Source organism: Streptomyces sp. NPDC056480, assembly GCF_042795405.1.
GTDB lineage: Bacteria > Actinomycetota > Actinomycetes > Streptomycetales > Streptomycetaceae > Streptomyces.
This window is the reverse complement of record NZ_JBHTSA010000027.1, coordinates 1-53,453: the sequence shown is the minus strand read 5'-3', so window position 1 is coordinate 53,453 and position 53,453 is coordinate 1. Positions and strand designations below refer to the sequence as shown.

Annotated in this window: 58 protein-coding genes (1 of these 58 running past the window's edge); 28 read left to right on the top strand and 30 right to left on the bottom strand. The window is 72.4% G+C overall.

Features of this window, described 5'->3' with window-relative positions:
- A protein-coding gene (locus ACFQ79_RS15035) for an AraC family transcriptional regulator (RefSeq protein WP_383583119.1) crosses the window boundary here: on the top strand, positions 1 to 507 show its 3' end. The gene continues 543 nt to the left of window position 1, outside the view; the window shows 507 of its 1,050 coding nt (coding positions 544–1,050); its start codon lies off the left edge, out of view; it ends in the stop codon at positions 505 to 507.
- Here the strand turns inward: ACFQ79_RS15035 and ACFQ79_RS15030 are convergent.
- The 3 genes from ACFQ79_RS15030 to mshA form a co-directional block, all read right to left on the bottom strand.
- Positions 494 to 2,152, bottom strand: coding sequence for a glycosyl hydrolase family 28-related protein (locus ACFQ79_RS15030; RefSeq protein WP_383583117.1), 1,659 nt, complete (start codon positions 2,150 to 2,152; stop codon positions 494 to 496). The genes ACFQ79_RS15035 and ACFQ79_RS15030 overlap by 14 nt on opposite strands.
- Positions 2,153 to 2,237: 85 nt before the next feature.
- Positions 2,238 to 2,738, bottom strand: coding sequence for a YbjN domain-containing protein (locus ACFQ79_RS15025; RefSeq protein WP_383583114.1), 501 nt, complete (start codon positions 2,736 to 2,738; stop codon positions 2,238 to 2,240).
- Complete coding sequence (gene mshA / locus ACFQ79_RS15020) at positions 2,731 to 4,098, bottom strand: D-inositol-3-phosphate glycosyltransferase (protein WP_383583174.1); 1,368 nt, start codon at positions 4,096 to 4,098, stop codon at positions 2,731 to 2,733. Before mshA ends, ACFQ79_RS15025 begins: the two co-directional genes overlap by 8 nt.
- A gap of 320 nt (positions 4,099 to 4,418) precedes the next feature.
- Between mshA and ACFQ79_RS15015 the strand changes: the two genes are divergently transcribed.
- The 3 genes from ACFQ79_RS15015 to ACFQ79_RS15005 all read left to right on the top strand — a co-directional run bounded on the left by ACFQ79_RS15015 (position 4,419) and on the right by ACFQ79_RS15005 (position 8,276).
- Complete coding sequence (locus ACFQ79_RS15015; protein ID WP_383583112.1) at positions 4,419 to 5,213, top strand: class I SAM-dependent methyltransferase; 795 nt, start codon at positions 4,419 to 4,421, stop codon at positions 5,211 to 5,213.
- Positions 5,214 to 5,454: 241 nt separating this feature from the next.
- Positions 5,455 to 6,504 carry an NlpC/P60 family protein gene (locus ACFQ79_RS15010; protein ID WP_383583110.1) on the top strand — a complete coding sequence of 350 codons (1,050 nt, stop codon included), beginning with the start codon at positions 5,455 to 5,457 and terminating at the stop codon, positions 6,502 to 6,504.
- 536 nt (positions 6,505 to 7,040) lie between these two features.
- Positions 7,041 to 8,276: a PP2C family protein-serine/threonine phosphatase gene (locus ACFQ79_RS15005; protein WP_383583108.1), complete on the top strand. Its 1,236-nt coding sequence runs from the start codon at positions 7,041 to 7,043 to the stop codon at positions 8,274 to 8,276.
- Between the two features lie 81 nt (positions 8,277 to 8,357).
- On the opposite strand, the gene ACFQ79_RS15000 is transcribed toward ACFQ79_RS15005, so the two are convergent.
- From ACFQ79_RS15000 to ACFQ79_RS14990, 3 genes are all read right to left on the bottom strand, one after another.
- Positions 8,358 to 8,699 carry a DUF2516 family protein gene (locus ACFQ79_RS15000; protein ID WP_383583106.1) on the bottom strand — a complete coding sequence of 114 codons (342 nt, stop codon included), beginning with the start codon at positions 8,697 to 8,699 and terminating at the stop codon, positions 8,358 to 8,360.
- Between the two features lie 89 nt (positions 8,700 to 8,788).
- On the bottom strand, positions 8,789 to 9,367 hold the full coding sequence (locus ACFQ79_RS14995) for a hypothetical protein (protein WP_383583104.1): 579 nt from the start codon (positions 9,365 to 9,367) through the stop codon (positions 8,789 to 8,791).
- A 52-nt stretch (positions 9,368 to 9,419) separates the two neighbouring features.
- Positions 9,420 to 9,941, bottom strand: a complete 522-nt coding sequence (locus ACFQ79_RS14990; RefSeq protein WP_383583102.1) for a helix-turn-helix domain-containing protein — start codon at positions 9,939 to 9,941, stop codon at positions 9,420 to 9,422.
- Positions 9,942 to 10,096: 155 nt separating this feature from the next.
- Between ACFQ79_RS14990 and ACFQ79_RS14985 the strand changes: the two genes are divergently transcribed.
- Positions 10,097 to 10,780 (top strand): TOPRIM nucleotidyl transferase/hydrolase domain-containing protein, encoded by a 684-nt coding sequence (locus tag ACFQ79_RS14985; protein WP_383583100.1) that lies wholly within the window; start codon positions 10,097 to 10,099, stop codon positions 10,778 to 10,780.
- A 21-nt stretch (positions 10,781 to 10,801) separates the two neighbouring features.
- Here ACFQ79_RS14985 and ACFQ79_RS14980 read toward each other — a convergent pair whose 3' ends face one another.
- Positions 10,802 to 11,191: a winged helix-turn-helix transcriptional regulator gene (locus ACFQ79_RS14980; protein ID WP_383583098.1), complete on the bottom strand. Its 390-nt coding sequence runs from the start codon at positions 11,189 to 11,191 to the stop codon at positions 10,802 to 10,804.
- A 114-nt stretch (positions 11,192 to 11,305) separates the two neighbouring features.
- Here ACFQ79_RS14980 and ACFQ79_RS14975 point away from each other — a divergent pair, with 114 nt between their 5' ends.
- The 3 genes from ACFQ79_RS14975 to ACFQ79_RS14965 all read left to right on the top strand — a co-directional run bounded on the left by ACFQ79_RS14975 (position 11,306) and on the right by ACFQ79_RS14965 (position 12,753).
- Positions 11,306 to 11,713 carry a RidA family protein gene (locus ACFQ79_RS14975; RefSeq protein WP_383583096.1) on the top strand — a complete coding sequence of 136 codons (408 nt, stop codon included), beginning with the start codon at positions 11,306 to 11,308 and terminating at the stop codon, positions 11,711 to 11,713.
- 57 nt (positions 11,714 to 11,770) lie between these two features.
- A complete protein-coding gene (locus ACFQ79_RS14970) occupies positions 11,771 to 12,166 on the top strand; it encodes a helix-turn-helix domain-containing protein (RefSeq protein ID WP_383583094.1) in 396 nt (131 codons plus the stop codon).
- 170 nt (positions 12,167 to 12,336) lie between these two features.
- Positions 12,337 to 12,753 carry a VOC family protein gene (locus ACFQ79_RS14965; RefSeq protein WP_073911679.1) on the top strand — a complete coding sequence of 139 codons (417 nt, stop codon included), beginning with the start codon at positions 12,337 to 12,339 and terminating at the stop codon, positions 12,751 to 12,753.
- Positions 12,754 to 12,819: 66 nt separating this feature from the next.
- On the opposite strand, the gene ACFQ79_RS14960 is transcribed toward ACFQ79_RS14965, so the two are convergent.
- Both ACFQ79_RS14960 and ACFQ79_RS14955 read right to left on the bottom strand, forming a co-directional pair.
- On the bottom strand, positions 12,820 to 13,470 hold the full coding sequence (locus ACFQ79_RS14960) for a class I SAM-dependent methyltransferase (protein WP_383583091.1): 651 nt from the start codon (positions 13,468 to 13,470) through the stop codon (positions 12,820 to 12,822).
- A gap of 264 nt (positions 13,471 to 13,734) precedes the next feature.
- Positions 13,735 to 14,214, bottom strand: a complete 480-nt coding sequence (locus tag ACFQ79_RS14955; RefSeq protein ID WP_383583088.1) for a hypothetical protein — start codon at positions 14,212 to 14,214, stop codon at positions 13,735 to 13,737.
- A gap of 85 nt (positions 14,215 to 14,299) precedes the next feature.
- Here ACFQ79_RS14955 and ACFQ79_RS14950 point away from each other — a divergent pair, with 85 nt between their 5' ends.
- The 3 genes from ACFQ79_RS14950 to ACFQ79_RS14940 all read left to right on the top strand — a co-directional run bounded on the left by ACFQ79_RS14950 (position 14,300) and on the right by ACFQ79_RS14940 (position 17,432).
- Positions 14,300 to 14,785: a MarR family winged helix-turn-helix transcriptional regulator gene (locus tag ACFQ79_RS14950; protein WP_383583086.1), complete on the top strand. Its 486-nt coding sequence runs from the start codon at positions 14,300 to 14,302 to the stop codon at positions 14,783 to 14,785.
- A 188-nt stretch (positions 14,786 to 14,973) separates the two neighbouring features.
- The gene (locus ACFQ79_RS14945; RefSeq protein ID WP_383583172.1) at positions 14,974 to 16,428 is read left to right on the top strand and encodes an MFS transporter; all 1,455 of its coding nucleotides are present in this window, start codon (positions 14,974 to 14,976) and stop codon (positions 16,426 to 16,428) included.
- Complete coding sequence (locus ACFQ79_RS14940) at positions 16,425 to 17,432, top strand: helix-turn-helix transcriptional regulator (protein WP_383583083.1); 1,008 nt, start codon at positions 16,425 to 16,427, stop codon at positions 17,430 to 17,432. Before ACFQ79_RS14945 ends, ACFQ79_RS14940 begins: the two co-directional genes overlap by 4 nt.
- On the opposite strand, the gene ACFQ79_RS14935 is transcribed toward ACFQ79_RS14940, so the two are convergent.
- The 3 genes from ACFQ79_RS14935 to ACFQ79_RS14925 form a co-directional block, all read right to left on the bottom strand.
- Complete coding sequence (locus tag ACFQ79_RS14935) at positions 17,344 to 19,347, bottom strand: HelD family protein (protein WP_383583081.1); 2,004 nt, start codon at positions 19,345 to 19,347, stop codon at positions 17,344 to 17,346. The two genes, ACFQ79_RS14940 and ACFQ79_RS14935, sit on opposite strands and share 89 nt — an antisense overlap.
- Positions 19,348 to 19,412: 65 nt before the next feature.
- Positions 19,413 to 20,057: a TetR/AcrR family transcriptional regulator gene (locus tag ACFQ79_RS14930; RefSeq protein ID WP_383583079.1), complete on the bottom strand. Its 645-nt coding sequence runs from the start codon at positions 20,055 to 20,057 to the stop codon at positions 19,413 to 19,415.
- Positions 20,054 to 20,830 (bottom strand): TetR/AcrR family transcriptional regulator, encoded by a 777-nt coding sequence (locus tag ACFQ79_RS14925; protein ID WP_383583077.1) that lies wholly within the window; start codon positions 20,828 to 20,830, stop codon positions 20,054 to 20,056. The genes ACFQ79_RS14930 and ACFQ79_RS14925 overlap by 4 nt, the downstream gene beginning before the upstream one ends.
- 126 nt (positions 20,831 to 20,956) lie before the next feature.
- On the opposite strand from ACFQ79_RS14925, the gene ACFQ79_RS14920 reads away from it, so the two are divergent.
- Positions 20,957 to 21,904, top strand: a complete 948-nt coding sequence (locus ACFQ79_RS14920; protein WP_383583074.1) for an ATP-binding cassette domain-containing protein — start codon at positions 20,957 to 20,959, stop codon at positions 21,902 to 21,904.
- Positions 21,897 to 22,652: an ABC transporter permease gene (locus tag ACFQ79_RS14915; protein ID WP_383583072.1), complete on the top strand. Its 756-nt coding sequence runs from the start codon at positions 21,897 to 21,899 to the stop codon at positions 22,650 to 22,652. The genes ACFQ79_RS14920 and ACFQ79_RS14915 overlap by 8 nt, the downstream gene beginning before the upstream one ends.
- 32 nt (positions 22,653 to 22,684) lie before the next feature.
- Here ACFQ79_RS14915 and ACFQ79_RS14910 read toward each other — a convergent pair whose 3' ends face one another.
- On the bottom strand, positions 22,685 to 23,929 hold the full coding sequence (locus tag ACFQ79_RS14910) for a GNAT family N-acetyltransferase (RefSeq protein WP_383583069.1): 1,245 nt from the start codon (positions 23,927 to 23,929) through the stop codon (positions 22,685 to 22,687).
- 185 nt (positions 23,930 to 24,114) lie between these two features.
- Positions 24,115 to 24,735, bottom strand: a complete 621-nt coding sequence (locus ACFQ79_RS14905; RefSeq protein ID WP_355964376.1) for an ABC transporter substrate-binding protein — start codon at positions 24,733 to 24,735, stop codon at positions 24,115 to 24,117.
- A 139-nt stretch (positions 24,736 to 24,874) separates the two neighbouring features.
- Here ACFQ79_RS14905 and dtd point away from each other — a divergent pair, with 139 nt between their 5' ends.
- Positions 24,875 to 25,300, top strand: coding sequence for a D-aminoacyl-tRNA deacylase (gene dtd / locus ACFQ79_RS14900; RefSeq protein ID WP_383583065.1), 426 nt, complete (start codon positions 24,875 to 24,877; stop codon positions 25,298 to 25,300).
- 29 nt (positions 25,301 to 25,329) lie between these two features.
- On the opposite strand, the gene ACFQ79_RS14895 is transcribed toward dtd, so the two are convergent.
- From ACFQ79_RS14895 to ACFQ79_RS14870, 6 genes are all read right to left on the bottom strand, one after another.
- Complete coding sequence (locus ACFQ79_RS14895; RefSeq protein ID WP_383583062.1) at positions 25,330 to 26,310, bottom strand: YgfZ/GcvT domain-containing protein; 981 nt, start codon at positions 26,308 to 26,310, stop codon at positions 25,330 to 25,332.
- Positions 26,311 to 26,319: 9 nt separating this feature from the next.
- Positions 26,320 to 26,757: a Fur family transcriptional regulator gene (locus ACFQ79_RS14890; RefSeq protein WP_055600541.1), complete on the bottom strand. Its 438-nt coding sequence runs from the start codon at positions 26,755 to 26,757 to the stop codon at positions 26,320 to 26,322.
- A gap of 71 nt (positions 26,758 to 26,828) precedes the next feature.
- Complete coding sequence (locus tag ACFQ79_RS14885) at positions 26,829 to 27,401, bottom strand: FABP family protein (protein WP_073911706.1); 573 nt, start codon at positions 27,399 to 27,401, stop codon at positions 26,829 to 26,831.
- A 238-nt stretch (positions 27,402 to 27,639) separates the two neighbouring features.
- On the bottom strand, positions 27,640 to 28,527 hold the full coding sequence (locus ACFQ79_RS14880; RefSeq protein ID WP_383583059.1) for a hypothetical protein: 888 nt from the start codon (positions 28,525 to 28,527) through the stop codon (positions 27,640 to 27,642).
- Entirely contained in the window at positions 28,524 to 29,384 is an 861-nt protein-coding gene (locus ACFQ79_RS14875) for a hypothetical protein (RefSeq protein ID WP_383583057.1), read from the bottom strand. The genes ACFQ79_RS14880 and ACFQ79_RS14875 overlap by 4 nt, the downstream gene beginning before the upstream one ends.
- Positions 29,385 to 29,401: 17 nt before the next feature.
- Positions 29,402 to 30,214, bottom strand: a complete 813-nt coding sequence (locus ACFQ79_RS14870) for a hypothetical protein (RefSeq protein ID WP_383583055.1) — start codon at positions 30,212 to 30,214, stop codon at positions 29,402 to 29,404.
- A 235-nt stretch (positions 30,215 to 30,449) separates the two neighbouring features.
- Between ACFQ79_RS14870 and ACFQ79_RS14865 the strand changes: the two genes are divergently transcribed.
- Complete coding sequence (locus ACFQ79_RS14865) at positions 30,450 to 30,815, top strand: DsrE family protein (RefSeq protein WP_383583052.1); 366 nt, start codon at positions 30,450 to 30,452, stop codon at positions 30,813 to 30,815.
- A 13-nt stretch (positions 30,816 to 30,828) separates the two neighbouring features.
- Here the strand turns inward: ACFQ79_RS14865 and ACFQ79_RS14860 are convergent, their stop codons facing one another.
- The 8 genes from ACFQ79_RS14860 to ACFQ79_RS14825 form a co-directional block, all read right to left on the bottom strand.
- Complete coding sequence (locus ACFQ79_RS14860) at positions 30,829 to 31,092, bottom strand: DUF3099 domain-containing protein (protein WP_073911713.1); 264 nt, start codon at positions 31,090 to 31,092, stop codon at positions 30,829 to 30,831.
- A 97-nt stretch (positions 31,093 to 31,189) separates the two neighbouring features.
- A complete protein-coding gene (locus tag ACFQ79_RS14855) occupies positions 31,190 to 31,477 on the bottom strand; it encodes a DUF1416 domain-containing protein (protein WP_015035121.1) in 288 nt (95 codons plus the stop codon).
- A 49-nt stretch (positions 31,478 to 31,526) separates the two neighbouring features.
- Entirely contained in the window at positions 31,527 to 32,372 is an 846-nt protein-coding gene (locus ACFQ79_RS14850; RefSeq protein ID WP_073911714.1) for a sulfurtransferase, read from the bottom strand.
- Positions 32,373 to 32,576: 204 nt separating this feature from the next.
- Positions 32,577 to 32,657, bottom strand: coding sequence for a putative leader peptide (locus ACFQ79_RS14845; protein WP_350497993.1), 81 nt, complete (start codon positions 32,655 to 32,657; stop codon positions 32,577 to 32,579).
- Between the two features lie 328 nt (positions 32,658 to 32,985).
- The gene (locus ACFQ79_RS14840) at positions 32,986 to 33,672 is read right to left on the bottom strand and encodes a DUF2993 domain-containing protein (RefSeq protein WP_383583049.1); all 687 of its coding nucleotides are present in this window, start codon (positions 33,670 to 33,672) and stop codon (positions 32,986 to 32,988) included.
- Between the two features lie 103 nt (positions 33,673 to 33,775).
- Positions 33,776 to 35,095 (bottom strand): hypothetical protein, encoded by a 1,320-nt coding sequence (locus ACFQ79_RS14835; RefSeq protein WP_383583046.1) that lies wholly within the window; start codon positions 35,093 to 35,095, stop codon positions 33,776 to 33,778.
- A gap of 10 nt (positions 35,096 to 35,105) precedes the next feature.
- Positions 35,106 to 35,360: a MoaD/ThiS family protein gene (locus ACFQ79_RS14830; RefSeq protein ID WP_383583043.1), complete on the bottom strand. Its 255-nt coding sequence runs from the start codon at positions 35,358 to 35,360 to the stop codon at positions 35,106 to 35,108.
- 45 nt (positions 35,361 to 35,405) lie between these two features.
- Positions 35,406 to 36,212 (bottom strand): alpha/beta hydrolase, encoded by an 807-nt coding sequence (locus ACFQ79_RS14825; RefSeq protein ID WP_383583041.1) that lies wholly within the window; start codon positions 36,210 to 36,212, stop codon positions 35,406 to 35,408.
- A gap of 226 nt (positions 36,213 to 36,438) precedes the next feature.
- On the opposite strand from ACFQ79_RS14825, the gene ACFQ79_RS14820 reads away from it, so the two are divergent.
- From ACFQ79_RS14820 to ACFQ79_RS14800, 5 genes are all read left to right on the top strand, one after another.
- On the top strand, positions 36,439 to 37,269 hold the full coding sequence (locus ACFQ79_RS14820; RefSeq protein WP_383583038.1) for a response regulator transcription factor: 831 nt from the start codon (positions 36,439 to 36,441) through the stop codon (positions 37,267 to 37,269).
- 24 nt (positions 37,270 to 37,293) lie between these two features.
- On the top strand, positions 37,294 to 38,322 hold the full coding sequence (locus ACFQ79_RS14815; RefSeq protein ID WP_383583035.1) for a LacI family DNA-binding transcriptional regulator: 1,029 nt from the start codon (positions 37,294 to 37,296) through the stop codon (positions 38,320 to 38,322).
- A gap of 191 nt (positions 38,323 to 38,513) precedes the next feature.
- A complete protein-coding gene (locus ACFQ79_RS14810; protein ID WP_383583032.1) occupies positions 38,514 to 39,647 on the top strand; it encodes a S1C family serine protease in 1,134 nt (377 codons plus the stop codon).
- Positions 39,648 to 39,679: 32 nt separating this feature from the next.
- Positions 39,680 to 40,408: a response regulator transcription factor gene (locus ACFQ79_RS14805; protein WP_383583027.1), complete on the top strand. Its 729-nt coding sequence runs from the start codon at positions 39,680 to 39,682 to the stop codon at positions 40,406 to 40,408.
- Complete coding sequence (locus tag ACFQ79_RS14800) at positions 40,405 to 41,823, top strand: sensor histidine kinase (protein WP_383583025.1); 1,419 nt, start codon at positions 40,405 to 40,407, stop codon at positions 41,821 to 41,823. Before ACFQ79_RS14805 ends, ACFQ79_RS14800 begins: the two co-directional genes overlap by 4 nt.
- Here the strand turns inward: ACFQ79_RS14800 and ACFQ79_RS14795 are convergent.
- Complete coding sequence (locus tag ACFQ79_RS14795; RefSeq protein ID WP_266967582.1) at positions 41,788 to 42,639, bottom strand: phosphatidylinositol-specific phospholipase C; 852 nt, start codon at positions 42,637 to 42,639, stop codon at positions 41,788 to 41,790. The two genes, ACFQ79_RS14800 and ACFQ79_RS14795, sit on opposite strands and share 36 nt — an antisense overlap.
- A gap of 138 nt (positions 42,640 to 42,777) precedes the next feature.
- Positions 42,778 to 44,586, bottom strand: a complete 1,809-nt coding sequence (locus tag ACFQ79_RS14790) for a bifunctional metallophosphatase/5'-nucleotidase (RefSeq protein ID WP_383583022.1) — start codon at positions 44,584 to 44,586, stop codon at positions 42,778 to 42,780.
- A 162-nt stretch (positions 44,587 to 44,748) separates the two neighbouring features.
- Here ACFQ79_RS14790 and mshD point away from each other — a divergent pair, with 162 nt between their 5' ends.
- The 8 genes from mshD (at position 44,749) to pstS (ending at position 53,443) form a co-directional block, all read left to right on the top strand.
- The gene (gene mshD / locus ACFQ79_RS14785; protein ID WP_383583019.1) at positions 44,749 to 45,675 is read left to right on the top strand and encodes a mycothiol synthase; all 927 of its coding nucleotides are present in this window, start codon (positions 44,749 to 44,751) and stop codon (positions 45,673 to 45,675) included.
- A gap of 142 nt (positions 45,676 to 45,817) precedes the next feature.
- Positions 45,818 to 46,204 carry a GntR family transcriptional regulator gene (locus tag ACFQ79_RS14780; RefSeq protein WP_250761656.1) on the top strand — a complete coding sequence of 129 codons (387 nt, stop codon included), beginning with the start codon at positions 45,818 to 45,820 and terminating at the stop codon, positions 46,202 to 46,204.
- On the top strand, positions 46,201 to 47,043 hold the full coding sequence (locus ACFQ79_RS14775) for an ABC transporter ATP-binding protein (protein WP_383583017.1): 843 nt from the start codon (positions 46,201 to 46,203) through the stop codon (positions 47,041 to 47,043). Before ACFQ79_RS14780 ends, ACFQ79_RS14775 begins: the two co-directional genes overlap by 4 nt.
- Positions 47,040 to 47,975 carry an ABC transporter permease gene (locus ACFQ79_RS14770; RefSeq protein ID WP_383583013.1) on the top strand — a complete coding sequence of 312 codons (936 nt, stop codon included), beginning with the start codon at positions 47,040 to 47,042 and terminating at the stop codon, positions 47,973 to 47,975. Before ACFQ79_RS14775 ends, ACFQ79_RS14770 begins: the two co-directional genes overlap by 4 nt.
- Before the next feature lie 240 nt (positions 47,976 to 48,215).
- Positions 48,216 to 50,483 carry an RNA degradosome polyphosphate kinase gene (locus tag ACFQ79_RS14765; RefSeq protein ID WP_383583010.1) on the top strand — a complete coding sequence of 756 codons (2,268 nt, stop codon included), beginning with the start codon at positions 48,216 to 48,218 and terminating at the stop codon, positions 50,481 to 50,483.
- Positions 50,470 to 51,471: a CHAD domain-containing protein gene (locus ACFQ79_RS14760; protein ID WP_383583008.1), complete on the top strand. Its 1,002-nt coding sequence runs from the start codon at positions 50,470 to 50,472 to the stop codon at positions 51,469 to 51,471. The genes ACFQ79_RS14765 and ACFQ79_RS14760 overlap by 14 nt, the downstream gene beginning before the upstream one ends.
- Complete coding sequence (locus ACFQ79_RS14755) at positions 51,468 to 51,887, top strand: NUDIX hydrolase (RefSeq protein WP_383583006.1); 420 nt, start codon at positions 51,468 to 51,470, stop codon at positions 51,885 to 51,887. The genes ACFQ79_RS14760 and ACFQ79_RS14755 overlap by 4 nt, the downstream gene beginning before the upstream one ends.
- A 413-nt stretch (positions 51,888 to 52,300) precedes the next feature.
- On the top strand, positions 52,301 to 53,443 hold the full coding sequence (gene pstS, locus ACFQ79_RS14750) for a phosphate ABC transporter substrate-binding protein PstS (protein ID WP_383583004.1): 1,143 nt from the start codon (positions 52,301 to 52,303) through the stop codon (positions 53,441 to 53,443).
- Positions 53,444 to 53,453 lie beyond the last annotated feature (10 nt).

Below are 53,453 nucleotides of genomic sequence, written 5' to 3'. Positions count from 1 at the left end.
TCCGCCATCGCCCTGCTCGGTCACGAGGTGGGCGAGCGGCTTCCCGGCTCCGGGGTCGCCCTGCCGAGCCTCCTCGACCTGCTCCTCGTCTACATGATCCGGTCCTGGGCGGCCGAGAACGCGGCCCCCGGAAGCCGGGCCGGCACGGCCGGAACCTGGCCGGCCGCCCTCGGCGATCCGGTGACCGCCGCCGCCCTGCGGGCCCTGCACACCGACCCGGCCGCCCCCTGGACCATCGCACTCCTCGCGGCCGAGGCCGGGGTCTCCCGGCCCACCCTGGCCCGCCGTTTCACCGCCCTCGTCGGCCGGCCGCCGATGGCGTACCTGACCTGGTGGCGGCTCACCCGCGCCGCCGCCCTGCTCCGCGACACCCCGGACCCGTTGGCCGCGGTTGCCCGGCGCGTCGGCTACAGCACTCCGTATGCCCTCTCGCACGCCTTCCGCCGGGAGTTCGGCACGACCCCGGGGCAGTACCGGGCGGGTCTGGCCGGGGCTACCGCCGGCTGAACGCGCGCTGCGCCTCGTACAGGTTCGCCGGGCGCACCGAGCCCGGGCCGCCGTACGCCTCCACGCGCGCGTGGAGCTCGCCCGTGAAGTCCGGGACGTCGATCTGGTCGAACTCGCGGACCTCGCTGATGCCGACGGTGGCGCTGTACGGGGCGATGGTGTCGATCTTCACGAGGCCGGCCCGGCCGTTCGTCACCGTCACGTTCCAGTGGGCGAACCGGGCTCCGTAGAGGGGGCCTGCGGAGGCGTCGCCGCCGTGCCGGCCGTTGTTCTCGACCGTGATCTCGGTCCGTACGTTCGCGAAGGGCATGCCCCGGTGGGTGTCGAAGGTGCCCATCTCCATCACGCCGCGCGACCAGACGTTGTGGCTGGACAGGCCCTCGACGTTGATGCCGTGGAGCTGGGTTCCGGCCGGCGCGGGGACCGTACGGGCCGCGATGCGGAAGTCCTCGACCAGGTTGTCGTGCGCGCCCTCCCGGCAGAAGTACGGGTGGTGGGAGCCGCGGCCCTCCACCCGGGTGCGGCGCAGGGTGCAGGCGGAGGCGGCGACGAGCCCGAAGCCGTTGTCGACGTGCCGGACCACCACGTCCTCCGCCCAGCAGTCGTACGCACACTGGAAGGTGACGCCGTTGAAGCCCTTGTCCAGGAGGTGCGGGGACTGCGGGGTCTCGACCGCCTCAAGGGTCAGGCCCACCACCCCGGACCCGGTGAGCGCCTCCGCCCCCGCGACGAGCCGGGGGTCCCATTCCGGGCGGGCGTCGAGCGGGAGGGGGCGCTCCAGGGTGACCGTCCGGCCGCGGACGGCCGTGATCCGCACGGGCCATTCGTAGGGGACGTAGCTGGTCAGCTTGGTCTTGTCGTCCCAGAAGTACGCCTGAGGGCCCGCGCCGTCGCCCGCCATGTGCTCCAGGAGCGTGTGGCCGGCGTCGTCGGCGAGGCGGAGGACGACGAGGGCGCCGCGCCGGAGGGCGGAGGGGTCGTCGACCGTGATCGTACGGTCGCCCCGGCGGCCGGGGCGGACGGTCGTCAGGGTGCTCCACTCGTCGCGCCTGTTGCCGGTCCAGCCCTCGAAGGGCCAGGCCCGGTCCCGTATCGCGGCGACGAGGGAGGAGTGCCGGGCCTGCGGGGAGAGCCAGATGAGGCCGCCCGCCCAGGACCAGGAGGACTTGTCGCCGCCGTAGCGGGAGCCGTACGGGCCGATCAGTTCGGTGAGGTGCCGGGTGGCGAGCAGTCTCGTGCGGCCGGAGCCCGCGCCGCGCAGGACGACGCCGCTGTGGCCGATCCGGAGGTAGTCGTCGATCCGGTACGTGCCCGGCGGGAGGAGGACCGTGCCGCCGCCGCGCTCCCCCGCCTCCGCGAGGGCGCGGTTGATGGCGGGCGCCGAGTCGGTCGAGCCGTCGGGGGTGGCCCCGTGGGCGAGGACGTTCGCGACGACGCGGGGGCGGGGTGCGCGGCGGGCGCCGCCGTGGGCGCCGGCCCGGCCCACGTACGGGATCTGGGGGTGGGTGTAGGGGGTGGCCTCGAACTCCCGCCAGAGCCCCGCGGGGCGGGTGGGGGGAGCGAAGCCGGTGGTGCCCAGTGCCGCGGTCGTGGCTCCCGCGACGGCCACCGCGCCGCCGACGAACTGCCTTCTGCTCAGTGCCATGCCCCTGAACCTTTCATGTATATGAACGGTGTTCAGATCTGCGTCGGGCGTGAGCATGGCACTGGAAGCCTCTTGCGGGAAGAGGTCAGTTGGTGGGTTTCTGGGTCAGGTTCTTGAACGCGTCGAGGTTCCGCGTCGACTCGCCGCGCGAGACCCGCCACTCGTACTCACGCCGGATCGCCGACGCGAAGCCCAGCTCCAGGAGCGTGTTGAAGTCGCCGTCCGCCGCCTCGAGGACCGAGCCGAGGAGCCGGTCCAGCTCCTCGGGCGTCACGGCGGAGAGCGGCAGCTTGCCGGCCAGGTAGATGTCGCCGAGGCCGTCGATCGCGTAACTCACCCCGTACAGCCGGAGATTGCGTTCGAGGAGCCAGCGGTGGACACCGGCCTCGTTCTCGTCGGGGTGGCGGATGACGAAGGCGTTGAGGGAGAGCGAGTGGCGTCCGACCCGCAGCGAGAGCGTGGTGAAGAGTTTGCGCGTGCCGGGGAGTTTGACCACGTAGGAGCCCGGTTCGGTGGACTCCCACTCCAGTTCCGCGTCCTTGAACGTGTCCTCGACGGTCCGCCGGACGTCCTCAAGATCAGACATGGTGGGAGCGTACGCGACGGCGGTTCTCGCGCAGCCGATGGTCGTGCACGGCGGCCGTGTACACATCCGCCGTACCCGAAGCCGCCGTGTCCCAGCCGAACGACCCGGCGTGCAGCGCCGCCGCCGCGCCCATCCGGGCCGAGAGCGACGGGTCCGCGACGAAGCGGCCGAGCGCGCGGGCGTAGTCCACCGGATCGTGCCCCTGGACGAGGAAACCGGTCACGTCGTCCCGTACGGCCACGGGCAGACCGCCCACCGCCGCCGCGACGACCGGGGTGCCGGCCGCCTGCGCCTCGATCGCGACCAGACCGAAGGACTCGCTGTACGACGGCATGACGAGGACGCTCGCCGCGCGGAACCAGTCGGCGAGCCGGTCCTGGCCCACCGGCGGATGGAAGCGCACGATGTCCGCGATGCCCAGCCGGGCGGCCAGCTTCTGCAGCCCCTCCGGCTTCGCCAGGCCGCTGCCGCTCGGGCCGCCGACCACAGGAACGATCATGCGTGAGCGCAGCGAGGGGTCCCGGTCGAGGAGCTCGGCGGCGGCTCGCAGCAGGATGTCCGGGGCCTTCAGCGGCTGGATGCGGCCGGCGAAGACGGGTATGAAGGCGTCCTGCGGCAGCCCGAGCCGGGCGCGGGCGGCGGCGCGGCCGTCGGCCGGGCGGAAGTGGTCGAGGTTCACGCCCGGGTGGACGACCGCGATCTTGCCGGGGTCAGCGTCGTAGAAGCGGGCGAGCTCGTCGGCCTCCTCGGCCGTGTTCGCGATCAGCCGGTCGGCGGCGTCGACGATCTGCGTCTCGCCGATCACCCGGGCCGCGGGCTCGGGGGTGTCGCCCTCGGCGAGCGCCGCGTTCTTGACCTTCGCCATGGTGTGCATGGCGTGGACGAGAGGAACGCCCCAGCGCTCGGCGGCCAGCCAGCCGACGTGGCCGGAGAGCCAGTAGTGGGAGTGGACCAGGTCGTAGTGGCCGGGCCGGTGGCCCGCCCAGGCCTGCATCACCCCGTGCGTGAAGGCACAGAGCTGGGCCGGCAGCTCCTCCTTGGCCAGGCCCTCGTACGGACCGGCGTCGACGTGCCGCACGAGGACGCCGGGGGTGAGCTCGACGACCGGGGGAAGGCCGCCGGTGGTGGCCCGGGTGAAGATCTCGACCTCGATGTCGATGGCGGCGAGTCGTTTCGCCAGCTCGACGATGTAGACGTTCATGCCGCCCGCGTCGCCCGTGCCGGGCTGGTGCAGCGGGGAGGTGTGGACGCTGAGCATGGCCACGCGGCGCGGGGTGCGGCTCCGGCCGGGGAGCCGGAGCCGGGCCGGCGCCGGGTGCCGGTGCCGGGTACCGGCGAACCGGGACACGTACTGGCTCACGTCGGCGGTCCTTCCGCTCGGGGGCGAACGTATCGGGTCCGACACGTCCGGGTCTGAGCACGTCGGGCTGAACAGGTCGAGCAGGTCGAGCAGGTCGAACAGGTCGAGCAGGTCGAACACGCCGGTCTTGCCCGGTCGGCCGGCCGGCCCGAACGGGTCGGGCCGAGCGCGGCGCCGTGGGCATGACGGCGGGAGGGCGTGGTGCGCCCTCCGGCCGGGACAACACCGGAACGGACCCTTTCATTTCCATCGCCGACGCCGCTTTGCCAATTCATTACCGGGGCGCACCACCCCCCACCCCCACCCCGTAACCTTTCGGCATGGCCCCGCGCACCACCCGACCCGTCGGCACCCCGACCCGCGGGACCACCAACCCCAACCGTCTGCGCCGCATGGACCGCTGGATCGCCGCCGTCCACGGGCCCGCCCTGCGCCGCTCCCCCGAGCCGCCGCTCGCCGTGGACCTCGGATACGGGGCCGCCCCCTGGACCGCCGTCGAGCTCCTCGCCCGGCTGCGCACCGCCGAACCCCGCACCCGCCTCTACGGCATCGAGATCGAGCCCGCCCGCGTCGAGGCCGCGAAGCCGTACGAGCACGAGGGCCTCTCCTTCGTGCACGGCGGCTTCGAGGTGCCCGTACCCGGCCGGGTCGCCCTGATCCGGGCGGCGAACGTGCTGCGCCAGTACGACGAGGAGCAGGTCGCGGCCGTCTGGGAGCGGCTCTGCGGGCGGCTCGCCCCGGGCGGGCTGCTCGTGGAGGGCACCTGCGACGAGATCGGGCGCCGGCACGTCTGGGTCGCCCTCGACGGGGGCGGGCCGCGGACGGTGACGTTCGCGACCCGGCTCGGCTCGCTCGACCGGCCGTCGGACCTGGCCGAGCGACTGCCGAAGGCGCTGATCCACCGCAACGTGCCGGGCGAGCCGGTGTACGCGTTCCTGCGGGACTTCGACCGGGCCTGGGCGGCGGCGGCCCCGTACGCCTCGCTCGGCGCGCGGCAGCGGTGGATCCGCGCGGCCCGCGACCTGGCGGCGGACTGGCCGCTGACGGACGGGCCCCGGCGGTGGCGCCAGGGCGAGGTGACGGTGCGGTGGGAGGGGCTGGCGCCTCGGGGGTGAGGAGCCGACGGGAGAGCGGTGGCGCCTCGGGGTGGATGAACGGGACCTCTCTTTTCCCAACTGACGCTGAATTTCCGGTACGTCGGGAACGCCACGCGCGCATCCCTCGTCCCTCGTGGGGGGAGCAGGCCCGACAGGCCCCGGTTTCCCCTGTTGCTTTACGGTTTCGCATGGCACTATCGCCAAGGTCACCGTCAAGTTACTGACGGTAAATCAGATTTGGTCACTCGAGGGGGAGCTCGTGAACCGACGCCGCCACGCCACCGCCGCGATCACCATGATCTGCGCCTTGACCGTGCTGGCCTCGCCCGCGCTGACCCTGCAGGCCGCCGCCGCGCCGCTCCCGCCGCCGCCTCCGAAGAAGAGCCTGGAGGAGGTGCGCAAGGAGATAGACACCCTGTACCGGCAGGCCGCGGTCGCCACCGACGCGTACAACCTCGCGGAGGAGAAGGCGAAGGAGCAGTCCGCCGAGATCGTCCGGGTCGCCGTGATGATCGTGGAGGGCCGCGAGAAGATCGAGACCCTCAAGGCCAAGGCCGGCGCCACCGCCCGCGCCCAGTACCGCAACGGCGGACTCCCCGACGGCGCGCAGCTCGTCCTCACGAACGACCCCCAGCTCTTCCTCGACAACGCGGGACGCCTCAAGGCCGGGGCGAAGGCCACCACCGACCTGCTCGGCGAAATGACCCGCACCCAGGCCCAGTTGGACGTCTACGCCAAGGACGCGGGTGTGAACTGGACCAAGCTGGAGGCCAACCGCGTGCGGCAGGCCCAGGCGAAGAAGGAGATCGACGGCAAGATCGCCGCCGCGAAGAAGCTGGAGTCCGAACTCGCCGCCGAGGAGCGGGAGCGGCTGCGTCGGCTCGAGGAGCTGGCGCTGACCAAGGCCCAGACGACCTGGCTCGGCACCGGGGTCCTCGCCGGCCTCAAGGGGGACACGACGCCGGCGGCGAAGAGGGCGATCGAGTTCGCGACCGCGCAAATCGGCAAGCCGTACGTGTGGGGCGCGGAGGGACCGGACTCGTACGACTGCTCGGGACTGACCCAGCTCGCCTGGGGCAAGGCGGGCCGTCCGATCCCGCGCACCTCGCAGGAGCAGTGGCGCCTGCTGCCGCGCGTGGACATCAAGGACATGCGGCCCGGCGACCTGATCGTCTACTTCAAGGACGCGAGCCACATCGGGATGTACGTCGGCAACGGCACGATCGTCCACGCGCCGCGCCCCGGCCGGGACGTGACGCTCGCGGGGGCGGGCTCGATGGAGATCCTGGGCGTCGTCCGCCCGACGTGACGGGCCGCCGCCCGCCCGACATGACGGGTCGCCGCCCGCTCGGCGTGACAGGTGACCGTCCGCCCTACGTGACAGGTGACCGTCTGCCCGGCGTGACAGGTGACCGTCCGCCCGGCGTGACGGGTGACCGTCCGCCGGATGCGACAGGCGACCGCCGCCCGCAGGTGTGACGGCGGACACCGCCCCGTCCTCTCCCCGGACGTGACGGAGTCCACGCGCGGCGACGGAACCGCGCGCGCCGCCCCGGCGTGACCTTTCTCATTGCCCCGGGGGCGCCCCGTCGGCCGTACGGGGGCAAGTACCTCCCCTTCCGCGGCATATGCCAATCGAGACGCGGACGCCGACCCGCTGATCGCCATTCCGCTGCGCACCGCCCTACCGCTATGGTCCGGGACGGGCGGGACGCCACCCGGCGCCCTGCGCACCCTCGGGGGGAGGGAAGGAAACCCGGACCGATGCCCGTATCCGTACCGCGTCAGAGAAACGTCTCTGCCGTTGCGGGACCCGGCGACGTCGCCACTACGGACGCCACCGCCATGGACGCCACCCCTATGACAGGCACAGTCACAGGCACCGATCGCACCGATCTCACTCTCCTGGTCGTCGAGGACGACCCGGCGGGTGCCCTCGCCGTACCCGAACTGCTCGACGCGGCCGACGCCGCCGGCACCCGGGTGCGCATCCGTACCGCCCGCAACCTCACCGAGGCCGAGCGGCTCCTCACCGACGACGTCCACTGCATCCTCGTCGACCTGTCCCTGCCCGGCCCCCGCGCCGCCGCGGGCGACGACCCGCTCGCCCCGCTGCGGCACATCCTGCGGCTCGCCCCGCGCCACGCCGTCCTCGCGCTCGCCGCCTCCGCCGACGCCGAGCTGGCCGCCGAGGCCGTACGCGTCGGAGCCCAGGACCACCTCTTCCGCGAGGAACTCGACGGGCGGCTCCTCAGCCGCGCCATCCGGTACGCGGTCGAGCGCAAGCGCGCCGACGCCGTCCAGGTGAAGCTCGCCGAGTCCCGGCTCCGCGCCCAGGAGAACGCCCGCCTGGAGCGCGGGTTGCTCCCCACGCCGCTCCTGGAGGGCTCCGACCTCCGGTTCGCGGCCCGCTACCGGCCCGGCCGCTCGCGCGCCCTGCTCGGCGGCGACTTCTACGACGTGGTCCGTACGCCCGACGGCACCGTCCACGCCATGATCGGCGACGTGTGCGGCCACGGCCCCGACGAGGCCGCGCTCGGCGTCGAGCTGCGGATCGCCTGGCGTGCCCTGACCTTCGCGGGGCTGTGCGGGGACGAGCTGCTCTCCACGATGCAGCAGGTCCTGGAGCACGAGCGGGAGAGCGAGGAGATCTTCGCGACCCTCTGCACCGTCGACATCGCGCCCGACGGCCGCCGCGCGGGCCTGTGCCTGGCCGGGCACCCGTCGCCGCTGATCGCCCGGCAGGGGCGGGCGGCACGGCTGCTGCCGTACGAGGACGGCGGCCCGGCACTCGGACTGCTGCCGCGCGCCCGCTGGCCGCGCCGGCAGGTCGAGCTCGGCGGGGCGTGGAGCCTGCTCATGTACACGGACGGACTGATCGAGGGCCGCTCGGCCGGCCCCGGCTCGCCGCGGCTCGGCCAGGACGGGATGGTCGACATGATCAACCGCCAGCTGACCTCGGGCCTGCGGGGCGACGAGCTCCTGGAGGCCGCGGTGACGGAGGTCCGGTCCCTGAACGGCGGCGAGCTGACGGACGACGTCGCGGTCCTGGCCCTGGAAAGGGACAGGGCCCGGGGATGACCCCGGGCCCTGCTGTCGCCGCCTGCGTCCAGCGGCCGCCGTCGTAGCAGCGACCGCCGTGCACTGCCGGCCGCCGTCGTCCTAGCGGCCGCCGTTGTAGGGGCCGTACGGCCCGTCGCTGCTGGAGCCGCCGCCCCGCCGACCGCCTCCGCCCGACACCTGCTGGAGCGCGGGGCGGACGTCGACCATGAAGACGATGGCGGCGATCACGCCCGCGATCTGCAGGAACAGCATCGGGAAGAGCAGATTCAGGGCGAGGTTGACGCCCAGGACGATCAGCCAGAACTTCTTCGTCTGCTTCTCGGCGGCGCGGTAGGCGTCCTCGCGCGCCATGGCGGCGAAGACGAGCGCGGCGACGGCGAAGCCGGTGAAGATCAGGAACATCACCAGGGAGAGGAGGGAGTCGAATCCCGCGCGCAACATGCTGAGCACCGCCTAGGGAAGAGGGAGAGAGCGCCTCGCGGTCAAGGTACCCGGTTCAACGCACCAGGTACCCGCATTGGTGCCCGGTGCTACTCCTTCTCGGCGGCGACGGCCGCCTTCTTGGCGGGGGTCTTGCGGGCGGTGGTCTTCCGGGCGGGCGCCTTCTTGGCCTCGGCGGGCTCGGCGGAGGCCTCCACCGGCTCCCCGGCCTTGGCCTCCTCGGCCTTGCTCTCCTCCGGCTCGACGACGACGGCGATCTCGACGATCTCCTCGGCGACCTCCCCACGCCAGGCCTTGACGGCCTCCTCGCCGTGGGCGGCGACCTCCTCGTACTTCTCGCGCGCCTTGACGGCGTACTCGGCGGCGACGCCGACGCCGCGCAGGGCGAGGTCCTGGGCGGTCTCGCCGAGCTTCTTGAGGTCCGTGTCCAGACCGCCGACGACGTCGGCGAACTTCGACTGCACGGTGGCCTGGGCCTCCTTGGCCTGCGCGGTCACCTTCTCCTGCACGACCTTGGGGTCGGTGTTCCGTACGGCCTCGATGCGGGCGGGCGCCTCGGCGGCGATCTGCTCGATCAGGCCGGGGACCTTCTTGGCCTGCTGCACGGCGAGGTCCGCGGTGCCGGCGGCGAAGTAGAGAGGGGTACGCAGTTCGTCGATGATGGCCATGCTGGTGGTCCTCCCGGTGGTGACGTACGAGCGAGCGCTGGCTCAGGGGCGGTCAGGCATCGGGCGCGTCGACGGGCCGCTCGGCGGCCGCGGCGGGGGCGCCCGCGGGGGTCTCGGCGGCTCCGGCGCCGTTGGTTCCGGCTGTGGTGGCTCCGGCTGTGGTGGCTCCGGCTGCGGCCTGGTCGGCCTCGGCGGTTCGGGCCGCCTGGGCGGCCGCCGCGGCGGCCTCGGCGGCGTTCTCCTTGCGGAACGAGTCGTAGATCTGGAGCAGCACCTGCTTCTGCCGCTCGTTGATCGAGGGATCGGCCAGGATGACGGCGCGCGTCTCCAGCTCCTCCCGCTCCTTCTCGTCGAGGATCCCGGCCCGTACGTAGAGCGTCTCGGCGGAGATCCGCAGCGCCTTCGCGACCTGCTGCAACACCTCGGCGCTGGGCTTCCGCAGCCCCCGCTCGATCTGACTCAGGTACGGGTTCGACACGCCGGCGGCGTCGGCGAGCTGCCGCAGGGAGAGCTGCGCGGTCCGCCGCTGGTCGCGGAGGTACTCACCGAGATTGCCGACGTTGAGCGATGCCATGCCCCGACCATGCCAGCCTTTGCTAACTATTGCAAGCAGCCGCTTGCAAGTGTCGCTCCCCCTCGGCGACCGCACCGGTTCCGCCCTCGCGCACCCGCGCGAGGCCCCTCGTAATCCCCGTGATCTCCGCGGTCGCTGCTGCGAGACTGGGCCGCATGGAGACGACGACGGGGCGCTTCCGGGTGGCGGTGAGGGAGTGGGCGGCCGAGGGTGCGGGGGCTTCCGCGGCCGCCGCGGTCGCGCGCGAACTCACGGCCGGCAGCGAGCTGCGGACGGCCGTCCTCGTGGAGGGGGTCAGCGACCACGTCGCGCTCGACGCGCTCGCGGCCCGTCACGGCCGCCGCCTCGACGCCGAGGGCATCGCCGTCGTTCCGCTCGGCGGGGCGACCAACATCGGCAGGTTCGTGCGTCTGCTCGGGCCCCAAGGGCTCGGCGTCACGCTGGCGGGCCTGTGCGACGCGGGCGAGGAGGGCCATTTCTCGCGCGCGCTCGAACGCGAGGGACTCGGCCACGACCTCGCGCGCGCCGACATGGAACCGCTCGGCTTCTACGTGTGCGACGCCGACCTGGAGGAGGAGCTGATCCGCTCCCTCGGTGCCGAGTCGGTGCAGCGGGTCGTCGACGCCCAGGGCGACCTGCGGGCCTTCCGCATCTTCCAGAAGCAGCCCGCCCAGCGGGGCCGGGAGGTCGAGCGGCAGCTGCGGCGCTTCATGGGCACCATCAGCGGCCGCAAGAGCCAGTACGCCCGCTCGCTCGTCGAGGCGCTCGACCTCGCCGAGGTGCCCCGCCCGCTGGACCGCCTGCTCGCCCACGTGTCCGCGGCCACCTCCGCGAGCTGAGGAACCCGCACCCCCGCCGCCTCAGGCCGCCGGGGTGTCGAAGCGGCGGCGGGCCGTCTCGATGGCGCCGAGGTACTGGTGGGTCCAGTCGCACATGCCGTCGATGGTCGCCTGGAGCGCGCGGCCCGGCGCCGTGAGGGTGTACTCGACGCGGGGCGGGACCTCGGGGTGCACGGCCCGGTCGATCAGGCCGTAGCGCTCCAGCATGCGCAGGTTCTGGGTGAGCATCTTGTGGCTGATGCCCTCGATCTCGTTCCGCAGCTCGCTGAAGCGCAGGGTGCGCTCACCGAGCCGTTCGACGATCAGGAACGCCCACTTGTTGGCCAGGTCGGAGAAGATCTCGCGCGCCAGGGAGTCCGCGCGCCGCAGGTCCGCGTCCTCGGGCGAGCCGCTGTACTGCTTGGTCACCATCAGGTTCCCCAGTCACCGAAAAGTGCGTTCTTCCATGTCAGAGCTCACTCTCTTACGGTTTCCGAGTCACCACAAGAGACTGACCGCGCTCCTGCTCTCCCCCGGAGGAACTCCATGGCCGTCACCCTCGTGAACCCCGACGGACTCCCCACCGTCGACGTCTACCGCCAGGTGTCGATCGCGACCGGGTCGAAGCTGGTCTTCCTCGCGGGCCAGGTCGCCTGGGACGCCGACGGTGGCACCGTCGGCGTCGGCGACCTCGCCGCCCAGGTCGAGCGGTGCTACCTCAACGTCGCCACCGCCCTCGCCGGCGCCGGCGCCTCCTTCGACGACGTCGCGAAGCTGACCGTGTACGTCGTCGACTGGACCCCCGACAAGATGCCCCTGCTCCTGGAGGGGATCGCCCGGGCGGCCGCCCGGCTCGGAGTCACCCCCGTGCCGCCCGCCACCCTGATCGGCGTCGCCGCGCTCGACGTGCCCGAGCACCTCGTCGAGGTCGAGGCCACCGCGGTCGTCGACTGAGGCCGCGGAACCCGCCGGTCGCGCCCCTCCCGCCCGGCCCGTGCCATGCTGGTGGGCGTGGAGCTGGAGGACCTGGTGCGGCTGCGCCGCGCGCGGGACGTGATGGATCGCGACTACGCGCAGCCGCTCGACGTACCCGCGCTCGCCTCCGTCGCCCTCATGTCGACCGGGCACTTCGCCCGCAGCTTCCGCGCCGCCTACGGCGAGACCCCGTACAGCTACCTCATGACCCGCCGCGTCGAGCGCGCCAAGGCACTGCTCCGGCGGGGTGACATGAGCGTCACGGACGTCTGCTTCGCCGTCGGGTGCACCTCGCTCGGTTCCTTCAGCTCCCGCTTCACCGAACTGGTCGGCGAGACGCCGTCCGCCTACCGTGCCCGCCGCCACGAGGACGGGGCCGCGATCCCGGCGTGCGTCGCGAAGGTCCGTACGCGACCGGTCCGCAAGACCTGAGCCGCCGAACCGCCCTGCGGCCCGCGGCCCCGCCGCCCTGCGGCCCAGCCGTCCTGCGGCCCCGCCGTCCTGATTGCCCGCGGCCCCGCCGCACCGCCTCCCCGCCCCCCGCCTCCCATCGATCAGTTCCGGAGAAGCGGAATCCCGTGGTCCGCCGTAGCTTCGAAGGCATGAACGTCAAGCTCTCGCAGTGCTTCATCGCAGTCGACGACCACGACAAGGCCCTCGCCTTCTACCGCGACGCCCTCGGCCTCGAAGTGCGGAACGACGTCGGTTTCGAGGGGATGCGCTGGGTGACCGTAGGGTCCCCCGCGCAGCCTGACGTGGAGATCGTCCTCGAACCGCCGCTCGCCGACCCCAACGCCTCCCCCGCCGACCGGCAGGCGGTGGCCGAGCTGCTCGCCAAGGGCATGCTGCGCGGCGTGATCTTCTCCACCGAGGACGTCGACGCCACCTTCGAACAGGTCCGGGCGGCCGGCGGCGAGGTGCTCCAGGAGCCGGTCGACCAGCCGTACGGCGTCCGCGACTGCGCCTTCCGCGACCCGGCGGGCAACATGCTGCGCTTCACCCAGCCCCGCTCCTCGTAGCACCCCGAACCTCCGAACCCCCGGGCGAACCCCCCGCCGCACCTCCCTGCCGCCCCCGGCCCTCGGTCAGGCGCGGCAGCGCAGCATCACCAGCGGCGGGTGGGCGAGGAGGTCCGCCCAGAAGTCCTCGCCGAACTCCCTGACGCCCTGCTCCGACACCTCCAGCGGCACCCACTCCACGTCCCGGAACCCGGCCGCCTCCAGGCACTCCTCGTAGACCTCGCGGCGCGGGACCGTGCCGATGATGGTGATCGGCTCCGGGTCGAGGAGTGCCGTGACCCGGACGCGCGGGCCCGTCTCGCCCTCCTCGCCCGTCGGCTCGCAGCGGAAGCCGTACGCGGGCAGGGACGCGCAGTCGAACCCGTAGTCGGGCCGCTGGGCGAGCACGAAGAACTCACCTCCCGGCACCAGGTTCCGGTGGATGCGGCGACACATGCGCTCCATCCCCGCGATGTCCTCGGCGTAGTTGAGACACTGCACGCCGAGTGCGATGTCGAACTGTCGCTTCAGCAAGGGGAGTTCGGCCACGTCGCCGACCTCGTAGCGCACGCCGCCCAGCGGGGCGCGCTGCTCGAACTCCCGCGCGGCGGCGATCATCTCGACGGAGATGTCGACGCCGAAGACCTCCGTGGCGCCGCGCCGCCTGAGCTCCCGGCTGTAGAAGCCGGTTCCGCACGCCAGGTCGAGAACCGACCTGCCGCCGACGTCCCCGACCATGCCCAGGAAGCTGGGCACCTCCCCGTACCGCGTCAGCGGCAGGGATTGAAGCCCTCGAACGCCTCGCCGATCCCGTCGTACTGCTGCCGCACGCCCATGTGGCGCCCCCTCGTGTCCTTCGCCGTGTGGTCCCGAAGTCCTGCGCGCCCGTCGAGTCTGCGCCGCCGAGCCCCGCCCGCCGTACTGGCAGATGGCACGAGAGCTCGGCGGGGTGACCCTCGTATCACCCAACACCCGCCGAGAGAGGGGTTGTTGGAACGCAGGTCACCCCACCCAGGCGGCGAGCGTCCCGAAGTCCGCCGCCGTGAGGCCCTGCCGGGGGTCCACCCGGTGGAGCAGTGCGCGGCCGGGGTGGTGGGCGGCCACCCAGTCCCGGTCGGCCGGGCCGATCTCGTCGTCGACCCAGGCGAAGGGCCGCCCGCCGGCCCACGCCACGAGACCCGGCACCTTCCAGTGCACCCCCGACGGAGGCTCGGGCCCGTCCTCGGGCCACCGGACCAGGGGCAGCGCGGGAAGCCCGAGCCTCGGCGCGACCCAGGCGTTCGCGTCGTCCTCCCAGGTCGTCGCCCAGACGAGTGCGTACGGGAGCGCGGCGAGCCGCGGTCCCTGCGCGGGGTCGAGCCGTGCGAGGAGGGGGCTCACGGACGGGGGCGGCGACGGTGCGTACGTCGGGTACGCCCGCCCGCTCGCCCCGAAGGGGATCAGCGGGCCGTCGACGTCCAGGAAGAGCAGGGGGGTCGTCATGGGTCCATCCTGGCCGGACGGCCGCCCCCCATTCGTCCACTTCGCGATAATCCGCGACGGATCGATCCTCGTTACCCTTGCAGGCATGACAGCCATGGCGCCCACCCGCACCGAGCCCGACCTCTCCTACCTCCTCGACCACACCAGTCACGCCTTGCGGACCCGGATGACCGCCGCGCTCGACGCGATCGGGCTCACCCCCCGGATGCACTGCGTCCTCGTCCACGCCCTGGAGGAGGAGCGCACCCAGGCGCAGCTCGCGGAGATCGGGGACATGGACAAGACGACCATGGTCGTCACCGTCGACGCCCTGGAGAAGGCCGGGCTCGCCGAGCGGCGGCCGTCGAGCACCGACCGGCGTGCGCGGATCATCGCCGTGACCGAGGCGGGGGCCGAGGTCGCCATGGAGAGCCAGAGGATCGTCGACGGGGTCCACGAGAGCGCCCTCGCCTCCCTGCCCGACGACGCCCGCGCCGCCCTGCTGAAAGCCCTGAACCTGCTGGTCACCGGCCACCTGGAGACCCCGATCGAGAGCCCGCGACCGGCCCGCCGGGCCCGCCAGCGCGGCTGAGCCGGCCACCGGAGGGCCTCAGGACCGGACCACTCGTTCCGTAAAAAATAGTCTGCAACAAAACCTTCTGCTAACGTCACTCCTGTCGGCTCCACCGAACAGGAGTGATCCCCGTGCCCACGCCCTCCGCACCCACACCCACACGCACCCCCTCGCGACGGCTCGCCCTCGGCGTCCTCGCCACCGGCATGCTCATGACGATCCTCGACGGCAGCATCGTCACCGTCGCGATGCCCGCCATCCAGAGCGACCTCGGGTTCACCCCCGTCGGCCTCAGCTGGGTCGTCAACGCCTATCTGATCGCCTTCGGCTCGCTCCTCCTCCTCGCCGGCCGCCTCGGCGACCTGATCGGCCGCAAGCGGATGTTCCTCGCGGGCACCGGGATCTTCACCGCCGCCTCGCTCCTCGCCGGAGTCGCCGCCTCCCCCGGCGTCCTCATCGCCGCCCGCTTCCTCCAGGGCGTCGGCAGCGCGATGTCGTCCGCCGTCGGCCTCGGCATCCTCGTCACGCTCTTCACCGTGCCGCGCGAACGGGCCCGCGCCATCGCCGTGTTCAGCTTCACCGGCGCCGCCGGCGCCTCCCTCGGCCAGGTCCTCGGCGGCATCCTCACCGACGCCCTCACCTGGAACTGGATCTTCTTCATCAACCTGCCCATCGGCCTCGCCACCCTCCTCGTGGCCCTCCGCGCCCTCCCCTCCGACCGGGGCCTCGGACTCGGGGCCGGCGCCGACGTCCTCGGCGCGGTGCTCGTCACGAGCGGCCTCATGACCGGGATCTACGCCGTCGTCAAGATCGAGGAGTACGGGGCAGGTTCGGCGCACACCCTCGGCCTCGGGGCCCTCGCACTCGCCCTCCTGACCGGCTTCCTCGTCCGCCAGGCGAAGACCGCGAACCCGCTCATGCCGCTGCGGATCCTCCGCTCGCGCAGCGTCTCCGGCGCCAACGCCGTCCAGATGCTCATGGTCGCCGCGCTCTTCTCCTTCCAGATCCTCGTCGCGCTCTACCTGCAGAAGGTCCTCGGGTACGGGGCCGCCGAGACGGGTCTCGCGATGCTGCCCGCGGCGGCTGTGATCGGCGCCGTCTCCCTCGGCGTCTCGGCCCGTCTCATCGCCCGCTTCGGCGAGCGGAACGTCCTGCTCACCGGCCTCGTCCTGCTCGTCGGGGTCCTCGGCCTGCTGGCCCGCGTCCCCGTCCACGCCTCCTACGTCACCGATCTCCTCCCCGTGATGCTGCTCGCCGCAGGCTTCGGCCTGGCGCTCCCCGCCCTCACGTCGCTCGCCATGTCGGGCGCCGAGGAGAAGGACGCGGGCCTGGCCTCCGGCCTCTTCAACACCACCCAGCAGATCGGCATGGCCCTCGGCATCGCGGTCCTCTCCACCCTGGCCGCCACCCGCACCGAGTCGCTCACCGCGGCCGGCCGCCCCGCCGCCGAGGCCCTGACCGGCGGCTACCACCTGGCCTTCGCCGTCGGCGCCGGTCTCCTGCTCGCCGCCCTGGCCATCGCCTTCACCGTCCTGCGCCGCCCCGGGACGCCGGAAACGCCGGGCACCCCGGGCAGGCGGGAGCGGACGAGGAAGACCGGGCAGGCGACGAGGACCACGGCGAAGAACGAGAGCGAGTCCCCCGCGACAATGGCGGCATGAGAGCCGACCGACTCGTCGCCGCCCTGCTCTTCCTCCAGACCCGGCAGCGCGTCACCGCCGCCGAACTGGCCGCGGAACTGGACGTGTCCGAGCGCACCGCACGCCGGGATCTCGAAGCTCTCGCGAGCTCCGGGATCCCGGTGTACTCGCAGGCGGGCCAGGGCGGCGGCTGGTCCCTCGTCGGCGGAGCCCGTACCGACCTGAGCGGCCTCACCGCACCCGAGATCCGCGCGCTCTTCCTCCTGACCGGACCCGACGCCGACGCCGACCCCCGGACCCGGACCGCCCTGCGGAAGCTCGTACGGGCCCTCCCCGCGACCCTCCGGGAAGGCGCCGAGGCGGCGGCCCGCGCGGGTGTCTCCGACGGCACCGACTGGACGGGCGCGGAGACGGAGGAGGTCCGGCTCGCCCCGCTCCAGCGGGCGGTGGTCGACGCGAGAGAGGTCAGGATCGGCTATGCCCGCCCCGGCCGGGAACCCCGCGAGCGCACCGTCCAGCCGCTCGGCATCGCCGCGAAGTCCGGGGTCCGCTACCTCGTCGCCGACACCGAGCACGGCCTGCGGACCTTCCGGATCGGCCGCGTCACCTCCGTCACCGAGACCGGCGCCCCCGCCGTACGCCCCGAAGGCTTCGATCTGCCCACCGCCTGGCGCACCCTCGCCGCCCGCATGGAGGACCGGATGGTCGCCGCGACGGTACGGGGCCGGGCCGCCCCCGGCACGGAGCCGGTCCTGGAGAGCCTGCTCGGCGGGCGGATACGGTACGGGGAACGCGGCGCGGACGGCTGGGCGCCGTTCGAGGCCGACGGGCCCTCCCCCGAGGTGGTCGCCGCCCGGCTGGCCGGCCTCGGCGGCCGCGTGGAACTCCTCGACCCGCCGGAGGCGCGTACGGCCCTCGCCCGCGTCGGAGCCGAACTCACCCTGCTCTACGGGCGGTCGACGCCGCCAGGCACTCCGGAAGCTCCGCCTCGTGCACCAGGGTCAGCCGTGACACCGCCCGCGTGAGCGCCACGTACAGCCGGTTCGGGCCGCGCGCCTCGGCCGCCACGATCGCGGCCGGTTCGACCACGACGACATGGTCGAACTCCAGGCCCTTCACGACCGTCGCGGGCAGCACGGTCACCCGGTCGTCCGCCCGGCACTCCCGTACGGCCTCCGCCACCGGGCCCACCAGTCCGTCGGCCGTGATCACCCCGACCGACCCCTCCGCCGCCAGCGCCTCGCGGACGGCCTCGGCCGTCGCGCCGGGCAGATCGAGCCGGTCCGTCGTCCGGGTGACCGTCACCTCGCCGTCCCTCCGGACGGAACGGCCCGCCGGTACGTCCGCGCCCAGGTGCGGCAGGAGCCGGTTGGCCAGGTCCACGATCGCCGCCGGGACCCGGTAGCCGAGGGTCAGCGGCACGACGGGCGCCCCGCTCTTGCCCAGGTGGGCCAGCTGCTCGCGCCAGTCGCGGGCCGCCCACGGGGTGGTGCCCTGGGCGAGGTCCCCGAGCACGGTGAGCGAGCCGAACCCGGTACGGCGTGCGATCGCCCGGCACTCCATGGGCGAGAGGTCCTGGGCCTCGTCGACGACGACATGGCCGTAGCTCTCGGGCCGCTCGATCAGCCCCGCGAGCTCGTCGAGGAGCACGAGGTCGGCGGCGGTCCAGCGCGCCGAGCGGTACGAGCGCGGCGGCCGGTCCCAGCGGATCGCCGCCCGCTCGGCCGCCGTCAGGGCGGGGTCGGAGGGGTCTGCGAGCAGGCCCGCGAGCACCTCCTCCGGGGTCGCCTTCGGCCAGCACGCGTCGAGGAACGCCGTCACCGGCCGCGCCCGCTCGATCCGCCGCGCCCAGGCCGCGCCCATGGGACCCCACCGGCGCTCGGCCCGGAGCTGGAGGGCCCGCACGACGCGGGCGCGGACCCGCTCGCGGCCCGTCGCGTAGGGCGGCGCCTCCTCCCGTACGTCCGCGACGATCGCGGCGAGCTGCGCGGCCGGCAGCCGCCAGTGGTACGAGCCGTCCGGCACCGCGAGGTCCTCCGCGGGTGCCGGGTCGACCCTGCCGTACAGCGCGCGGTGCAGCACCTCCGCCATCCGGGCGTCGTGCTTGACCCGGGCCGCCGCCTCGCCGTCCTCGGCGCGGACCGGGTGGCGGGCGATCTCGTCGTCGAGGGTGGCCTGGCGCACACCGGTCTCGCCGAGCGAGGGCAGCACCTCGGAGATGTACGAGAGGAACGCGCGGTGCGGGCCGAGGACGAGCAGACCGGAACGCCGGATCCGCTGCGGATGGGTGTAGAGGAGATACGCGGCCCGGTGCAGGCCCACGGCGGTCTTGCCGGTGCCGGGCGCGCCCTGCACACACAGGGAGGCGGCCGGGTCGGAGCGTACGAGGTCGTCCTGCTCGGGCTGGATGGTGGCCGCGATGTCCCGCATCGGGCCCACCCTGGGGCGCTCGATCTCCCCGGCGAGCAGCGCGCTGACGGTCACCTCCCCGCCCGCCGTGAGCCGTTCGTCCTCGAGCGCGGTCAGATCCTCAGAGGCGCCCTTGCTGTACGGGGCCCAGCCGAAGCGGCGGCGCCGGAGCACGCCCTGCGGGTCGCGGGCGCCCGCCTGGTAGTAGGCGCGGGAGACGGGCGCGCGCCAGTCGACGACGAGCGGCGGGGCGGCCGGGTCCTCGCCGATCCGGCGGCGCCCGATGTGGTGGACCTGACCGTCGTCGAGGTCGAGGCGCCCGAAGAACAGCGGCCCCGGCGGCTGTTCCCGCATCTCCTTGGCGCGACTGCGCAGATGGCGGCCGAGCGCCTCGGCGTCCGCGCCGGACGCGGCGGTGTCCTCGCCGGTGACGACCTGTTCGGCGACGTCCTCGGTCATGCGGGCCAGGGCGGCGCGGCAGGCGTCGTGGTGGGAGCGTTCGCGGGCGAGCTCGAGGTCCAGTGACGTCATTCCGACAAGCCTAATGGAAAACGTTACTGAGTTACATTTTTTACTTGTCTCCGCGAGCTGCGCCCCTAGTACGGGAGCCCCTCCCGCAACGCCCGGAACGCCAGCCCCGCCGCCGCCACCGCGTCCGCCTCCACCGCGCCTGCCGTCTCCCCGGCCGCGATCCTGGCCGTGTTCTCCTCCGCGAGGACCCGGAGCACGGTCACGATCTGCCCGGCGGCGAGCCGCGCGAGGAGCGGGTCACCCTCGGAGGCACCGGCCGCCAGCGCGTCCGCGAGGGCCGTCTCCGACCGCACCCGGTACGCGTGGAGACGGCCGACCAGGGCCGGCGTGCCGTAGAGCAGCCGGAGGTACGCAAGGACCGAAGGGTGATCACAGAGCCCGGTGACCGGGTCGCGCCGTGCGAGACCGTCGAGCAGATGCGCGGACAGCGCGTCGAGCGGGGCCGTACCGGCACGGCGGCCCGCGGTCACCACCCGGGCCGACTCGTCCTCGTGATCGGCGAACCGGTGCAGGACCAGGTCCTCCTTGGCCGGGAAGTACCGGAAGAGGGTCGGCTTGGAGACCTCGGCGGCGGCCGCCACCTCCGCGACGGAGACGGCGTCGAAGCCCCGCTCCAGGAAGAGCGCGACGGCCGCGTCCGACAGGGCCTGCCGGGTCCGCTCCTTCTTCCGCTCCCGCAGCCCGGGGGTCGCCGCGGCTTCGGCACTCACGCGGCACGCCCTTCCAGCAGCACGGCGACCCCGTCCAGGATCCGGGCCAGACCGAAGCGGAACTCGACATCGGGTTCGTCGGCGACGTCCATCACGCCCGAGTCCAGCAACCGCGCCACCTCCGGATACCTCTCCGGGTCGGCGAGCCGCCGCAGGGTGCGGCTGTACCGGGCGAGCACCTCCTCCGGGCCCGCCCCGGCCGAGGCGATGACCGAGGCGAGGTCGGCCGTGACCAGGGCCTCGCTCCGTACGAAGCCGCTGACCAGCAGGATCACCGAGATCTTGGAGCCGGCGTCGAGACCGGTGCCCTCCATGGCGACGAGGCCCTTCTCCCACCAGGCGACCGCGTTCGGGGTCGCGGGCGGGCCCGAGACGGGGACCCGCAGCATCCAGAGGTTGTGGTGGTAGACCTCGCGCAGCGCCCACGCCCAGGCCTCCACGGCCTCGCGCCAGTGGGTGCCGGGCGGGAAGAGCTCGGGCGGGGCTCCGGTGGCGGCCTCCTGCATGAGGACGTACAGCTCGCTCTTGGCGGAGACGTACCGGTAGAGGGACATCGTCGAGGCGCCCAGCTCCTTGGCGACCCGGCCCATGGAGACGGCGCCGAGACCCTCGGACGAGGCGAGGGCGACGGCCGCGCCGACGATCCGGTCCAGGGTCAGGCCGGGCTTGGGGCCCTTCGAGGGGCGCTCCCGCAGCCCCCAGGCCGCCTCGATGCTCGGCGGCAGAAACGTCCCGCCGTCACCCTCGCCGCCACTGCCGCCGTCGTCCGCCATGACCCGCCTCCACCTCGCACGCTTGACGTCCATCCTAGTAATGCGTAACCCTTACACAGTAACGCGTACTGCATACGCAGTACGGAACAAGGCACCCCCAGCCGCCCACACGCCCAGGGAGCACCCATGCCTCCGGCCATCGAAGCCACCGGCCTGACCAAGACCTACGGAGACCTCCGCGTCCTCGACGCCCTCGACCTCCACGTCCCGCACGGCACCGTCTTCGCCCTCCTCGGCCCCAACGGCGCCGGCAAGACCACGACCGTCCGCATCCTCGCCACCCTCACCACGCCCGACGCCGGCCACGCGCGCGTGGCCGGGCACGACGTCGTCACCGCACGCTCCCGGGTCCGCCGGGCGATCAGCCTCACCGGGCAGTTCGCCGCCGTCGACGAGACCCAGACCGGCGCCGAGAACCTCTGGACGGCGGCCCGGCTCTCCGGCCTCTCCCGCCCCGCCGCCGCCCGCCGCTCCGCCGAACTCCTCGACCGCTTCGGGCTCACCGAGGCCGGCGGCCGCCTCACGAAGACCTACTCGGGCGGCATGCGCCGCCGCCTGGACCTCGCCGCCGGTCTCGTCCGCGACCCCGGCGCGACCCGGGTGATGTTCCTCGACGAACCCACCACCGGACTCGACCCGCGCAGCCGCCGGGAACTGTGGCAGGCCGTCCGCGAACTCTCCGACGCCGGTACGACGGTCTTCCTCACCACCCAGTACCTGGAGGAGGCGGACCGGCTCGCCGACCGGATCGCGGTCCTCGGCCGGGGCCGCACCCTCGCCGAGGGCACCCCCGCCGAACTCAAGGCCCGGTACGCCGCCCACCGCCTCGACATCACGGCGGCCGACGAGGAGAGCTACGCACGGCTCACCGACCGGACGGGCCCCACGGCGACCCACGACCCCGGGAACCGCACGCTCGCCGTCCCCACCGACGGCAGCGCCGCCCACGTGCGGGAGCTGCTCGACGCGCTCGACCCCGGGCGCCGGGACATCGCCCGCTTCGGCCTGCACACGGCCACGCTCGACGACGTCTTCCTGACTCTCACCGCCGAGAAGGAGCCCGCCCATGTCTGACACGCTCACCGCCGCGAGCACCCTCGCCGGGCGCGGCATCCGCCTCAGCCGCCGCAACCTCGACGCCGTCATCACCTCGATGATGCTGCCGATCATGCTGATGCTGGTCTTCGTCTACTTCTTCGGCGGAGCCATCGACACCGGCACCCGGTACGTCACCTACGTCGTCCCCGGCGTGCTCGTCCTCTGCGCCGGGTTCGGCGCGGCGAGCACCGCCCTCTCCGTCAGCGAGGACATGCGGCTCGGGATCGTCGACCGGTTCCGCACCCTCGACATCGGCGGGACCCCGTTCCTCGCGGGGCACGTCGCCGCCGCCGTCACCCGGAACGCCCTCTCCACGACGCTCGTCCTCGGCGCCGCCTTCGTCATCGGCTTCCGCCCGACCGCCTCACCGGGCGGCTGGCTCGCGGCGATCGGGCTGCTGCTCGCCTACATCACCGCCGTGTCGTGGCTGTCGGCGGCGATCGGGCTCGTCACCAGAACGGCGGAGGCGGCCGGCGCGGTGACGTTCTTCATGATGTTCCTGCCCTACCCGAGCAGCGCGTTCGTGCCGATCGACACGATGCCGAGCTGGCTGCACGGCTTCGCCGAACACCAGCCGGTGACCCCGCTGATCGAGTCGATGCGGGGCCTGCTGCTCGACCGGCCGGTCGGCGACTCGCCCTGGATCGCGCTGGGTTGGTGCGCGGGCCTGCTGACCCTCGCGGTCGCCGCGTCCGGGTTCCTTTTCCGGTTCCGGACCCGGTGACGAGACGGGGAGGCCCCGGAAGAGGCCGGGCGTCAGAAGATGTCGGGCGAGAAGGGCCGCAGCGGCGTACGGAACAGCAGGTCGGCGCGGGCGGCCGCGCCGGCCGTCAGCTCCTCGACGCGCCCGAGCCGGGTGAGCCGTACCGCCGACTCGTCACCGAAGGCGAGCACGCCCAACTCGGCGATGTCGAAGGCGAGATCGGCGGACCCGTCCGTACGGACACAGGAGACGCCGTCCGGGGAGGCGTCGAGCCGGTAGCGCCCGCCGGCGAACCCGCCCCCGTCCCGCAGGTCGAGCACCAGACCGTCCGTCACCGGGTACGTCCGGCCCTCCAGGACCCGGACGACGTCGAGCACCCGGACCCACAGCATGTCCGCGTACGTCAGCAGCTTCGCCGCGCGCGGGTCCGGCAGCAGCAGCGGCAGCGGGTCGTCGGGCGCCCGGTAGCCGGAGCGGACCGTGGTGATCCAGTCGACGGAGCAGAGGTAGTGCCAGAGCGCGCGCTCGGCGGCCGGGGTGACGGCGATCAGGTCCCGCACGGTCGCCGTGTTCATCGGCTGCTTGGCGTCGTCCCACTTGTCGTCGGCCGTATAGGCCACGTACCCCTCGACCTCGCCGGACTCCGCCCGGTACACCGCGTAGTAGGGCTCCTGCCACGGCCCATCCGACACGGCACGACCGGTGCCGACGTCCCAGCCGCGCGGGGTGCGGTCGGTGACCCCGGCGCGGACCAGACCCAGCCGGCCGTACACCTCGGGGCCGACCTTGCGGATCTCGTCGGCGTCGGTCAGATCGATCCGGCCACCGTCCTCGGGGCGGCCCGAACGGCGCGGGTCGAGACCGGTCCGGCCGACGTCCACGCTCCACGCGGCGGTCGAGCTCGCCGGGCCGAAACCGTATCGCCCGTAGATCGGGTACTCGGCGGCGATCAGGGTGGCGATCGCGTCGCCGCGCTCCTTCGCGGCGGCCAGGTCGGCGCCCATCATCCGGCTGAGCAGTCCGCGCCTGCGGTGCGTCGGGGCGACGGTGACCTGGGTGATCGCGTCGGCGGTGAGGCTGCCGCCGCCGACCGTGCTGACCTCCTGCCGGAAGGACCGGAAGGTCGCGACGGTCCGGCCGCGGTCGTAGGCCCCGAGCGTCCGGGCGAGGTCGAGGTGCGGCAGCCGGTCGGCGACCACCTCCTCGGACACGACGGGCGTGTTGAGGAACCCGGTGCGCAGGGCGCGCTGCCAGTCGGGGAACTCGGACTCCGTCACCGCGCGTACGTCGACAGTCATCCTTCGACCCTACGCACGGCCCCGTCGCACCCGCACCCGAGTTTCCCGGGCGCCCTCAACGGCCCGGCGGAACAACCGCCCGACGCCCTCAGCGACCCGGCGGACCAACGACCCGGCGGCCTCAGCGACCCGACGCCCTCAGCAGCCCGGCGGCCTGGCCTTCGCGGCCGCTCCGTCCCCTCGGCTCACGCCAGCAGGTCGTCGACCTGTGCCTCGCCCTCCCGGTAGCGGCGGGCGATCTCGGCGCTGCAGTCGTCGGCGGTCCGCTGGAGGTGCTGCCGGCGCCGGGAGATCTGCTGCTCGTACCCGGCGAGCCGCCCCATCCCCGCGTGCAGCTCGTCGTCCGTCCGGGCCGTGAGGTCCGACAGCTCGACCTCCGACAGCATCTCGGACGCGAGCCGCCGGTACTCCTCGCTGCGCGGCGTCGACAGCGTCACGTGCCGGGCCGACGAGCGGTGCCGCGAGGGCACGTCGGCGAGGATCTCGGAGAGCCGGTCGAGGACCGGCGCCTCCGGGTCGGTCCGCCGCGCCAGCTCGGCCCGCAGGATGTCGATCCGGCCCTGGAGCATCCGGCGCACGTAGCTCAGGTCGGCCTCGTCGCTCTGCGCCTCCCGGCGCAGCGCACGCAGCTCGGGCAGCCGCAGCGCACCGAGCTCGGGCTGGGTCCGGTCCGGCAGGGCGGGTTCGGCGGTCCTCTGGACGGGTGGGCGCGAGGCCGGGCCTCCGCCCGGTCCACCGCCCCTGGTTCCGGCGCGGATCAGCGGTACGGGGCCGGACGGCGTCGGCCCTGTGCCAGGTGCACTCATGAGAATCGTCCCCTCGACCGGTGCGGAGCCGCACCGCCTGACACGCATCGTGCCACTCATGCATGGGCACGTGCAGGCGCTCTGCACCCGTTCGGCCCCTCATCCGTCGGACTGGGTGCCACTCGGTAGGTTGGGGCGTATGCGTGCAGTGGTGCAGAGGGTGGACGGCGCGAGTGTCGTCGTCGCAGGGGAGACCGTCGGTGAGATCAGCGGCGAGGGCTTGTGCGTGCTGGTCGGGGTGACCCACGACGACACCCCGGAGAAGGCCGCCCAATTGGCCAGAAAGCTCTGGTCCGTCCGGGTACTGGAGGACGAGAAGTCGTGCTCGGACGTGAACGCGCCGCTGCTCGTCATCTCCCAGTTCACGCTCTACGGGGACGCGCGCAAGGGCCGCCGACCCACCTGGAACGCGGCCGCGCCCGGCCCGGTGGCCGAGCCCCTCGTGGACGAGGTCGTGGCCCGGCTGCGCGAACTGGGCGCGCACGTGGAGACGGGCCGGTTCGGAGCGGACATGCGCGTCTCGCTCACGAATCACGGCCCGTTCACGGTGCTCCTGGAGGTCTGACGGAGGGCTGAGCGACGCCCCCGGCGGCGCTACGGCTCGACGACGGTCTCCTGCGCGGCCGCCGTCGTCCCGGCGATCAGCGGGGCGTCCACCGGCACGTTCCGCTTCACCAGGGCCAGGGCGATCGGCCCCAGCTCGTGGTGGCGGACGGAGCTGGTCACGAAGCCGAGCTGGCGGCCCTCCTCGCCGTCGGCGGCGAGCCGGAGCGGGGTGCCGTGCCCGGGCAGCAGCACCTCGCTGCCGTCCAGGTGCAGGAAGACCAGGCGACGCGGCGGCTTCCCCAGGTTCTGCACCCGGGCGACGGTCTCCTGGCCCCGGTAGCAGCCCTTCTGGAGGTGGACGGCGCTGCCGATGAGGCCGACCTCGTGCGGGATGGTCCGGTGGTCGGTCTCGAAACCGAGCCGGGGCCGGTGCGCCTCGACGCGGAGCGCCTCGTACGCGAGGATGCCGGCGGCCGGGCCGTGCGAGGCCCCGAAGGACTCCAGGTCGGCTCGGGGCAGGAAGAGGTCGCGGCCGTGCGGGGTCTCCCGTACGACGACTCCCTCGGGCACCTCGGCGATGGAGCCGGCCGGCAGGTGGACGACGGCGATGTCGTCCGTGCGGTCGGCGACCTCGACCCGGTAGAAGAACTTCATCGACTCCAGGTACGCGACGAGCTCCTCGCGCGTCCCCGGCTCGACGTGGGCCCAGACCGTCTCGCCGTCGTCGACGAGGTACAGGGCGTGTTCGATGTGCCCGTTCGCGGAGAGGATCAGCGCCTCGGTGGCACGTCCGGGCGCGAGGTCGGTCATGTGCTGGGTGACGAGCAGGTGCAGCCAGCTCAGCCGGTCGTCACCGGTGACGGCGACGACACCGCGGTGCGAGAGGTCGACGAAACCGCGTCCGTCGGCGAGGGTGCGCTGCTCACGGAACAGGTCGCCGTAGTGCGCGGCGACACCTTCGTCGCGGCCTTCCGCGGCGACGGCGCCGGGCAGGGACAGCAGAGGGCTGGTCGTTGAATGTCGCTGCATGGGGCAAGCCTACGACTCGCTGTCCAGCGCCTTCCGCGTGCAGTCCGCGCACCGCCCGAAGATGGCGAAGTGCTTCATGTCGGTCTCGAAGCCGAAGGTCTCGCGGAGCTTCCCGGTGAACTCGGCGGCGACCTCGACGTCCGCCTCGATCACCTCGGAGCAGTCCCGGCACACCAGGTGCAGATGGTGGTGCCGGTCGGCGAGGTGGTACGTCGGAGCCCCGTGGCCCAGATGGGCGTGGCTCACCAGACCGAGCTCCTCCAGGAGCTCCAGGGTCCGGTAGACGGTGGAGATGTTCACCCCGGACGCGGTCCTGCGGACCTCGACGAGGATGTCGTCGGGCGTCGCGTGTTCGAGTGCGTCGACCGCCTCCAGGACGAGCTGACGCTGCGGCGTCAGCCGATAGCCGCGCTGCCGCAGGTCGCTTTTCCAGTCGGTGCTCACCACGCCCCCCAGTGTAGGAGGGCGCGGCGCTCCGCCCCAGGTTCCGGCGGGATCCGGAGGGATCCCGCGGGCTTCTAGCGGAAGAAGGCGATGCCGTCGTCCGGCAGGTCGCCGAGGTTGCGGGCCATGTCCGCGACCTCTTCCGGCGTCACGACCTTCTTCAGGTGCGCCGACATGTACGGCCGCAGCGGGACCTCGGGGGTCGCCTTCTCGCCCACCCACATGAGGTCGCTCTTGACGTAGCCGTAGAGACGCTTGCCACCGGCGTACGGGCCCGAGGCCGCGGTACGGGCGACGGCGTCCGTGGCCAGGTCGATCTGCGGCTTCTGGTCGGCGAGCTCGCCGTACCAGATCTCGACGATGCCCTGGTCGCGGACCATGACGACCTCGACCTTGCGGTCCTTGTCGATGCGCCAGTAGCCGCTCTCGCTCTCCAGCGGACGGACCTTGTTGCCCTCGTTGTCCAGGACCCAGGAGTGGGACGTGTACTCGAGGAAGTCCCGGCCGTCGTGGCTGAAGGTCACGGACTGCCCGAAGTTGCACTTCTCGGCGCCGGGGAAGTCGGAGACGCCCGCGCCCTCCCACGTGCCGAGCAGGAACGCGAGGGGGACGAGGTCCGGGTTGAGGTCGGACGGGATCTCGATCATGAGCAGCTCTGGCGTTCTCTAGAAGTGGTTGGCGAGAAGGATTAGCGCTGGCCCTGGTACAGCTTCTTCACGGCCAGACCGGCGAAGGCGATCACGCCGACGGCGACCAGGACCAGGAGGATTTCGAAGAAGATGATCACAGGGTGCTCCTCGACTGAGCGGTGAAGGCGGAACGGGCCGGACCCCAGCTTAGTGGGCGGGGACCCGGCCCACTCGGTGAGGTGGGTCTCGCCGATGATCAGCTCAGCAGCTGGGCCTGCAGCACGACCGTCTGCTGGAACGGGACGGTGAGCGCCGCGCCCTTGCGGGACTGGACGACCAGGCCGAGCGTGTCACCGGCCTGGATGTAGGCCCACCGCGTCTGCTCGGGCCCGTAGGGCTTCCGTTCGTCGAAGGAGTACAGCGACAGGAACGGGAGACGGGCGTCCTTCAGGGAGGAGTCCAGCGTCTCGCCGTCGACGCCGGCCGGGAGCCGGCTGCCGCGCGTGCCCGTGTCCAGGACGTCGTCCTTGAACGCCTCCGCGAACGCGACCGACGTGAACCTCATCAGGTACACACGGGTGGACGTGCCGTCCGGCATCGTCCAGCCGCGGGCCGCGACGTGCCGCAGCGCGGACTCGGCCAGGGCCTCCTTCACCGCGCCCCGGTCGTCGGCGTGGAAGTGCGCGAGGTACGTGTCGAGTCCGACCCAGCCGCCCTTGAGCTTCGGGTCGACCGTGGCGCCCTTCGGTGCGGGCAGCAGCAACTGCCGGAGGTCGGCGTGGTGGACCTCGCCGTCGTTGCCCTCGGTGTACGGACGCAGGGCGTCCGCGGGCAGCGCCGGAAGGGCGAGCCTCGGGTACTCCCAGCGGCCGTCGGACTCGGTCGCGAGTCCCGGCACCTCGGTGCGCTCCATGGCGGTGATCCCCATGGCCGTACCGGTGCCGACACCGCCGAGGACGAGCACGGCGGCGGTCCAGCGGGCGATGCCCAGGAGCAGCGGCCGGCGGGACTTCTTCGGCTTCTCCGGCACGAGGTCAGGGGCCTGGACCTGCGCCGGGGCGGCGGCCTGGGGCTGGGGCCCGGGCTGGGGCTCGGCCCCGGGCTGGGGCTCGGCCCCGGGCTGGGTCAGGGTCTGCTCGGTCATACGTACTCCCCCGGGGATGCGATGTGGTCGAGCTGCTGCGTCAGCAGCTTCGCCACCCGCGCCCTGTCGAACGGCTTGGCACCGGCTGCCTTGACGGTGACGAAGACCTCGGAGTCGTACGCGAGGCAGAACATCTCCTCCAGCGCCGCGGCGCGCTCCTTCTTGTCCAGCGACTCGTCGACGGGCGCCAGGTAGCAGACGGCGTTCCGGTGGTCCTTCACCTTGGGTCCCTTCGGGAACTCCAGGAACTCCATGACCTCCTTGCGCAGCCGGTAACTGTCCTTGATCCGCTTCTTGTCCTTCATCCGCGCCAGCTCCACGGAGACCACGACGTCGTTGTTCAGGTCCGCGAAGGAGCGGACACCGATGCCCTGGATGCCGAGCTTGTCCACGTTCTTCTCGAAGGTGCGGCGCTTCTTCCCGGAGAGGCCCTCGCCCGACTGCTTCATCAGGGCGGTGGCCTCCGCGGCGCCGAGCTCGCCGTCGTTGCCGTACAGCTCCTCGTCGGGGCCGAACTCGTACCCCTCCGGGAGGGGCAGGAGGAGCTTGCTCAGCGGCGTTCCGGCCTTGCCGCGCGCCAGCGGGGCGGCCGGGTCCTTGTCCTGCACGGTCTCCTCGGTCGAGCCCCATACCGTCGTCGGCGCGGTGCGGTCGGCGGAGGAGGCGGTGAGCGCGGTGTAGGTGACGCCGCCGCCGATCAGGCCGAGGACCAGCACGGAGGGCAGGACGACACGGAGCAGGACCCTGCGGGCACCCCGGTTCACCACCGGCTCGGCTCCGGTCACCACATCGGCCGCGGGTTCGGTCACGGGTCCGACCGCGGGTTCGGTCACGAGTTCGGTCACGGGTTCGGTCACGTCGTTCCGGTCCTCACTCACAGGCGCCCCAGCTGTCGCTCGGCCAGCGAACGGATGTCCTTCGCGGAGATCTTCCTGGTGTCGATGACGAAGATCTCCACGGCGATGTCACCGCGGTAGAAGTAGGCCCTGGCCTCGTACATGTCGAGGTAGCCGGCCTTCTTCCGCACCGGGAAGACGTAGAAGCGGCCGTTGGCGGAGCCCTTGAGCTCCGTGCCCTCGCTCTCGGCGAAGTCCTCCTCCGGCATGTAGGCCTGCTGCTCCTCGACGAACTCCTGCGCGCCGAGGACGTCGCCGGCGCGGTACTGGACCAGCCGGATCTCGGTCTCCTTGTACTCGCCCGCCGCCCAGGACGTGGCCGCGACCCGCCGGATGCCCGTCTCCAGCAGGTCGTCGAGAGCGTTGCCCGGCCTGTTGAACTGCGAGGCGAACGTGGACACCCGCAGCCAGCCGTCGACATCGGCGAACTCGGACTTCCTCGCCCCGGCCGGCTTCGGCAGCAGCAGCTTCCGCAGGTCGCCCTCCGCCTTCGCCCGGAGGTCCTCCGAGGCCGGGAGCTTCGTCTTCTGCCCCTCGGGAAGCGCCTTCGCGGGGTACGCGAGGCCCGGCTGGTTCAGGGGCGGCAGTGCGGTCGGTTCGCGTTCCGCCTGGATGCCGTAGCCGACGGCCGTGCCGCCGACGAGGCCGATGGCGGCGGCGACGGCGATCAGTCCGACGGTACGGAGCCCGCGGCGGCGGGGCCGTACGGCGGCGGCCGGCACGACCGGGTCCGCTGCCGACGGCGCGACCCGCTCCGCGACGGGGCCCGCGGCCGGCCCGGCTTCCGGCACGACCGCCCCTGTGACCGGAGCCACATCCTCCGCCGTGTCCCGCGACACGGCCGGAGGCGCGGTTTCCGTTCCCGGTTCCGGGGTCGGCGGAGGTGCCGTTTCGGGATTTCGGGTGCTTTCTTCGTTGCTCAAGAGTCCCCCCACGAGACCTGAAGCACGGATTCCGTCATCCGCGCACCCACCAGACACACGGGGGACACCGGGGGTTGCGGCGCCGCGCATTACAGTTCGGCATATGCCGAAGAAGCTCGTGATCAAGGTGACCGCGGGGGCCGAGGCCCCCGAACGCTGCTCCCAGGCCTTCACCGTCGCCGCCGTGGCCGCCGCCAGCGGCGTCGAGGTCTCACTCTGGCTGACCGGCGAATCCTCGTGGTTCGCCCTCCCCGGCCGCGCCGCCGAGTTCGAACTCCCGCACGCCGCGCCGCTCCCGGACCTGATCGACGGGATCGTGGCGGCCGGCGGCCGCATCACGGTCTGCACGCAGTGCGCGGCCCGCCGTGACATCGAGGAGAAGGACCTCCTGGAGGGCTTCCGCATCGCCGGCGCCCAGCTCTTCGTCCAGGAGGCGATGGCGGACGAGACGCAGGCGCTCGTCTACTAGGGGGTCGGCCCGGTCAGGGCTCCCGGCGCTTCTTGCCGTCCAGCTCGTCCCACCACTCGTCCGACTTCGGGTCGCCCGAGGGGTCGTCCCACCAGCGGTCCTCGGGGCCCCGGCGGTTCGCGACCATCGCGGCGACCGGGGGGATGACCATGGCGACCACGCACATCCCGATGGCCACCGGCATCGAGAAGAGGCGCACGACGGCCCAGGCGCCCACGAAGAGCAGCAGGCAGGCGCCCATCATCCAGAAATAGACGTGGCGACGTCGTGCGTACACACCTTCAGGGTACGACCGAAGGGCCGTGCCTCAAGTCCTGGAAACGGCGTCCAACCCCCCAGGAGGCACGGCCCTTCGGCCGGTTCGGTGTCGCGGATCAGACCGCGATGGCGACCTCCGCGAGGCCACCGTGCTGCGCCACGACCTGACGGTCGGCGGTGCCGCCGGGGACCAGGGCGCGGACGGTCCACGTGCCCTCGGCCGCGTAGAAACGGAACTGGCCGGTGGCGGAGGTCGGGACCTCGGCCGTGAACTCGCCGGTCGAGTCCAGGAGACGGACGTAACCCGTGACGGGCTGGCCGTCCTTGGTCACGAAGCCCTGGATGGTGGTCTCACCGGGCTTGATCGTCGAGGCGTCGGGGCCGCCGGGCTGCGCTCCACACATGTCGTTCTGTCCTTACGGTCGAGGGGTCCGGAGGAGGGAGGGTCCGGGGTTACTTGTTGGCGCCGAGCTCGATCGGCACGCCGACGAGGGAGCCGTACTCGGTCCAGGAGCCGTCGTAGTTCTTGACGTTCGTGACCTCGAGCAGCTCGTGCAGGACGAACCACGTGAGCGCGGAGCGCTCACCGATGCGGCAGTAGGCGATGGTGTCCTTCGCCAGATCGACCTGCTCGTCCTCGTAGAGGGCCTTGAGCTCGTCGTCCGACTTGAACGTGCCGTCGTCGTTGGCGTTCTTCGACCACGGGATGTTGCGGGCGCTCGGCACGTGGCCGGGGCGCTGCGACTGCTCCTGCGGGAGGTGCGCCGGGGCGAGCAGCTTGCCGGAGAACTCGTCGGGCGAGCGGACGTCGACCAGGTTCTGGGCGCCGATCGCGGCCACGACGTCGTCGCGGAAGGCGCGGATCGAGGAGTCCTGGGCCTTGGCCTTGTACTCCGTGGCCGGACGGGCCGGGACGGCGGAGCCGTCGACCAGGTCGCGGGAGTCGAGCTCCCACTTCTTGCGGCCGCCGTCGAGGAGCTTCACGTCCTGGTGGCCGTAGAGCTTGAAGTACCAGTAGGCGTAGGAGGCGAACCAGTTGTTGTTGCCGCCGTAGAGGACGACCGTGGTGTCGTTCGCGATGCCCTTCGCCGAGAGGAGCTTCTCGAAGCCCTCCTGGTCGATGAAGTCGCGGCGGACCGGGTCCTGCAGGTCCTGGGTCCAGTCGATACGGATGGCGTTGCGGATGTGGTTCTTCTCGTAGGCCGAGGTGTCCTCGTCCACCTCGACGATGGCGACCTGCGGGTTGTCGAGGTTGGCCTCGACCCAGTCCGCGTCGACCAGGACGTCGCTGCGAGCCATGCTGTTCTCCTCCGGGGCAGTGTGCGGCGGTGTGGTGCGGGTGTGCGATGTGGTGCGGTACGCCTCGTCGCGGGCGGCTCGTCGGGTGACGTGTCAGGGACGTGTCGGGCAAGCGGACGTGCGTGACGGACGTGCGTGCGTCTCCACGGGGCGGCCCCGACCTCGGTCGGAGGGCCTGAGGAATACGGGAGTGGTGAGTCCCGCTCAGACGGAGCGACAGAGCATGGCGGCGACGCGGCACAGGTCTACTGCCCGCCGCTTCGTGAGATCCGCCTGTCGCTTCATGCCCTCGATCGTAGGGACGGACAGGCGGCCGTGTCACCGGTGTGTCGTATTTTGAGACGCGATCGTCCGAGATGCGAGACGCGGTGAGGGTGCGAGAGGACTCCGGACGTCTCCGTACCGGGCCGTCCGGCTCTGATTCTGCTGGTCGGACAGCAATGTCTCAGCATGTGACCAACGGGTACGCGCGGGATGGCCTGCCGGGCGGCTCGGGCGCCCGGCCGGGGCTGCCGGACAGGCTCGGCGGCCCGGCATGCCTGGGCGGCTCGGCAGGCCTGAGCGGCTCGGCAGGCCTGGGCGGCTCGGCGGGCCCGGCCCGCTCTCCTGGCCGTCAGCCCGCCAGGACCACGTCCCTGCCGGTCACCGAGATGGCGAGGCCGTCCGGCCTCGGCTCGACCTTCTCCACCTTCATCCCGGCGATCGCGCCGATCGACCGGTCGAAGTCGGTGCGCTCGCGGACCAGGTCCTCGATGCCGGGGATGCCCTCGCCGGGCACCTCGTCGGCGCGGACGCGGATCGTGTCGCCGTTCACCACGGTCACCGTGGAGAGGACCGTACGGGTCAGGGTGCGGCCCATCACCTTCACGCCGCCGGTCACCTTCACCTTGCCGTTGCCGCCGTAGGCGACGACGGCCTCGCGGTCCGAGGCGGCCGTGAGGTCCGCGTACGACACGAGGGCCGTCCCGCTCGCGGAACCCGCCTTCGCACCCGACCAGTCACCGGTCACGGTCACGTCCCGCAGCGCCACGTTCAGCTCGCCGACCCGGATGTTCTTGTCGCCCGCCGTCGCGGTGACGCCGGTCAGCCGGACGTCGACCTCGTCGAGCCGCTTGGCCGCCACCTGGGTCAGGAACGGGAAGCCCTTGATGTCGACCTCGACGGCGTCGCTCTTCGCCGAGGAGAGCTTCACCCGGCCCGCCGCCTCGTCCTCGGCGTACGCCACGGCCAGCCGGTCGATCCCCACCAGGACCCCGCCCAGCACGACGGCCACGATCAACAGAATCCGCAGTGCTCGCATGCGCTGTGCGTCCCCCCGCTGGAAATGGATGTGTTCCGGCCCCCCGACACGAAGATCGACGCGTCGGGGGGCCGGTTGGTTCCCGCCCCGTGCCCGGGAGCGGTCAGACCAGAGCCCTGCCCAGCAGGTAGACGGCGGGCGCGGCGGCCGTCAGCGGCAGCGCGACACCGGCCGTCATGTGCACGAAGCGGGACGGGTAGTCGTAGCTCGCCGCCCGCAGGCCGACCAGCGCGCAGGCCCCGGCCCCGAGGCCGAGCAGCGCACCGGCGGAGCCCAGGTCGGTGAGACCGCCGGCCGCGATCCCCGCGCCCGCCGAGGCAAGGAGTGCGGCGATCAGGGAGACGGGTCCGGGCAGCGGGAGCGCCCGGGCGAGAACGGCCGCGGCGACCGCGACCCCGCCGACGACGACCGCGTCCGGGTCGGCGCCAAGGTGTCCGGTGGCGACGACGGTGAGCGCCGCCGAGGCGATGGTGGCCATCAGGCCGTACATGCGCTCGTCCGGGTCGGCGTGACTGCGCAGCTGGAGGACCAGGCAGAGCAGCACCCAGACGCCGAGCGTGCCGAAGATCGCGGCGGCCGCGTTCTCCCGTCCGGTGACGAGCAGGACCGCGTCGGCGGCGAGGCCGCCGGCGAAGGCGAGGGCGATGCCCTGGCGGGCGGGCCACATGCCGTTGAGCCGGAACCAGCCGGCGGCGGTGAGGGCCTGGAGCAGCACGAGCGGGACGAGGAGCCCGTACGTCCCGAGGGCGGCGCCGCCGGCGAGCAGCAGTCCGAGGACGGCGGTCAGCGCGGCGGGCTGCATCCCCGGCGCGATGATCGGCGAGCGGCCCTCGGCGCGGGCGCGCTGGGCGTCGGTGATCCGGGTGTTGCCGGAGGTGGTCGGCGAGGACCAGCCGGGACCCGCCTCGCCGGAGGGCGCGTGCGGCGCCGGAACGGGCTCCGCGACGGGTCCGGAGACGGAGGCAGCGGCGGGGGCAGGGGCAGGGGCCGCCACCGGCTGAGGCTGGTGGTGCGGCTGTGCCTGCTGCTGCTCGTGCTGCTGCTGCTGCTGGTGCTGCGGTTGCGGCTGCTGCTGCTGCTGCTGCGGCTCCGTGTAGTACCCGGCGGGGGTCCCGTACGACTCGTACGAGGCCTGGCTCGACGCGTACGCCTCGTACGACTGCTGCTGGGGCTGGTGCGGCTGGTGAGACTGCTGCGGGTAGCCCTGCTGGACCTGCGCGGCCTGTGCCCGGTCGGCCTGGACCTGCTCGTACGTGACGGCCGGCTGGAACTGGGTGTCCCAGGTCTGGCCCTCCCACGTCTGGGTGACGTCGGGGCCCTGCTGCTCCTGGTGACCGTTCCCGGTCCCGGTCCCGGTCCCGTTCCCGTTCCCGTTCGCGTACGGGTCGTACTGCTGACCGCCGTAGTACTGGTCGTTGCTCATGCTCTGGGGTTCACCCTCCTGCGAACGGGGGGAGCACCTCGACCGTGCCGCCCTCGGCAAGCCGTACCGTCTCATGGCTCCGGGTCCCGACGGGGTCGCCGTCGACCAGGAACGAGCACCGCTTGAGGACCTGGACGAGCTCGCCCGGGTGCTTCTCGCGGGCCGCGTCGAGGGCCTCGGCGAGGTGCTCGGCGGTGTACGGCTCCTCCGCGACACCGGCGGCGGCCTTGGCCGCGGCCCAGTAGCGGATGGTTCCCGCTGCCATAGCGGCGCTCCCTTCGTTCGTGTGCGCGCCGCCCCCCATGATGGGCTATGCGCGCGTCAGCCAGTTCCCGAGCCGGGCGAGCAGCTCCTCGTCCGCCGCGTTCTCGGCGTGCCCCATCCCCCGCTCCAGCCACAGCTCGGCCTCGCCGGCCCCGGCCAGCATCCGCGGGTGGTCGAGCGGGAAGTACGCGTCCCGGTCGCCGTGCACGATCAGCAGCGGGGTCGGCGCGATCAGCGGCACCGCCTCCACCGGGGAGAGGGGTACGGGGTCCCAGGCGCGGGCGTCGATGCGGGTGCGGAGCCCGTACCGCCCGACGAGGCGGCCCGCCGGCCGGGTGACGACCCAGTGGAGGCGGCGCATGGGCGCCGTCCCCCGGTAGTACCAGCGGGCGGGCGCGGAGACGGCGGCGACCGCGTCGGCGCGTCCGTCCGTCTCCCGCGCGAGGGCCGCGTGGCGCAGGACCACGGAGCCGCCCATGGAGAAGCCGACCGTCGCCACGCGCGCGTGGCCGAGCTCACGTGCCCAGCGGACGGCGGCGGCCAGGTCGAGGACCTCCCGGTCGCCGAGGGTGGAGAGACCGCCGGAGGCTCCGTGCCCCCGGAAGGAGAAGGTGATCACCGCCGCGCCCCGCTCGGCGAACACGCGTGCGGCACGGCGGACGGCCGGCCGGTCGGCCGACCCGGTGAACCCGTGGGCGACGACGACCGCCGTATCGGTGACACTGGCCTGAGAGGGTTCGTAAACCGCCTCGATCCGGACATCGTCATCCGTACGCAACATTGCCCGCCGGGAGCCGGAAGTGATCAGGGAGACATCCACCATATGAAATCGACCCTCTCCCTCTGAACTCATGTGGGCTATTCTCCTTGGCAGAGGATCCGGGCGACGCAGCCCCCGGGTCCTTTTGCGTTTTCCGACCGTTGTTACGGACGGATGAACAAAAGCTCTCAGGGCGCGAGAGCCGGCAGTGATCTGTACGAAGCAGTGCACGTCCTCGCAGGGACCGAGGAGGAACCGACGTTATGAGCGAGCGACCGAAGCACGACCGACCGACGGCAGGGACGGCAGGTGGTGCGCGATGAGCGCCTTGCTGCTCCTCACCAACGCTCTCCAGCCTTCCACCGAGGTGCTGCCCGCCCTCGGTCTGCTCCTGCACAACGTCCGGGTCGCCCCGGCGGAGGGCCCCGCCCTCGTGGACACCCCCGGCGCGGACGTGATCCTCGTCGACGGGCGGCGCGACCTCCCGCAGGTCCGCTCGCTCTGCCAGCTGCTCCGCTCCACCGGACCGGGCTGTCCGCTGATCCTCGTCGTCACCGAGGGCGGTCTCGCGGCCGTCACCGCCGACTGGGGCATCGACGACGTCCTCCTCGACACGGCGGGACCCGCCGAGGTCGAGGCGCGGCTGCGGCTCGCCATGGGCCGGCAGCAGATCGTCGCGGACGACTCCCCGATGGAGATCCGCAACGGCGACCTGTCGGTCGACGAGGCGACGTACAGCGCCAAGCTCAAGGGCCGGGTCCTGGACCTGACCTTCAAGGAGTTCGAGCTCCTCAAGTACCTGGCCCAGCACCCGGGCCGGGTCTTCACCCGCGCACAGCTCCTGCAGGAGGTGTGGGGGTACGACTACTTCGGCGGCACCCGGACGGTCGACGTCCACGTACGGCGGCTGCGGGCCAAGCTCGGCCCCGAGCACGAGTCGCTCATCGGCACCGTCCGTAACGTCGGCTACCGCTTCGTCACCCCCGAGAAGGTCGAGCGGGCCGCCGAGGAGGCGCGGGCCAAGGCCGAGGAGGCACGTGCGCAGGAGCAGGCGCGTGCGACCGCCCACGTCAAGGACGCCACGGGGGATGTCACCCCCCTGGCGGACAGGAACGTGGCGGATGCCACAGTGCGACCTGCCGGTAGGTAGGTCACCCCGCGTAGACTGCCGCGCGTGGCCAAGGTGACGCGGGATGACGTAGCTCGACTGGCAGGTACTTCGACCGCGGTCGTGAGCTACGTCATCAACAACGGACCCCGGCCGGTCGCCCCGGCCACGCGCGAGCGTGTCCTCGCCGCGATCAAGGAACTGGGCTACCGCCCCGACCGGGTCGCCCAGGCGATGGCGTCCCGCCGCACGGATCTCATAGGCATGATCGTGCCGGACGCGCGGCAGCCGTTCTTCGCGGAGATGGCGCACGCGGTCGAGCAGGCCGCCGCCGAGCGCGGGAAGATGGTCCTGGTCGGGAACTCCGACTACCGCGACGAGCGCGAGGTCCACTACCTGCGGGCCTTCCTCGGCATGCGGGTCTCCGGTCTGATCCTGGTCAGCCAGGGCATGAGCGAGCGGGCCGCGAGCGAGATCGAGGCCTGGGACGCGCGCGTGGTGCTGCTGCACGAGCGGCCCGAGGCCCTGGACGACGTCGCCGTCGTCACCGACGACATCGGCGGCGCCCAGCTCGCCACCCGGCACCTCCTGGAGCACGGCCACGCGTACGTGGCCTGCATGGGCGGCATCCCCAACACCCCGGCCGTCGGCGACCCCGTCGCCGACCACGAGGAGGGCTGGCGGCGGGCCATGCTGGAGGCGGGCCGCTCGATCGAGGGCCGGCTCTTCCAGGCCCCGTACAACCGCTACGACGCCTACCAGGTGGCCCTCAAGCTGCTCGCGGGCCCGGACAGGCCGCCGGCCATCTTCTGCTCCACCGACGACCAGGCCTTCGGTGTCCTGCGGGCGGCGCGCGAGCTGCGCATCGAGGTGCCGGCGGAGCTGGCGGTCGCGGGCTTCGACGACGTGAAGGAGGCGGCGCTCACCGACCCGCCGCTGACCACGGTCTCCTCGGACCGGCCGGCGATGGCCCGTGCGGCGGTGGACCTGGTCCTGGACGACTCGCTCCGCGTGGCGGGCTCGCGCCGCGAGCGCGTGAAGCTCTTCCCGTCGGCCCTGGTGGTCCGCCGCTCCTGCGGCTGCGACGGCGGCTGAGCGGTTCGACCGGCGCTCGACCGACGCTCGACAGGCGCTCGACCGGCGCTCGACCGGCGCTCGACCGGCGCTTCGACCGACCGAGAGCCCTCCCTTCCAGGAGGGTTCTTTATATCGGGCATACAGGGTTCTGTCGGGCTTCTCAGCCGGTCCTCAGACGGCTCTCATGAACAACTCCGAGAGTCATCTCCATGACGGACTTCCAGGAGCAGCAGCCGCAGCAGCCCTACTACCCGCCGCACCCGCCGAGGCCGCCCTACGCCCCGGCCCAGCCGCCGGCGGGCGCCGAGCAGACCGCCACCCGGCCGATCGTCACCGAGCCCGGCACCACCGTCTGGCCGTCCGGTGGGCACGTACCGCCGTCGGGTCCGCCCGCCCCGCCCGTCGCCCCCCTGGGCGCCCCGGCCGCCGCGCCCGCCGGAGGCCCCGGCTCCCGGCGCCGCGCCAAGCGCGGGGTCGGCCTCATGGCCGCCGTGGCGATCGCGGCCGCCGCGATCGGCGGCGGCACGGCGACGCTGGTCCAGCAGGCCACATCGGACACCCCCGTCGCCGCCTCCTCGAACGTGAACGGCACCAACGTCTCCACCGGCAACACGGGCACGGTCGCCGGCGTCGCCGAGGCCGTCTCCCCCTCCATCGTCGAGATCTCCGCGAGCTCCAGCTCCGGAAAGTCCACCGGCTCGGGCGTGATCATCACCTCCGACGGCGAGATCATCACCAACAACCACGTGATCTCCGGCGCGTCCGAGATCACCGTGCAGCTCAGCAACGGCAAGTCCTACCGGGCCGAGGTCGTCGGCACCGACCCCGACAAGGACCTCGCCCTCATCAAGCTCCAGGGCGCCTCCGGCCTCAAGACGGCCACCCTCGGCGACTCGTCCAAGGTGCGGGTCGGCGACCAGGTCGTCGCGATCGGCTCCCCCGAGGGCCTGACCGGGACCGTCACCAGCGGCATCGTCTCGGCCCTCGACCGGGACGTGACCGTGGCCAAGGACGACGACAGCCAGGACCAGCAGCAGGGACAGCAGCAGTACGACCCGCGGCAGGGCTGGCCGTTCGAGTTCGGCGGACAGCAGTTCAACGGCGACACCGGTTCGTCGAAGACCACGTACAAGGCGCTGCAGACCGACGCCTCGCTCAATCCGGGGAATTCCGGCGGCGCGTTGATCAATATGAACGGCGAGATCATCGGAATCAATTCGGCCATGTATTCGCCCAGTTCCTCGAACGGTTCGACGGCCGGCAGCGTCGGTCTCGGATTCGCCATCCCGGTCGACACCGTGAAGGCCGACCTGGACAGCCTGCGCGCGGGCGGCGACAACTGACCGGCGACCGTGCGGCGTGCGACGCTGAGCCCATGACCGCCCAGCGACACGAGCCCGAACGCATCCTCATCGTCGACGACGAGCCCGCCGTACGAGAGGCCCTGCGCCGCAGTCTCGCCTTCGAGGGGTACGAGACGCAGGACGCCGTGGACGGACTCGACGCGCTCGCCCGGATGGAGTCGTACGCCCCCGATCTCGTCGTCCTCGACGTCCAGATGCCCCGCATGGACGGGCTGACGGCGGCCCGCCGGATCAGGGCGTCGGGATCGACCGTGCCGATCCTGATGCTCACCGCGCGCGACACGGTCGGCGACCGGGTCACCGGGCTCGACGCGGGCGCCGACGACTACCTCGTGAAGCCGTTCGAGCTGGACGAGCTGTTCGCCCGGATCAGGGCGCTGCTGCGGCGCAGCTCGTACGCCTCCGCCACGGCCTCCGCCCCGGCCGACGCCGACGTGCTGTCCTTCGAGGACCTGCGGATGGACCTCGCCACCCGCGAGGTGACCCGCGGCGGGCGGACGGTGGAGCTGACGCGGACGGAGTTCACGCTCCTGGAGATGTTCCTGGCGCACCCGCGGCAGGTGCTGACCCGGGAGCAGATCCTCAAGGCCGTATGGGGCTTCGACTTCGAACCGAGCTCGAACTCACTGGACGTGTACGTGATGTACCTGCGGCGCAAGACGGAGGCGGGCGGCGAGCCGCGCCTCGTGCACACGGTGCGGGGCGTGGGATACGCGCTGCGCGGAGGGGGCGGGGAGTGAGAAGTCCCCTCGCCTGGTTCCGGTCGCGGCCGCTCCGCTCGCGCCTCGCCCTCCTCACGGCGTTCGCCGTGGCCGTGGCCGTGGCCGCGGTGTCGCTCGCGTGCTGGTTCGTGACGCGGACGCAGCTGGAGAACGAGATGGACGCCTCCCTGCGCAGCACCCGGCTCGACCCGAACGGGGTGCAGAGCCTGCTCACGCTGTGCCGGCAGGGCACGACACCGCCGCCGGTGGCCGGCTCGTACACGGTGCAGGTGATCTTCGCCAACGGCACCGTGTGCACCTCCGGCAAGGCCGCGATCCCGGCCGGGACCGGGGATCTCGCGGTGGCCAGGGGGCAGCTGGAGTTCACCCTGCACACGGTGAAGGACGACGCCGGCCGGGAGATGCGGGTCTTCACCTACCCGCAGGAGGGCCCGATCGGGCTCGCCGTCTCCGTCGCCCGCCCCCTCGACGAGATCGACAACTCGATGTCCACCCTGCGCTGGGTGCTCCTCCTGGTCTCCGGGATCGGCGTCGTCGGCGCGGGCGCGGCCGGCCTGTGGGTGGCGCGGACCGGTCTGGAGCCGGTGAACCGGCTGACCGGGGCGGTCGAGCACGTGGCCGCGACCGAGGACCTGACCGTGCGGATCCCGGTCGAGGGCGAGGACGAGATCGCCCGGCTCTCGCGTTCGTTCAACGCGATGACGGCGGCGCTCGCGACGTCCAGGGACCGGCAGGCGCAGCTGATCGCGGACGCCGGGCACGAGCTCCGTACGCCGCTGACCTCGCTCCGGACGAACGTCGAGCTGCTCGCGCGCAGCGAGGAGACCGGCCGGGCGATCCCGCCGGACGACCGGCGGGCCCTGATGGCCTCGGTGAAGGCGCAGATGACGGAGCTGGCGGCGCTGATCGGCGACCTCCAGGAGCTGGCCCGGCCGGACGCGGTGCAGCAGGGGCCGCTCGAAGTGGTCCCGCTGCACACGATCCTGCGGGCGGCGCTGGACCGGGCGCGGCTGCGCGGCCCGGAGCTGACCTTCGTGACCGATCTGGCGCCCTGGTACGTCCGGGCGGAACCGGCCGGCCTGGAGCGGGCCCTGGTGAACGTCCTGGACAACGCGGTGAAGTTCTCGCCGCCCCGTGGCCGGGTCGAGGTGACCCTGATGCGCGGCGAACTGACCGTCCGCGACCAGGGTCCCGGCATCGCGCCGGACGAGCTCCCGCACGTCTTCGACCGGTTCTGGCGCTCCCCGTCGGCACGCAGCCTCCCGGGCTCGGGGCTCGGCCTGTCGATCGTGGCCCGTACCGTCCACCACGCGGGCGGCACGATCGCCCTGACCCCGGCGGAGGGGGGCGGCACCGTGGCGACGCTCCGGCTGCCGGGGGCGCCGACCCCGCCGCCGTCAGTTGTGGCGGATGAGGGACTCGACGAGGCCTGAGCGGGTGTTGGGGTAGTCCAGGACGGTGATGCCGAGGCCCTTCCAGGTGTTCGCCGTGCCGTCGAGGAAGCCGTGGACGCGGGGGTTGAGGTTGTCGGAGTTCCACCGCGGCGGCAGGGACGCGGACGTGCTGACGAAGTTGATGTACAGCTTGCCGGGCTGCTCGACGGCCTTGCGGTAGTGGGCTTCGATCTTGGGGTACTTGGCGTTGGGCAGGGCGTTCCAGTCGTCCTGGAGCGCGATGGCCCCGCCGTCCCACCACTTGAGGCCGGGCAGGCCGCCGTTGTCGGCGATGAGGACGACCTTGCCGCGGGCCTCGCCCAGGGAGGGGACGGTGTCGCCGATGCGGAACAGCGAGCGCCAGCCCCGGTTGTCGAGGTAGTCGGTGAAGACGGCCCCGAAGGTGGCGTCGGAGTCCGACGAGTACTCCTGCTTGACCCTCATCAGGACGGTCTCGGAGGGGTGGGCGGCCAGGAAGTCGCGGCAGGCGACGAGGACGTCGCCGAACATCATGTTCTGGTACGAGGCGCCGTGGTGGATGGCGAAGGATCCGCCGGTGACCCGGCACCGTACGTCGAGGAATCTGATTCCGGCGGCGAGCTGCTGCGCGATCGTGGTGTTCTGGCACTCGGACCAGGGGCCGCCGAAGCGGGCGCCCGAGTCGTGGGTGCCGGGGATGGTGAGCTTCTGGAGCGGGGTGGGGTCGCCGTGGCCGGCCATCCAGTCCTGGGTGGTGGCCGCCCGTGCGGAGGGGGCACCGACCAGGAGGACGGCACCCGCCGCCGCGGCTCCCGCGAGAAAGCTTCTACGGTCCATGCGCGGAGTATGACGTGTACGCGTCACGTACACCAGGGTGCCGTGGCCTCGAACGAGGAGGGGGCGGCGGACCGTCGAACGGTCCACCGCCCCCCTGGGCCCAGCCGAGTCGCCCGGCCGGCAGCTCCTCGTGCGGAGTTACTTCACGACCGTGATCCGGCCCGTCGCCGGCGGGGCCAGCGGCGCGGTCGCGGTGGAGTGCGCCGCCAGGTAGGCGGTGAACAGGTCCAGGTCGGACGCGCCGACCAGCTTGTTCTTGTGCTCCTTCAGGACGGCGAAGCCGTCACCGCCGCCGGCCAGGAACTCGTTCATCGCGACCCGGTAGGTCTTCGACGGGTCGATCGCCTCGCCGTTCAGCTTCACCGAGGACACCACGATCCGGTCGGCGCCGGTCTTCGTCATGTCCAGGGTGTAGGTGAGGCCCTTCGAGATCTGGAGGATCTTCGGGGCGGCCTGGTTGGCACCGCTGACCTGCTGCTGGAGCGTGGTGATGAGCTGGGCGCCGGTCAGGTCGACCGCCGTCATCATGTTGGTGAACGGCTGGACCGTGTACGCCTCGCCGTAGGTCACCACCCCGTCGCCCTCGGCGCCGGACGCCTTGTGGACCAGCGGCGCGCGGACACCGCCCGGGTTCATCAGGGCCAGCTGCGCGCCGCCCTTGTCGGCCGGGGCCATGCCCTCGAGCTGCGCGTCCGCGATCAGGTTGCCCAGCGGCTTCTCGTACGCCGTCGCGTCGAGGGGGTTGTCGATGTCGGCGGAGATGAATCCGACGGGACGGCTCGCGATCGGCGCCGCCAGCGCGTTCCAGCGGGTGATCAGCCGGGTCATGTCCGCGGCCTTCGGCACGTCACGGGTGACGACGTGGTTCGCGGAGGCGACCGCGGTGCGGACGATGTCCTTCGTACGACGGTCGTAGGTGAGCGTCGTGTCGGTGTAGAGCCGGCCGAAGGAGGCCGCCGAGGTGACCGTGCGCGGCTTGCCCGCCGGGTCCGGGATGGTGCACGCGTACGCCTGGTGGGTGTGGCCCGTGACCAGGGCGTCGACCTGCGGGCTGACGTTCTTCGCGATGTCCACGATCGGGCCGGAGATGCCGTTGCCGGGACCCGGGCTGTCACAGTCGTAGTTGTACGCGCCCGAGGCCGGCAGGCCGCCCTCGTGGAGCAGGGCGACGATCGACTTCACGCCCTTGCGCTCCAGCACCTTGGCGTACTTGTTGATCGTCTCGACCTCGTCGCCGAACTTCAGGCCCTTGATGCCCTCGGCGGAGACGATGTTCGCCGTGCCCTCCAGGGTCACGCCGATGAAGCCGATCTTGACTCCGTTGCGCTCCCAGACGAAGTACGGGTCGAGCAGCGGCTTGCCGCTCTTCTCGTTCGTCACGTTGGCGGCGAGGTACGGGAAGTCCGCGCCCCGGAACCGCTTGCCCTTCTCGAAGCAGCCGGCGGTCGGGTGACAGCCGCCGTTCTGGATCCGGGCCAGCTCGCGCGCACCCTCGTCGAACTCGTGGTTGCCGACCGAGCTCACGTCGAGCTTCAGCTTGTTCAGCGCCTCGATGGTCGGCTCGTCGTGGAACAGTCCGGAGACCAGCGGCGAGGCGCCGATCATGTCGCCCGCGGCGGCGGTGACGGAGTACCGGTTGCCCTGGCGGGCCTGCCGCAGGTGCGTGGCCAGGTACTCGACGCCGCCGACGTCGTTGAGGGTCTCGGTCGTGCCGTCTTCCTTGAGGCGGGTGAGCCGGCCCGCCGAGCCGGTCGGCGGCTCCAGGTTGCCGTGCAGGTCGTTGAAGGAGAGCAGCTGGACGTCGACGTACCGCCCGTGGTTTCCCCCGCCCTTGGTCCCCGAGGCGCCCGCGGGCAGCGCGGCGACGAGTGCGCCGACGGTGGCGAGCCCCGCGCCGACGGCGAGTATCCGCGCGGCTGTCCTCTTCTTCTTCGGTGTCGCTGCCATCGCTCCCCTTGTCCCCGCGCCCGTTCCGGTGCGCCTCTCGACTGCTGACGTGCCAGCGAAGCCTAGAGTCAACGCGCGTAGCGCAACAGGGGGTAGCGGGTTACGAGACAGTTGCCGTCGCCTTTCCCCGGGGCGGCCGCGCGTCACCGTAGGCTCGGGTCCATGACTTCCGACGCGGCGCCGGCCCTCGAACCCGGACGGCAGATCCACACCTACGACGAGCTCACGCCCGAGCAGATCCAGGACGTACTGGACCTGCTGAAGGCCGCGGACCAGGCCGACGGCGTGCACGCCGTCTCCGAGCAGGGCCGGCTCTACCTCCGGCACGGCGGACGCGAGGGCGTGCGGCACTTCCTCCTCACCGTCGGCCCCCATCTCTACGGCTACGCCCAGCTGGAGGAGACCGACCCCATCGAGGCCCCGGCCGCCGAGCTCGTGGTCCACCCCGGCCACCGCGGCCGCGGCCACGGCCGGGCGCTCGGCACCGCCCTGCTCGCCGCCTCCGGCAAGCGGCTGCGCGTCTGGGCGCACGGCGGAAAGTCCGCCGCCCGGCACCTCGCCCAGGTCCTCGGTCTGACCCTGTTCCGCGAACTGCGCCAGCTCCGCCGCTCCCTGACCCCGCTCGACATCCCGGAGCCGGTGCTCCCCGAGGGCGTCACCGTCCGCACCTTCGTCCCCGGCCAGGACGACACGGCCTGGCTGGCCGTCAACTCCGCGGCCTTCGCGCACCACCCCGAGCAGGGCTCGCTCACCCAGCGGGACCTGGACGACCGGATGGCCGAGCCCTGGTTCGACCCGAAGGGCTTCTTCCTCGCGGAGAAGGACGGCCGGCTCGTCGGCTTCCACTGGACGAAGACCCACGCCGAGGAGCAGCTCGGCGAGGTGTACGTCGTCGGCATCCTGCCCGACGCGCAGGGCGGCGGCCTGGGCAAGGCGCTCACCGCGACCGGGCTGCGGCACCTGGCGGCGCAGGCGCTGCCGACGGCGATGCTGTACGTGGACGCCGACAACACGGCGGCGGTGACGGTGTACGAGCGGCTGGGCTTCGTCACGCACGAGGTGGACCTGATGTACCGCACGGAGTCGTAGCCCAGCGGAGCCGTAGGCGCGGAGCCGGAGAAGCCGGCGAAGCCGAGTTGTAACACCTGTGACTCAGGGGGCGGTTGACACCGCCCCCTTCTTTCCACCACCCTTTCACTACTTGATTAGTGAAAGGGTGGTGGAAGCGATCGTGGTCGAGTACCGCATCGACCGGCGCAGTGGCGTCGCCACCTACCTCCAGATCGTCCAGCAGACGAAACAGGCCCTCCGGATGGGCCTCCTGGAGCCCGGCGACCGACTGCCCACCGCACGTGAGGTCGTCGAAGCGACGGCCATCAATCCCAACACGGTCCTCAAGGCCTACCGCGAGCTCGAACGCGAAGGCCTCGTCGAGGCCCGCCGCGGCCTCGGCACCTTCGTCCGCGCCACGCTCGGCACCGGCCCGGCCGACTCGCCCCTGCGCGGCGAACTCGCCGACTGGGCCCGCCGCGCCCGCGCCGCCGGCCTGGACCGCGAAGACGTGGCCGCGCTCTTCACATCCGTACTGAAGGAACACTTCGAGGGGGACGACGCATGACGAGAGACGGCATCGCGCTGGAGGCCGATCTCCTGGGCAAGAAATACGGGGGCAGAACCCACGGCTGGGCCCTGCGGGAGTGCGCCTTCGCCCTCCCCGCCGGCCGGGTCTGCGCCCTCGTCGGCCCCAACGGCGCCGGCAAATCGACCCTCCTCGCCCTCGCGGCGGGGCTCATCCGCCCCACCGAGGGCACCATCGAGGCCCCGGCCCGCGAACACCTCGCCTACGTCGCCCAGGACAAGCCGCTCCACCCCCGGCTCACCGTCGCCGACACCCTGCGCATGGGCCGCGAACTCAACCCGGACCGCTGGGACGACACCGCCGCCCGGCGCGCCCTCGCCGACACGCTCGACCCCGAAGCCGTCGTACGGACCCTCTCCGGCGGCCAGCGCACCCGCCTCGCGCTCGCGCTCGCCCTCGGCAAGCGACCCGAACTGGTGCTCCTCGACGAGCCGATGGCCGACCTCGACCCGCTCGCCCGGCACCAGCTCATGGGCCTGCTCATGGCCGACGCCGCCGAACGCGGCACCACCGTCGTCATGTCCTCCCACGTCCTCACCGAGCTGGAGGGCGCCTGCGACCACCTCCTGCTGCTCCACGGCGGCCGGATCCGCCTCGACGGACCCGTCGACGAACTCCTCGCCGCCCACACCCTGCTCACCGGCCCGGTCGCCGACCTCGCCCCGCACACGGTCGTCGAGTCCCGCACGACGGGCCGTCAACTCACCGCCCTGATCCGCCGCGAGGGGCCCGTCGAAGGCCCCTGGGAGACAAGGGACCCCTCCCTGGAGGACCTCCTCCTCGCCCACCTCCGCACCACCGAAGGAGCCCCGGCATGAGCACCCTCGCCCTGAAGGGCCCCTACTGGGTGACGGTCCGCCAGTACCGGCGCACGCTGTGGCTGGTGGGGGCCGCGGTGGCCGCCTCCCTCGCGGTCGTCGGCGCCCTGCGGATCTGGGAGGCCCAGGACCGGGCCTCGGGATCGTTCCCGTACGAACACCGCCTCGGCTACGACATGCTGCGCGGAGCCATGGAGCAGCTCTCCAACGCCATGATCGCGCTGCCGCTGCTCGTCGGCGCGTTCGTCGCCGGCCCGCTGATCGCCCGCGAGCTGGAGTCGGGCACGTACAAGCTCTCGCTCACCCAGTCGATCAGCCCGACGACCTGGCTGCGCTCCAAGCTCCTCACGGCGACCGCCGTCGCCCTCGGTGCCACGCTCGCCCTGATCGCCGTCTACCGGCTCGGCTGGACACAGGTCTCGGGCTCGTGGGGCTTCCACTGGTTCGACCGTGGCGCGTACGAGGCCACCGGCATCGTCCTCATCGCGTACGTCCTGCTCGCCGTCGCCGTCGGCGCCCTCGCCGGCCAGCTGATCCGCCGCACGCTGGTGGCCATGGCCGCCACCGGCGGGATCGTCGGCCTGGTCCTGCTCACCCTCGGGGCCTTCCGCTGGGACTTCCTGCCGGTGGAGACGATCACCGGCCCCGCGAGGGAGAACTCCTCCCTCATCGCCACCCCCGACAACGGGATGTTCGTCGACCAGGGACTGCTCGGCGCCTCCGGCGATCGCCTGCCCGGCTGGTTCTGCACCCCCGACTCCCCTCCCGGCGCCGCCTGCCGCCCCGACGAGCAGGTCACCACCCAGTACCTCGACTACCACCCCGGGTCACACTTCTGGCCCACCCAGCTCATCGAGAGCGGCATCGTCCTCGCCCTCGCCGCCCTCGCGCTCTACGCCGCCTTCCGCGTCCTGCGCGCCCGGCACCCGTAAGGGCGCACCGGCACCCGTAAAACATTCAAACGATCAGGGGCGGGGCCCGCACACGGCCCCGCCCCCGATTCCCGTACGACATGTCGTCGTTACCGGCCATTCAGACGCGCTTGCGACGCTCACGCAATGAAGCGCTCCGTGACCCCGCCCGGCAGGGCGGCCCTCCCCAAGGGGAGACTTCCCTCCCCCACGGCCCGCTCCGACGCGCCCGACCACCCCTTCGCGCGGAAGAATGGGGCCATGAGCCAGCAGCCCGCCGAGGTCCCGGTCCAGTCCTCCGCCACGCAGTCCGTCCCGTCGTCCGCTCCGTCGTCCGCCCGGTCGTCCGCCGACTCCATAGCCGCGCGCCGCGCGACCGTGGTCAACGGTGCCGTCGTGACCGACATCGACGCGGATCTCGACGCCGACCCGGACACCTACGAGGACGACGGCGCGCTCGGCGACGAGCTGCCGCAGGGGCGTTTCCTCGACCGGGAGCGCAGCTGGCTCGCCTTCAACGAGCGCGTGCTCGAACTGGCCGAGGACCCCACCACCCCGCTCCTCGAACGGGCGAACTTCCTCGCGATCTTCGCGTCGAACCTCGACGAGTTCTTCATGGTCCGGGTCGCCGGCCTCAAGCGCCGCATCGCCACCGGCGTCGCCACCCGCTCCGCCTCCGGCCTCCAGCCCCGCGAGGTCCTCGACCTGATCTGGACCCGCTCGCGCGAACTCATGGCCCGGCACGCGGCCTGCTTCCAGCAGGACGTGGCCCCGGCCCTCGCCGACGAGGGCATCCACCTGATCCGCTGGCCCGAGCTCACGGAGAAGGAGCAGGCGCGCCTCTTCACCCTGTTCCGGCAGCAGATCTTCCCGGTCCTCACGCCGCTGGCCGTGGACCCGGCACATCCCTTCCCGTACATCTCGGGACTCTCGCTCAACCTCGCCGTCGTCGTACGCAATCCGGTCAGCGGCCACCGGCACTTCGCCCGCGTGAAGGTGCCGCCGCTGCTGTCCCGCTTCCTCGAAGCCTCCCCGCAGCGCTACGTACCCCTCGAGGACGTCATCGCGGCACACCTGGAGGAGCTCTTCCCCGGCATGGAGGTGCTCGCGCACCACATGTTCCGGGTGACCAGGAACGAGGACCTGGAGGTCGAGGAGGACGACGCCGAGAACCTGCTCCAGGCCCTGGAGAAGGAGCTCATGCGGCGCCGCTTCGGCCCGCCGGTGCGCCTCGAGGTCGAGGAGTCCATCGACCCGTACGTCCTCGACCTCCTCGTCCGCGAGCTCAAGGTCTCCGACGCCGAGGTCTACCCGCTGCCCGGACCGCTCGACCTCACCGGTCTCTTCGGGATCGCCGGGCAGGACCGGCCCGAGCTCAAGTTCCCCAAGTTCGTGGCCGGCACCCACCGGGACCTCGCCGAGGTCGAGTCCGCGTCCGCACCGGACATCTTCGCGGCGCTGCGCGAGCGGGACGTCCTGCTCCACCACCCGTACGACTCGTTCTCGACGTCCGTGCAGGCCTTCCTGGAGCAGGCCGCGGCCGACCCGGACGTCCTCGCCATCAAGCAGACGCTGTACCGGACCTCCGGCGACTCCCCGATAGTCGACGCCCTCATCGACGCCGCCGAGTCCGGCAAGCAGGTCCTCGTCCTCGTCGAGATCAAGGCCCGCTTCGACGAGCAGGCCAACATCAAGTGGGCCCGCAAGCTGGAGGAGGCCGGCTGCCACGTCGTGTACGGCCTCGTCGGCCTGAAGACCCACTGCAAGCTGTCGCTCGTCGTACGGCAGGAGGGCGAGCTCCTGCGCCGCTACTCCCACGTCGGCACCGGCAACTACCACCCGAAGACGGCCCGCCTCTACGAGGACCTGGGCCTGCTGACCGCCGACCCGCAGGTCGGCGCGGACCTCTCGGACCTGTTCAACCGGCTCTCCGGCTACTCCCGCCGCGAGACGTACCGCCGGCTGCTCACCGCCCCGAAGTCGCTGCGCGACGGGCTCGTCTCCCGGATCACCAAGGAGATCGCCCACCACCGCGCCGGCCGGCCCGCGTACGTCCGGATCAAGGTCAACTCGATGGTCGACGAGGCCGTCATCGACGCCTGCTACCAGGCCTCGCGGGCGGGCGTCCCGGTCGACATCTGGGTCCGCGGCATCTGCGCCGTACGCCCCGGGGTCACCGGCCTCTCGGAGAACATCCGGGTCCGTTCGATCCTCGGCCGCTTCCTGGAGCACTCCCGGATCTTCGCCTTCGGCAACGGCGGCGAACCCGAGGTGTGGTTCGGCAGCGCCGACATGATGCACCGCAACCTGGACCGCCGGATCGAGGCCCTCGTACGGGTCTCGGACCCGGCGCACCGGGCAGCGCTCACCCGGCTCCTGGAGACCGGGATGTCCGACACCACCTCCTCCTGGCACCTCGGCCCCGACGGGAACTGGACGCGGCACGCGACCGACCCCGAGGGCCGACCGCTCCGGCACGTCCAGGAGATGCTCATCGACGCGCGGAGGCGCCGGCGTGCACAACCCTGACCAGTCGCAGGACGTCTCGGCGGGCGAGGTCCTGGCCCCCTACCTGCACGCCCGGGCCGCGGACTTCCTCCGCGGTCTCCGGCTCCACGGCGAGAGCGGCTCGGACACGGCCGGATCGGAGGAGGCGGCCCGCACGCTGCGCGGCGCCGCCCGCCGCATCAGCGGGACGCTCCACACGTTCCGGCCGCTGCTCGACACCGCCTGGGCGGACCAGCTGCGCACCGAGCTCGCCTGGCTCTCGGGCACCCTCGCCCTGGAACACGCCTGCACCTCACGACTGATCCGCCTGGTGGACGCACTGTCCCGCCTGTCGAGCGGCGCGGGCGGCATGAACGGCAGCGGCCCCGTCCCCGCCGCCCGCGGCAGCGAGACGGCCGGCCTCACCGTCGGCGCCGCCCGCGCGGGCGCCCTCCTGGAACGGCAGCTCACCCTGGCCCGGACGCGCGCCCACTCGGCGTCGCTCCAGGCACTGGGCTCGGCCCGCTTCCACGCGGTCGCCGACGCCGTCGCACTCCTCGCCTCCGAGGTCCCGCTCGGCCCCGCGGGCAGCGCCCCCGCCGTCGAGGTCCTGGACGGCGCCGCCGAGGTCGCCGAGCGGCGCCTCCTGGACGCGGTGGCCGCCCTGCCGCTGACGCGGGCGGCCCACCCGTACAACGCGGACGCCCTCGCCCTGGCCACCGGGGAGAGCCAGGACGCCCCCTGGCACCAGACCCGGCTCCTGCTCCGCCTGCACCGCTACGCCACCGAGGCCCTGCACACCGGGGGCGAACCCGACGCCGTCCTGTTCGAGGCCGCCCGCGCCCTCGACCGGCACCGGGACGCCGCCGAGGCCGCGTCGGCAGCCGCCGCGGCCGCCCGCACACCCCGGATCGCCCCGGCCACCGCGTACGCCCTGGGCGTCCTCCACGCCGACCAGCGCCACGAGGTCGAGGCCTCCCGCTTCGCCTTCCAACGAACCTGGCGAAGAACGACGGCGCCCGTCCCATGAGCGGGGAACGCCGGGATCCTGTCCGAGCGGCCGGGTGCGTCCTGTGGCGCCCGGCGGTTTCCGGCCACGACATCGAGATCGCGCTGGTCCACCGGCCGAAGTACGACGATTGGTCGCACCCGAAAGGCAAGCGTAAGCGGGACGAATCGGCGGAGGCGTGCGCGCTGCGCGAGGTCCTGGAGGAGACGGGCCAGGACTGCGCGCTCGGCCTCCGGCTGCCGACGGTCCGCTACACGGTGGACGGCCGCCCGAAAGAGGTCGAGTACTGGGCGGGCCGCGCCCTCGGCGGCACGTTCACCCCGAGCCGCGAGGTCGACCGTGTCGTCTGGCTGCCGCCCGTGGCGGCCCGCCTGCGCCTCACCCAGCCGCGGGACCGCGACCTCCTGAACGCCCTGACGGCGAAGGCGACGGGCTAGCCTCGGGTCGGCCGACCCTCGGCAGACATCCATCCCCTTGCCACGCCGCACCTCGCGGCGCCTGCCACGCCGTGGCGCCCGTCGCGCCATACGCTTCGGAGCCCGTCGCGCCAGACGCTTCGGAGCCCGTCGCGCCAGACGCTTCGGAGCCCGTCGCGCCAGACGCCGCAGCGCCCGTCACGGCGTCGACCGGCACGTCACCGTCACCCGCTCGGGGGGTCCCGCACCCGGCCTTCCGGCACGGTTCACTTTCCGTTCACTCTGTTCCGTCGACCGCTTCACCTGTTCTGCCTAATTTCGGCCTTACACGGTGCACAGAGCACAGCGATGCACCACCAACCGACACACGCCGCCGTAGAACGTTCAGGACACTCGGTCCGCGACAAGGCGGCTTCTGGAAGGAACACCCGAAAGTGAAGCTTTCGCGCAAGAACGGGCTTCGCGCCTCCGCGATCGGTGCCCTCGTCGTCTCCGGTGCGCTCGTCCTCTCGGCGTGTGGCTCGGACAACAACACGGAGACGCCGGCCAAGGAAGGCGGCACCAAGACCTCCACCGCCGCCTCGAACATCGCCTGTGAGGGCGCCAAGGGCCAGCTCCTCGCCGCCGGCTCCAGCGCGCAGAAGAACGCGATGGACCTCTGGGTCAAGAACTTCCAGGCCGCGTGCTCCGGTGTCGAGATCAACTACCAGGCCATCGGCTCCGGCGGTGGCATCACCAAGTTCAACCAGGGCCAGGTCGCCTTCGCGGGCTCCGACTCCGCCCTGAAGGACGAAGAGGTCGCCGAGTCGGCGAAGATCTGCAAGACCGGCAAGGGCGTCAACCTGCCCATGGTCGGCGGCCCCATCGCCATCGGCTACAAGCTGGACGGCGTGGACAACCTGGTCCTCGACGCCTCCACCATCGCCAAGATCTTCGACAACAAGATCACCAAGTGGAACGACCCGGCGATCGCCAAGCTGAACCCGGGCGCCAAGCTTCCCGACAGCACGATCCAGGCCTTCCACCGCTCGGACGAGTCGGGCACCACCCAGAACCTGGGCAAGTACCTCTCCACCGCGGCCGCCGCCGACTGGAAGCACGACCCGAAGTCGAAGTCGTGGCCCGCCCAGGGTGGCCAGGCCGCCAACGGCTCCTCCGGTGTCGCCACCGCGGTGAAGGACGCCGAGGGCTCCATCGGCTACTTCGAGCTCTCGTACGCCACCGCGAACAAGATCTCCACCGTCAGCATCAACACCGGTGCCGCCGCCCCGGTCGCCGCCTCCTCGGAGAACGCGTCCAAGGCCATCGCCGCCGCCAAGATCAAGGGCACGGGCAGCGACGTCGCCCTCTCCCTCGACTACGCGACGAAGGCCGAGGGTGCCTACCCGATCGTCCTCGTCACCTACGAGATCGCCTGCGACAAGGGCAACAAGGCGGAGACCCTGCCGACCCTGAAGGCGTTCCTCAACTACACCGTGAGCGAGGAGGGCCAGAAGGTCCTCGCCGACGCCGGCTACGCCCCGCTCCCGGCCGAGATCGCCGCGAAGGTCCGCGCGATCGTCCCCACCCTGTCCTGACCCCCGGCCG

Excerpts from the sequence above, each read along its gene's own strand:
- ACFQ79_RS15030 (WP_383583117.1), bottom strand. The coding sequence starts at position 2,152 with ATGGCACTGAGCAGAAGGCAGTTCGTCGGCGGCGCGGTGGCCGTCGCG.
- ACFQ79_RS15025 (WP_383583114.1), bottom strand. The coding sequence starts at position 2,738 with ATGTCTGATCTTGAGGACGTCCGGCGGACCGTCGAGGACACGTTCAAG.
- ACFQ79_RS15015 (WP_383583112.1), top strand. The coding sequence starts at position 4,419 with ATGGCCCCGCGCACCACCCGACCCGTCGGCACCCCGACCCGCGGGACC.
- ACFQ79_RS15005 (WP_383583108.1), top strand. The coding sequence starts at position 7,041 with ATGGACGCCACCCCTATGACAGGCACAGTCACAGGCACCGATCGCACC.
- ACFQ79_RS15000 (WP_383583106.1), bottom strand. The coding sequence starts at position 8,699 with ATGTTGCGCGCGGGATTCGACTCCCTCCTCTCCCTGGTGATGTTCCTG.
- ACFQ79_RS14995 (WP_383583104.1), bottom strand. The coding sequence starts at position 9,367 with ATGGCCATCATCGACGAACTGCGTACCCCTCTCTACTTCGCCGCCGGC.
- ACFQ79_RS14990 (WP_383583102.1), bottom strand. The coding sequence starts at position 9,941 with ATGGCATCGCTCAACGTCGGCAATCTCGGTGAGTACCTCCGCGACCAG.
- ACFQ79_RS14985 (WP_383583100.1), top strand. The coding sequence starts at position 10,097 with ATGGAGACGACGACGGGGCGCTTCCGGGTGGCGGTGAGGGAGTGGGCG.
- ACFQ79_RS14980 (WP_383583098.1), bottom strand. The coding sequence starts at position 11,191 with ATGGTGACCAAGCAGTACAGCGGCTCGCCCGAGGACGCGGACCTGCGG.
- ACFQ79_RS14975 (WP_383583096.1), top strand. The coding sequence starts at position 11,306 with ATGGCCGTCACCCTCGTGAACCCCGACGGACTCCCCACCGTCGACGTC.
- ACFQ79_RS14965 (WP_073911679.1), top strand. The coding sequence starts at position 12,337 with ATGAACGTCAAGCTCTCGCAGTGCTTCATCGCAGTCGACGACCACGAC.
- ACFQ79_RS14960 (WP_383583091.1), bottom strand. The coding sequence starts at position 13,470 with ATGGTCGGGGACGTCGGCGGCAGGTCGGTTCTCGACCTGGCGTGCGGA.
- ACFQ79_RS14955 (WP_383583088.1), bottom strand. The coding sequence starts at position 14,214 with ATGACGACCCCCCTGCTCTTCCTGGACGTCGACGGCCCGCTGATCCCC.
- ACFQ79_RS14950 (WP_383583086.1), top strand. The coding sequence starts at position 14,300 with ATGACAGCCATGGCGCCCACCCGCACCGAGCCCGACCTCTCCTACCTC.
- ACFQ79_RS14945 (WP_383583172.1), top strand. The coding sequence starts at position 14,974 with ATGCTCATGACGATCCTCGACGGCAGCATCGTCACCGTCGCGATGCCC.
- ACFQ79_RS14940 (WP_383583083.1), top strand. The coding sequence starts at position 16,425 with ATGAGAGCCGACCGACTCGTCGCCGCCCTGCTCTTCCTCCAGACCCGG.
- ACFQ79_RS14935 (WP_383583081.1), bottom strand. The coding sequence starts at position 19,347 with ATGACGTCACTGGACCTCGAGCTCGCCCGCGAACGCTCCCACCACGAC.
- ACFQ79_RS14925 (WP_383583077.1), bottom strand. The coding sequence starts at position 20,830 with ATGGCGGACGACGGCGGCAGTGGCGGCGAGGGTGACGGCGGGACGTTT.
- ACFQ79_RS14920 (WP_383583074.1), top strand. The coding sequence starts at position 20,957 with ATGCCTCCGGCCATCGAAGCCACCGGCCTGACCAAGACCTACGGAGAC.
- ACFQ79_RS14915 (WP_383583072.1), top strand. The coding sequence starts at position 21,897 with ATGTCTGACACGCTCACCGCCGCGAGCACCCTCGCCGGGCGCGGCATC.
- ACFQ79_RS14910 (WP_383583069.1), bottom strand. The coding sequence starts at position 23,929 with ATGACTGTCGACGTACGCGCGGTGACGGAGTCCGAGTTCCCCGACTGG.
- ACFQ79_RS14905 (WP_355964376.1), bottom strand. The coding sequence starts at position 24,735 with ATGAGTGCACCTGGCACAGGGCCGACGCCGTCCGGCCCCGTACCGCTG.
- dtd (WP_383583065.1), top strand. The coding sequence starts at position 24,875 with ATGCGTGCAGTGGTGCAGAGGGTGGACGGCGCGAGTGTCGTCGTCGCA.
- ACFQ79_RS14895 (WP_383583062.1), bottom strand. The coding sequence starts at position 26,310 with ATGCAGCGACATTCAACGACCAGCCCTCTGCTGTCCCTGCCCGGCGCC.
- ACFQ79_RS14885 (WP_073911706.1), bottom strand. The coding sequence starts at position 27,401 with ATGATCGAGATCCCGTCCGACCTCAACCCGGACCTCGTCCCCCTCGCG.
- ACFQ79_RS14880 (WP_383583059.1), bottom strand. The coding sequence starts at position 28,527 with ATGACCGAGCAGACCCTGACCCAGCCCGGGGCCGAGCCCCAGCCCGGG.
- ACFQ79_RS14865 (WP_383583052.1), top strand. The coding sequence starts at position 30,450 with ATGCCGAAGAAGCTCGTGATCAAGGTGACCGCGGGGGCCGAGGCCCCC.
- ACFQ79_RS14855 (WP_015035121.1), bottom strand. The coding sequence starts at position 31,477 with ATGTGTGGAGCGCAGCCCGGCGGCCCCGACGCCTCGACGATCAAGCCC.
- ACFQ79_RS14850 (WP_073911714.1), bottom strand. The coding sequence starts at position 32,372 with ATGGCTCGCAGCGACGTCCTGGTCGACGCGGACTGGGTCGAGGCCAAC.
- ACFQ79_RS14845 (WP_350497993.1), bottom strand. The coding sequence starts at position 32,657 with ATGAAGCGACAGGCGGATCTCACGAAGCGGCGGGCAGTAGACCTGTGC.
- ACFQ79_RS14840 (WP_383583049.1), bottom strand. The coding sequence starts at position 33,672 with ATGCGAGCACTGCGGATTCTGTTGATCGTGGCCGTCGTGCTGGGCGGG.
- ACFQ79_RS14835 (WP_383583046.1), bottom strand. The coding sequence starts at position 35,095 with ATGAGCAACGACCAGTACTACGGCGGTCAGCAGTACGACCCGTACGCG.
- ACFQ79_RS14830 (WP_383583043.1), bottom strand. The coding sequence starts at position 35,360 with ATGGCAGCGGGAACCATCCGCTACTGGGCCGCGGCCAAGGCCGCCGCC.
- ACFQ79_RS14825 (WP_383583041.1), bottom strand. The coding sequence starts at position 36,212 with ATGAGTTCAGAGGGAGAGGGTCGATTTCATATGGTGGATGTCTCCCTG.
- ACFQ79_RS14820 (WP_383583038.1), top strand. The coding sequence starts at position 36,439 with ATGAGCGCCTTGCTGCTCCTCACCAACGCTCTCCAGCCTTCCACCGAG.
- ACFQ79_RS14810 (WP_383583032.1), top strand. The coding sequence starts at position 38,514 with ATGACGGACTTCCAGGAGCAGCAGCCGCAGCAGCCCTACTACCCGCCG.
- ACFQ79_RS14805 (WP_383583027.1), top strand. The coding sequence starts at position 39,680 with ATGACCGCCCAGCGACACGAGCCCGAACGCATCCTCATCGTCGACGAC.
- ACFQ79_RS14795 (WP_266967582.1), bottom strand. The coding sequence starts at position 42,639 with ATGGACCGTAGAAGCTTTCTCGCGGGAGCCGCGGCGGCGGGTGCCGTC.
- ACFQ79_RS14790 (WP_383583022.1), bottom strand. The coding sequence starts at position 44,586 with ATGGCAGCGACACCGAAGAAGAAGAGGACAGCCGCGCGGATACTCGCC.
- mshD (WP_383583019.1), top strand. The coding sequence starts at position 44,749 with ATGACTTCCGACGCGGCGCCGGCCCTCGAACCCGGACGGCAGATCCAC.
- ACFQ79_RS14775 (WP_383583017.1), top strand. The coding sequence starts at position 46,201 with ATGACGAGAGACGGCATCGCGCTGGAGGCCGATCTCCTGGGCAAGAAA.
- ACFQ79_RS14770 (WP_383583013.1), top strand. The coding sequence starts at position 47,040 with ATGAGCACCCTCGCCCTGAAGGGCCCCTACTGGGTGACGGTCCGCCAG.
- ACFQ79_RS14765 (WP_383583010.1), top strand. The coding sequence starts at position 48,216 with ATGAGCCAGCAGCCCGCCGAGGTCCCGGTCCAGTCCTCCGCCACGCAG.
- ACFQ79_RS14755 (WP_383583006.1), top strand. The coding sequence starts at position 51,468 with ATGAGCGGGGAACGCCGGGATCCTGTCCGAGCGGCCGGGTGCGTCCTG.